Source organism: Geomonas edaphica (genome assembly GCF_004917075.1).
GTDB lineage: Bacteria > Desulfobacterota > Desulfuromonadia > Geobacterales > Geobacteraceae > Geomonas > Geomonas edaphica.
On sequence record NZ_SSYB01000001.1, the window covers coordinates 1,380,212 to 1,437,252 of the forward strand.

Sequence of the window (57,041 nt, forward strand, 5' to 3'; positions counted from 1 at the left end):
GCAAGGAGTTGCAACACTGGGACGCGGTGGCGGATCTGGCGCATTCCCCGACCCAGGGCCCCATCCAGAGGATGGCGAACGCGGTGCTCGCCTTCGTGGAGGCGGTGGACCAGCGCAAACGGAGCCTTGAGGAGCACCGCCACGGCGAGGCACAGTTGCGAGCACTAACCGAGACCCTGGAACAGCGCATAAGGGAAGAACAGTGCCTGTACCGCGTCTCCGCGCTGACCGAAGACGTCACCCCCCCCTTCGAGGAGCAGATGCGGCAGGTGGCGGCCCTCGTGCCCTCGGGGCTGCGCTTTCCCGACTGCGCCGAAGCCCGTCTCATCCACGGCGCCGCCTCTTTCACGACGGCCGGGTTTGCACCGACCCCATGGACGCTTTGCGCGAGGCTCGACACCGACGACGGCGACAGCTTCGAGCTCACCGTCGCCTACCGCGAGGAACACCAGGCGGCGGACGAGGGGCCCTTCCTCGTCGAGGAGCGCCGGCTGCTGGAAAACATCCTGCACCGCTTAGCCGAGGCCGCCAACCGGCGCCGCGCCGCTGAACTGGTCCGCGAGCGCGACAAACTCATCGCCACCATGTTCGAGCAGAGCACCGAGAGCATCCTGCTCATCGACGTAGAGACGCTCGGCTTCGTCGACTTCAACAACGCCGCGCACGCGGGGCTTGGCTACACCCGCGAGGAGTTCGCCCTACTCACCGTTCCCGATATCGAGGGGAACTTCACCGTCGACGAGCTCCACGCGCTGAAGGAGGAGCTTTCCGAGCGCGACGTCACCGTCTTCCAGACGCGGCACCGCCGCAAAGACGGCGTGCTGCGCGACGTCTCCATGACGCTCAGACTGATCACCTTCAAGGGGCAGTCCCTCATCTCGTCGGTGTGGCGGGACATCACCGAGCAGCTCGTGCGCGAGAAGGAGTTGGAAAACTACCGGCGCCACCTGGAGGTGATGATCGACATCAGCACCGCCGAGCTCCAGGGGGCGAACAGCGAACAGCGCGCCATCTTCGAAGCCGCCGACGTCGGGATCCTCTTGGTGCGCGACCGGATCATCGGCCGCCACAACGCGAAAGTGGAGGAGATCTTCGGCTACCAGGGAAAAGAGTTGCATGGACAGTCCACGAGGATGCTCTACCCGGACGAGGAAGCCTTCCTCGCCATGGGGACCAGGATCTACGAGAGGCTGGCCGGAGGGCACACCGAACGGGACGAGATCCCGCTCAGGCGCAAGGACGGCACCCTATTCTGGGCGCGGCTCTCCACGCAGCCCCTGGACAAGCAGGACCTGGGCAAGGGGATCGTCATCCTCGTCGAGGACATAACGCGGGAACGGGAGGCGACCGAGGAACTCAGGCGGGCAAAGGAGCAGGCCGAGCGGGAGGCACACGCAAAAGAGGAGCTCTTGCAGGCGATGCGGCTGCAGGCCGCGCAGCTCGAGGAGCAGGCGGCCGAGATGGAGATGCAGGCCATCACCCTCGCGGAGCGAACGGCACAGCTGGAGGAACTGAACCTGGAGCAGCGGGCGATCTTCGACGCGGCGACGACCGGCATCGTCCTCGTGCAGGACCGCACCATCATGAGCTGCAACCGCAAGCTCGAAGAGATCTTCGGATATCAGCCCGAGGAGCTTCTGAACCTGACCACCCGCTGCTGGTACCCCGACGACGACTCCTTTCTCCGTTTCGGCAGCGAGATCGCCGACTGCCTCGCACACAGCGGCATCTTCCACCGCGAGGAGGTCCCCTTCCTGCGCAAGGACGGCAACACCTTCTGGGCGCGGGTCTCGGTACAGTGCCTCAGGGAGAATGACCCCTCCGGCGGCCAAGTCTCCATCATCGAGGACGTCACCGAGCGCCGCCTGGCACGTCAGGAGGTCATCGAGGGGCGCGAGATGCTCCGCCTCATCCTCAACTCCACCGCCGAAGCGATCTACGGCACCGACCCGGACGGGATCTGCACCTTCTGCAACCGCGCCTGTGTGGAACTTCTGGGGTATCACGGCGAGGAGGAGCTGATCGGTCGCAACATGCACGACATGATCCACCACCGAGACGCCGACGGCTCGCTTATCGACCTGCACGAGTGCCGCATCTTCCAGGGGTACCAAAACGGGGAAGGGACCCACGCCGACGACGAGGTGCTCTGGCGCAAGGACGGCAGCTCCTTCCCCGCGGAGTACTGGTCCTACCCGCAGTACCGCGACGGAAGGGTCGTGGGGGCGGTGGTCACCTTCCTCGACATCACCGAGCGGAAGAAAACGCAGCAGGAATTGGTCGTCGCGAAAGAGGCAGCCGAGGCGGCGAGCCAGACGAAGTCGGACTTCCTCGCCAACATGAGCCACGAGATCAGGACGCCGATGAACGCCATCATCGGCATGTCGCACCTCGTGATGAAGACGAGCCTCACCCCCCAGCAGCTCGATTACCTCTCCAAGATCCAGGCTTCCGGTGAGCACCTGCTCGGCATCATCAACGACATCCTCGACTTCTCCAAGATCGAGGCGGGCAAACTCACCATCGAGGAGGCGGAATTCGACCTGGAGCGTGTGATGGGAACCCTGGCGACCTTCCTCGGAGACAAGGTCCAGGCAAAGGGGCTGGAGCTCATCTTCGACGTTGCCCCGGAAGTCCCCCGCCACCTGGTCGGCGACTCGCTGCGCCTGGGACAGGTCCTGCTCAACTACGGCTCCAACGCGGTCAAGTTCACCGAGGCCGGCGAGATCAACGTGCGGGTAGGCGTAGTGGAGCGCTCCCGGAACACGGTCCTTTTGCAGTTCTCGGTCACCGACACCGGCATCGGCCTCGACAAACAGCAGCAAGGGAGGCTTTTCCAGAGTTTCCAGCAGGGGGACATGTCGACCACCCGCAAGTACGGCGGCACCGGTCTGGGTCTCGCCATTTCCAGGCACCTGGCGCGGCTCATGGGAGGAGAGGTGGGTGTAGAGAGCGAGAAAGGGGTGGGGAGCACCTTCTGGTGCACCGTCCGACTCGGGGTGAGCCGGAGAAACGAGAAGCCGCGGGTGACACCCATCGCGCTGTACGGTTGCCGGGTCCTCGTCGTCGACGACAACGAGCACGCCCGTGGCGTGCTGCACGCGATGCTGCAAAGGACCGGCCTGCGCTCGACCCCCGCCCCGTCGGGGACGGAAGCCTTGAGCCTCTTGAAGCGCGGCGACGAAGAGGGAGACCCCTTCAGCATCGTCTTCCTCGACTGGCAGATGCAAGGGATGAGCGGCGCCGAAACGGCACGCCTCATCAGTGAGCTCGACCTGTCCAGCCGTCCGCACCTCATCATCCTGACCCCGTTCGGGCGCGAAGGTGACCTGGGCCTCATGCCGGCCGGGTCCGACGCGATTATCCTCGCCAAACCGGCATCCCCTTCACTGCTCCTCGACGCGGCGATGACGGTGATGGCACAAACGGGGGGCGCGGAGAAGACCTTCCCCGCGACGGATGCGGCTCCCCTTAAAGAGCAGCGCATCACCGGCCGGGTGCTGCTCGTCGAGGACAACGAGATCAACCGGCAGGTGGCGCTGGAACTTCTCATGGACACGGGGCTGTCGGTGGATCTCGCGAACAACGGACAGGAGGCGCTCAGGAAGGTGGCTCAGAACAGCTACGACCTGGTCCTCATGGACATGCAGATGCCGGTGATGGACGGGCTGGAAGCAACCGCCCGGATACGCTCGAACCCCGCCAAAGACCGGCTTCCCATCGTGGCGATGACGGCCAACGCGCTCCCGAGCGACCGCGCCGCCTGCCTTACCGCCGGGATGAACGATTACATCACGAAACCCTTTGATCCAGCCCTCTTCCGGACCACCGTGCTCAAGTGGGTCGGGCTTTCCGAAGGGGAGCGCAGCAGCAAGGCCTCCCGCGCGCAAGGTGCCACCCTGCTCCCCGACGCCGTCAGCGGCCTCGATCTCGAACTCGGACTAAAGCGCATCGGCGGCGAAGAGCGTGCCTACCTGTCGCTGCTCGAGAAGTTCCGCACGAGCCAGCGCCACACCGACCGGCAGTTGCGCGAAGCACTGGGCAGGGGGGACCGGGAAACCGCCGCGCGCATCGTGCACACGATGAAGAGCGTGGCGGGGAACATAGGCGCCGAGGCGCTCCAGACAAGCGCGGTGGAACTGGAGCAGGCGCTGCAGACGCGCGGGATGGACCTCGAGCCGGAGCTTGGACGGTTCTCGCAGCTGCTCGCGGGCCTGCTGCACGAGTTGCGGAAAAAACTCCCCTCCACCCCGGTTCAGGACCTCCCGCCGGCGGCGCCAGGGGTCCTGGAGGAGGTCTGCCGGGAGTTCGCGAGGCTTCTCGCGGACGACGACGCCGCCGCAACGGAACACTTCACCACGCACGCGCTGCTGTTGCGCAGTGCCTTCCCGCAGCAGTTCGCCCGCATCGAGGGGGCGATAAGGACCTACGACTTCGAGGCGGCGCTTGCCGCCCTGGCCGAGGCGCAGGGCGAACAGGAGGGTGACGCATGAAAGAGGAAGCCATGGCGGAAACGACGCTCATGCGCCCGACGGTCCTCGTCGTGGACGACACCCCGGACAACATCTCGATCATGTGCGACCTTTTGAAGGGGCTCTACCACGTCAAGGTGGCGCCAAGCGGAGAGAAGGCGCTGCGCATAGCCCGTTCCGGCGCGCCGCTCGACCTGATCCTGCTAGACATCATGATGCCCGACATGGACGGCTACCAGGTCTGCCGCGAACTGAAGGCCTCCTCCGAGACCCGGGACATCCCCGTCATCTTCCTCACCGCCCGCAGGAATATCGACGACGAGCGGCGCGGCCTCGAGCTCGGCGCGGTGGACTACATCACCAAGCCGATCAGCCCCCCCACGGTCCTGGCCCGAGTGCAGACCCACCTGAACCTGAAAGCCGCCAGTGATTTTTTAAAGGACAAGAACCTCTTCCTCGAGCGGGAGGTGGAACGGCGCGCCAATGATCTGCGTGCGGTACAGGAAGTGACCATCATGGCGCTTGCCAGCCTGGCCGAAACGCGCGACAACGACACCGGAAACCACCTGCGCCGCACCCAGTGCTACGTGAAGGCACTGGCGGAGAAGCTGCGGAACCATCCGCGCTTTTCCCGTGAGCTCACCGACGCGAACATCGCGCTCCTTTTCAAGTCGGCGCCGCTGCACGACATCGGCAAGGTCGGCATCCCCGACCGGATCCTGCTCAAACCCGGCCCCCTGGAACCGGAGGAGTTCGAGGTCATGAAGAGGCACACCTTGATCGGCTGGGGGGCGCTCGAATCGGCCAAGCACTCCCTTGGGACCCAGGCGGAGTTTCTGCGCCTGGCCGAAGAGGTAACCCTCTATCACCATGAGCGGTGGGACGGTAACGGCTATCCCGGGCGTCTGGCCGGTGACGCCATCCCGGTCTCGGCCCGGCTCATGGCGGTCGCCGATTTCTACGACGCCCTGATCAGTTGGCGCGTCTACCGCCCGGGCCTTCCCCACGAGAAGGTGGTCGGCATGATAAGCGAGGCAAAAGGAACCCATTTCGACCCGGACGTCGTCGACGCCTTCCTGGAACTGCAGGAGCATTTCAGGGAGATCTCACTGCGTTTCGCGGACAACGGCGAGAAGACGCCGTCATAGCCGTCAACGCACGTCTCATAGTCTCGTTCCACTCCCTCTTTCCGCTTTACCAACGTACCGTTTCTCTGAAAGAAGCTCCTTGTTTGTATGACAAAAAGGTGTACAATTCGAACAAACGTTCGATCCACACGGACTGATGCCTCACGCCATTCCAGTTGCCAGCATCAAACGGTGAAGCACCCGCCCGCAATGTCACAGCAAACAGAAAGGAGTCAGCCATGTCCACGAGAGCAAACACGACGGTACGTATGTTCGGAGCGCTGCACACGGTGCGCAAAAACAGGGGACTGCCGTCGCAGGCGGAAGTTGCCGTCCCGGAAGAAGGGGTGAGCGCCGCCGCCATCGCGCACGACCTCGATCTCCCGATGGAGAAAGTAGAAGCGGTCTTCGTGAACCACCGTGTCTACACCCTCGACCACAAAGTCAACCCCGGTGACAGTGTGGCCTTCATCCCCACCGGCATCCCGTTCTGAGCCCCTCCCCCCTCCCTCTCCCCCTGCATCTCCGCAGGCAGGAGAGGGAGGGGGGGGACGCCGCCGTCAACCCGAGCCCATCGCCCCTCGCCTTTTCCCGTTTCCTCTTCTCCACAAATTGCTGCATGCCCCTAGCCCCCCCTTTTCGGAAGTTCTTCAAGAAAATCCATGGAACGCGAAGTGCAGCTGCTTGCAAGCACTGCATGTCCCCTAGCGTCCCCCCCTTTGCGAAGGGGGGACGCTAGGGGGGATTTGCCTCTGTCCGACCACACAAGCACCCGCTGACGGTGCGATAACGCACGCTGCAACAGCAAGTGAAAGATGACGAACAACTTGTCCATGCGGAAAGCGACTCCGTTCAATCGACTAAAACCAGTAAACAAAAGCAAATCCCCCCCGTCCCCCCTTCGCAAAAGGGGGGGCGCGAGGTCACCTGCAGCGCTTCGTCGGCACACTTTTTCGCCATCCCCGGAATTCCCGTAGTGCCTCCGCGCAGGGGGATTTGCAGGATGCCCTTTCCGCGAACCCTGCTAGACTTAAGCCTCGTGTTTTCAAGGGACGAAAGGAGGAGGCGCGATGCCCTTCGCAGGCGACATAGACGCCGTGGTGGTCGGCTCTGGCCCAAACGGCCTCGCGGCCGCGATAACCCTCGCCCGCGCCGGACTGAAGGTCACCGTCGTGGAAGCCGCCGCGACCATCGGCGGAGGCACCAGGAGCGAGGCGCTCACCCTCCCGGGCTTTCTGCACGACGTCTGCTCCGCGATCCACCCGCTTGCCGCCTCTTCCCCATTCTTTCGCACCCTCCCTCTCTCCGAACACGGCCTCACCTGGCTCTACCCCGAGGTACAACTCGCCCACCCGTTGGCAAGTGATGAAGCAGCCCTCCTCTACCGCGACCTCGCCGCAACCTCCGCCGGTCTCGATAAAGATGCCGGGCGTTACCGGGCCCTTTTCTCCCCGATCGTTGCACACTGGGAGGAACTCGCCCCCGATCTTCTGGCGCCGCTACACTTCCCGCAGCACCCCGTTTCTTTCGCGCGTTTCGGCCTTTACGGGCTTCTTCCCGCCACGCTCCTCGGGCGCTCCGCTTTCGGGGGCGATCCAGCCCGCGCCCTCTTCGCCGGCATGGCCGCCCACTCCTTTCTCCCGCTGGAGCGCCCCCTTTCCGGGGCCTTCGGCCTCATCTTGGGCGCCCTCGCCCACGTCGCCGGCTGGCCCGTGGCGCAGGGGGGCTCCGGCGCCGTAAGCTCCGCGCTTGCCTCCTACCTGCGGCGGCTCGGTGGGGATATCGTCACCGGGTGCGCCATAAATAGCCTCGCCGAACTCCCCGCGGCGCGCATCGTGATGTTAGACCTGACCGCACGCCAGCTGGAAAGGCTCGTGGGAGATAAGCTCCCGGCAGGTTACCGGCGCAGGCTGACCGAATACCGCTACGGCCCCGGCATCTTCAAGATCGACTGGGCCCTGAGCTCCCCGATCCCCTGGCGTGCCGAAGCATGCCGGCGCGCCGCCACGGTGCACGTCGGGGGAACCGCCGCGGAAATCGCCCTTGGCGAGCGGGAGGTCTGGCGCGGCACGCACCCGGAGCACCCTTTCGTCCTCGTCGCGCAGCCGACCATCGTCGACCCGTCCCGCGCACCGGAGAACAAACATGTCGCGTGGGGATACTGCCACGTCCCGAGCGGCTCCACCTTCGACATGACCGAACGGATCGAGGCGCAGATGGAGCGCTTCGCCCCCGGTTTCCGCGACCTCGTGCTCGCCCGGCACACGCGTAACTGCATCCAGTACCAGCAGTACAACGCGAACCTCATCGGCGGGGACATAAACGGCGGCGTCCAGGACCTGCACCAGTTTCTCTGCCGCCCCACCCTCTTCGCCCCCTACCGCACCCCGCTTCCCGGTCTCTACCTCTGTTCGTCGGGGACCCCACCGGGGGGCGGCGTGCACGGCATGTGCGGCTACCATGCGGCGCGCATGGCGCTTCGCGACCTCGGAATCGGTCCGCAAAGGATCACCTTTGAGGCGCCGGGCTTCCCGAAGCCGGAAACAGCCCCCCCTGCCGGGCCGCCCTGACCCTGCGAACGAAAACCGCACCTCCCCGGAGGCCACCATGAACGACGACGGCTACTGGATCATCCGGATTCTTCTGCAAAGGGGGCTTGCCCTCATCTACCTGATGGGCTTTCTCGCCGCGCTGAACCAGTTCCGCCCCCTTTGCGGCGACCACGGGCTCGAGCCGGCCCGCCACTTCATGCGGCTCGTCCCCTTCCGGGACGCCCCGAGCATCTTCCACTTCCTGCCGGGGGACCGGTCCTACCTCATCTTTTCCATCCTCGGCGTCTTACTGTCGCTTCTCGCGCTCTGCGGTATCACCGACGCCTACGGTGTCTTCCCATCCATGCTTTCCTGGTTCCTGCTCTGGGCCCTCTACCTATCCTTCGTGAACATCGGCCAGACCTTCTACGCCTTCGGCTGGGAGTCGCTCCTTCTGGAGGCGGGCTTTCTCGCCGTCTTCCTTGGACCTTCCGGCACCGAGCCGGGGTGGCAGGTGATCTGGCTCTACCGCTGGCTCGCCTTTCGCGTCATGTTCGGCGCGGGGATGATCAAGATCAGGGGGGATAACTGCTGGCGCGACCTCACCTGCCTTGACTACCACTTCGAGACGCAGCCCATGCCGAACCCGTTAAGCCGCCTCTTCCACCGCCTTCCCCCTTCGGTGCACAAGGCCGGTGTCCTCTTCAATCACCTGGCCGAACTCATCCTCCCTCCCTTTTTCTTCGCGCCCCAGCCGGTCGCCGCGGCCGCCTCGACCGTTTCGCTCCTGTTTCTCGCCTCCATCATCGTGAGCGGCAACTTCGCCTGGCTCAACTGGCTCACTGCCGTCATCTGCCTGAGCCCGCTGGACGGCACGCTCATCGCCCAGTTTTTCTCCCTGACGGCGCCCCCGATGGTTCCGCAGGCGCCGCTTTTCACCGCCCTCACCTGGGGGCTTTTCATCCTGGTGGCGCTGCGCAGCGTGGAACCGGTAGTGAACCTCTTCTCCCGGTCGCAGATCATGAACACCTCCTTCGATCCCTTCCACCTGGTGAACACCTACGGGGCCTTCGGCAGCATCACCAAGGAGCGCTACGAGATCGTCATCGAGGGGACAGAGGAGGACGCGGCGGGTGTCGACGCGAACTGGCGCGCCTACGAGTTCAAGGGGAAACCGGGGGACCCGCGCCGCATCCCACCCGTCGTCGCGCCGTACCACATGCGCCTGGACTGGCTGATGTGGTTCGAGGCGATGCCCGGGCAGGCGGGACACTCGCGCTGGTTCGTGCAGTTGGTGATCAGGCTTTTGGAGGGGGACGCCACAACGCTGCGGCTCCTGCGGGAAAATCCCTTCCCGGAACGGCCGCCGCGCTACATCCGCGCGCTTTACTACCGTTACCGCTTCGGCAGGAAGCAATGGTGGGACCGTGAACTGGTCGGCGAATACCTGGTGCCCGTTTCCCTGGAGCACCCGGTACTAAAACTGGTGCGTGAGCGCTACCGGAACGGGGATCGCTGACGACGGTAGGAAGAGAACGGCAGGAAGGAAACGGAACCGGCTCCGCAAGAGGCCGGTTTTTTTTATTCCTTTTCGTGACGCAATCGTAATGCCGCAAATAACCGGCTGTAACCTTCGCCTGGTAGCATTCCGGCAAAAAAGCTGAGGAGAAAGCGATATGTGGAGAGAAAACACGGTGGATTTAAAGCTCGCGCGTTTCTACGAGATGTCGACGCGCGTGGTGCTGACCCTTCTGATCGTCACCATCCTGCTCGCCATCCTGGCCGGGGTGGGATGCACGCTTTACGATCTGCGCCTTGTCTTCGAGGAGGAGTTTCACGCCGCCTTCAAGCAGATCATGGTGGACCTTCTGACCGTGCTCGCCGTGATCGAGGTGCTGCGCACCGCCCTCGCCTATTCCACGGAAGGGCGCGTCAAAGTCACCTACATCATCGACACGGTCATCGTCACCGTGCTGACCGAGGTGATGGCCTTTTGGTACAAAGATATCGAGTGGCAGGAGGTGGCGATGACCATCGCGCTGGTGCTGTCGCTTGCCTTCACGCGCATCGTCGCGGTACGCTTTTCGCCCGCGGCTGCGCGCAGGGAGCTGTAAGGGGAAGAGCAGGTGCCGGGAGAAGCCCCCCCCGGCACCCTCTGTTTCTAAACCTGAAGCAGGCTGATCCACCTGAGCGTCAGCTCGCGCAGGCGCCGGCGCGCCTCTTCGTCGTAGGCCTGGGGATCGGCCCGCTCCGGCCGCCCCTGATCGAAGTAGAGCCCTGTCATCCCCTTCACCTCTTCATCCACCGCCAGGCGCAACAGGTAGCGTGCCCCTTCGTCCACCGTGGTCCGCGCCGTCCCGAACCATTCCCGCACCATGTTGGTATCCATGAGCGAGGCCGGGTGCATGGCGTTCACCGTGACCGAAGTCCCGGCAAGTTCTCGCGCCAGGTCGAAACTGAACATGATGAGGGCGAGCTTGCTCTGGCTGTAGGCGCGCATGCCGTCGTACTCCCGCTCAAGCATGACGTCCTCGAAATCGATGGCTTGCTGCGCCACCGAAGCCACGTTCACGATGCGCGCCTCCCCGGTCTCCTCACCCCTCAGCCGCAACAGCGGCAGGAGCCGGTAACTTAGCAACACCGGCGCCAGGTAGTTGACCGCGAAGCGCAGTTCATAGCCGTTCGCGCTGGTCTCGCGGTGCTGCGGCTCAGGCCCGGCGCCGAGTCCCGCGTTGTTGATGAGAACATCAAGCCCACGCCAGTCTGCCGCGACTTCCTCCGCCAGGACCTCCACCTCGGCGAGCGAGGAGAGATCGGCGTTATAGTAGTGCAGCCGGTCGCTGCCGCTTGCTGCCCCGATCTCTTCCAGAACCCGTTTCCCCTTCTCGGGGTTTCTGCCGTGCAAAAGCACGGTGGCGCCAAGTTCGGCAAGCCCTGCGGCGACCCGCGCGCCGAGGCCGTCGGTGGCGCCGGTGATCATTACGATCAGTCCTTCCTGTCTCTTCATGGTGAACCTCCTCGCGTCAGGCGCCGCGCCTTAACCAAGGTATTAATCCTGGTCCCCTTTTCCCGCCACCCAGAAGGCAATCCACTGCTGCTGCGGCGTAAAACTGTTGCCGTACTGGACGATCACCCCGTCTTCCCGCTGGTAGCTGCAGGACCAACCGGGCTTGTCGGCACCCTGGAAGGTCGGGTAGTCCCCCGGATGCTCCATGGCGTTGTAAGGGGCAGCATAGGTCCCGTCGTCTTTCGGGGGAACGCAGCGCCCGTCCCCGGTGTACCAGATCTCAGCGGCCTCGACGCAGGAAGCCGTGAAGATCACTATGGCAAAAGCCGCCATGACTACTTTTTTCATAATGCCGATCCTCCCGTTATTGCATCAAAAAGGTCAGGTTATCTTCAGCTCTTGGATGCTTCGGCGAAAGCAGCCTCGGCCCCTGCGCGGATCTCCTCCTGGGTCAGTTCCCTGGTGTGAGTTGCCAGCATCCAGCTGTAGCCGAAGGGGTCGCGCAGGGAACCTGCCCGGTCGCCCCAGAACATCTCCTGCACCTCCATCTGCACCGTCGCCCCGGCCTCTACGGCGCGCCGGAAGGCGGCGTCGACGTTGTCAACGTAGAGGTAGAAGCTGACGGGCGAGGCGCCCATGCTTTCCGCGCTCTTGCACTGCTGCTGCTCGTCTCCCATCATGAGGATGGAATCGCCCACAAGGAGCTCGGCGTGCATGATGCCCCGGCCGTCCGGGGTCGGCATCGCATAGCGCTCGATGGCGCCGAACGCGTTTTTGTAGAACTCTATCGCCTTGCGGCACTCCCTGAACATGAACATTGGGGTGACGCTGTGGAATCCTTCCGGTATCGGTTTCAGCATGACAAACCTCCTATCTTTCAGGCATTTGCTTCCGACCAGTTCAGCATAGGATCCCCCCGGGGCGTTGTCAATAGCACCGACACAGTGCTCGCCGCACCGCTTTCCTTGCGTGTTTTCCGTGTCGACACCCGCAACACATCGCTGCGCCGCGAGCCGAAGACCGGGCACGCGCGGCGCTATCCTCACCCGAAAAGCTTGCAGTGGTATTTTTTTCATAGGTTTTTATCAATCTGTGGTAAAGACTCACGGTGCGGCTACCGATGAGGAAATTACCAGTATCCAAACTGTCGAGGCATGCTCACGCTCTGAGGACGACAAAATGACCTGGTTGCGTCTGGTTGTGACAGTTACATTTCTGCTTATGTCAGTTCAATGGGTTCCCGACTGCGGCGCGGCGCGCGCCGAGACTACCGTCGTCCTCACCCCTCAGGAACAGCAGTGGCTCAAAAAGCATCCGGTCATCAAGCTCGCCCCTGACCCCGATTTCAAACCGATCGAGTTCTTCGACGAAAACGGCAGATACCAGGGGGCCGCCGCCGACATCATCCGCCTCCTCGAAAAAAAACTCGGTATCACCATCACCGTCGTGCACCTGCAGAACTGGGACGAGGTGATGGAAAAGTTCAGGGCGCACGAGGTGGACATCCTAGGTGCCATGGTGAAGACCCCGAACCGCGAGAAGTTCGCCCTCTTCACCGACACGCTGGTGACCGTACCCGGCGGGATATTCTCTCGTGTTGGCGTGCTCCCGGGACAGACCCTGGCGGACCTGAAGGGAAAGAGGGTCGCCGTGGTCTCGAACTACGCTGCGCACGACATCCTGAAGAACAGGTACCCCGAGATCAGGCTTGAGGTGGTGCCGGACGTATCCACCGCCCTCGCCAAGACCTCGCTCGGCATGGTCGACTACTACGTCGAGAACATGGCCAACGCCACTTACTACGCGCAGGAAAGCGGCATCACGAACCTGCAGCTCGCCGGCAAGACCGACTTCGAGTATCGCTGGGGGATGGGGATAAGAAAGGACTGGCCCGAACTGCAGGGGATCCTCAACAAGGGGCTTGCCGCCATCGGGCCCGAGGAGCGCAGCGACGCCCTCAAGAAGTGGCTCTTCGTCGACGACATGCACTGGCGCCCAACTAGGACCTTCGTGGCGATGTCCGTCGCGGTTCTCCTCGCCCTCCTGCTCGCTGCTGCTGCATACGCAAACTACGCCCTCAAAAAAGTGGTGAAAAGCCGCACCGCGTCGCTGCAGGATGAGCTTCGCGAGCGGGAGAAGGCGCAACTTGCCCTGAAGGAACTCTCCCTTCGGCTCGAGGACCGCGTGCGAGAGCGCACCGCCGAACTAGAGCGGGAGATTGCTGAGCGCAGCAAGACCGAGCAGGCGGTAGCGGCAAGCGAGCAGCGTTTCCGGGATCTCTTCCAAAACATAGCCGACCCGGTCTACATCGCCGACGCCGACGGCAGGATCATCGCCGCCAACGACCAGGCGGTAAGCGAGCTCGGTTTCTCCCGCGCCGAGCTCCTCGAACGGAGCATAGAAGATCTCGATGCGGTCCACGACGCCCCGGAGAAGGTCGCCGAACAATTCAGGGGTTTCTCTAACGCCGCCTCGGCGACCTTTGAGACCGCGCACCGCAGAAAGGACGGCTCCACCTTCCCGGTCGAGGTGAAGGTCAGGCTGATCGACTTCGACGGCCGGCCAGCCTTTATCGGCGTGGCGAGGAACATCTCGGAGCGCAGGAAAGCGGAAAATGAGCGCCTAAGACTGGAACAGCAGCTTCTGCACGCGCAGAAACTGGAGAGCCTCGGCGTCCTCGCCGGCGGCATCGCCCACGACTTCAACAACATCCTCACCTCCATCATCGGGAACACGGAACTCGCTCTCCTGCGTCTTCCCGCACAGTCCCCCGCCCTGGAGAACCTGCAGCGCGTCGAGGCCTCCGCAGTTCGCGCCGCCGACCTCGCCCGCCAGATGCTCGCCTACTCCGGCAAGGGCAAATTCCTCATCGAATCCATCGACGTGAACCGCATGCTCCAGGAGATGGGGCACATGCTGGAGGTCGCCATCTCGAAACGCGTGGTGCTCAACTATCAACTGGGCGACGAGCTTCCGGCCGTGGAGGTGGACGCGACGCAGATCAGGCAGATCGTCATGAACCTCGTGATCAACGCCTCGGAGGCGATCGGCGACAGCGACGGCACGATAACGGTCGCCACGTCCTGCGCCGACTGCAGGGAGGAATACCTGAACGACGCCTGGCTCGTTGACCCGATCCCCGCCGGATCTTACGTGGTCATCGAGGTCACCGACGACGGCTGCGGCATGGACAAGGCGACCCTTTCCCGGATCTTCGACCCCTTCTTCACCACCAAGTTCACCGGCCGCGGGCTCGGCATGGCCGCGGTCCTAGGCATCATCCGCAGTCACAAAGGGGCGATCAAGGTCTACAGCGAGCCCGGCCGAGGCACCACCTTCAAGGTGCTTTTACCCGCCGCGGCGGGGTGTGCCGGGGTGAGCGCGCCGGAAGCCGAGGCGCAAAACTGGCGGGGCGAAGGGGTGGTGCTCCTCGTGGACGACGAGGAGGAGATCCGCTCCACCGCCGGGGAACTGCTGCGCGAGCTAGGATACGAAGTGATAACGGCGCGGGACGGTTGCGAGGCGGTCGAGGCGTACCGGATGCACGGCGACGTCGCCTTCGTGCTTTTGGACCTCACCATGCCCCGCATGGACGGGGAGCAGTGTTTCCGCGAGTTGCGCCGGATCGATCCATCCGCCCAGGTCATCATGTCGAGCGGCTTCAGCGAGCACGAGGTGGCCAAGAAGTTCGCCGGTCAGGGATTGGCGGGGCTGATCCAGAAGCCGTACAAGCTATCCTCCCTGCGCAGCGTCATCATGGCGAGCCGGAAGGCGGCCACCGCCTGACGCCACTTCGACGGCGTGCTTTACACTGCAGGCCCCCGGAAGGATTGAATTCAGCAAAAAGTCCTGTAAAGTAAATCATCTACCGCATGGTGCGGAAGCTCCCCACAACGACGGGAAAAAACGCATGCCGAACGCAAACGTTTACGCACAGGAAAAATCCTCTCCCGCCATCGCACCCATCTCCCACTGGGGAAGGATCGTCACTTTCCTCCCCTATCTCGTCATGACCCTCTCCCTCTTGATGACCTGGTTCTTCTGGCGCCAGTACGACCACAGCCTCAACGTACGCAGCCAGACCATCTTCAGCGACCGGACCCAGGAGATCACGGAGCGCTTTTTCACCAAGCTCGTGGACGACGAGCAGATACTACGCGGCGCGGCCGGGCTTTACAACGCAAGTGATGACGTGACGCGCGACGAGTGGCACCGCTACGCGCAGTCGCTTTCCCTCGAGAGCAACTACCCGGGGCTGCAGGGGCTCGGCGTCACCGAGGTGGTGTACCCAAACGAGAGGGAGCGCCACATCCGCCGCATACGCAAGGAAGGCTTCACCTCCTACAAGATGTGGCCCGAGGGCGAGCGCCCCTTCTACACCGCGATCATCTACCTCGAGCCCTTCAACTGGCGCAACCAGCGCGCCTTCGGCTTCGACATGTTCTCCGAGCCGGTTCGGCGCGAGGCGATGGAGCAGGCCCGCGACCGCGGGGAGGCCGCGGTGACAAGTCCCGTCGTCCTGGTTCAGGAGACCGAGAAAGACACCCAGAAAGGGATCCTGATGTACATGCCGGTCTACCGTCAGGGCGCAGCAATCGCCACGGTCGCGCAGCGGCGCGAGGCCCTGAAAGCTTTCGTCTACAGCCCGATCAGGATTTTGGATTTCGTGTCGGCGAACTTCCCCAAAGGGGGCAACGACATCGGCTTCCGGATCTTCACGGAAAAAAGCGAGAACCCGAGCGCGCTGCTCTTCGACAGCACCGCCGCCTGGAAAACGAAGGTGCCGCCCGATTACCGCGGCGATCTCACGACCTCGCTCACCGTGCACCGTTTCGGTCGCGACTGGCTCTTTTCCTTTTACTCCCTCCCCGCCTTCACCCTGGAACAGAGGAAGGGGCAGTCCCGCGGTTACCTGGCGGGAGGTTTGACGGTGAGCCTGCTCCTCACCGTCATCGCCTTCATGTTGCGCTCCGCCCATGCAAGCGCCATCGCCGCGGCGCAGGCCATAAACGAAAGCCGTGAGCGTTACCGCAAGATCTCGGAGGACAGCCCCGCCTACATAAGCACCATCCTTCCCGACGGCACCATCACCTATGCGAACCCGGCGCTTGCCTGCGGCACCGGCATGACCCAGGCGGAAATGACCGGGAAGAACTTCCTGGACTTCCTCCTGCCGGAGTACCGCGAACAGGTACGCGAGGCCCTGAACGCCACATCGCCCGACAACCCCACCTGCATCACGGAACAGGCCCTGAAGAGTTCCGACGGGAGTGTCAGCTGGCACCAGTGGACGAACCGGGCCTTCTTCGACGACCAGGGAAGGGTCTCGGCGTTCCAGGCGGTGGGGCAGGACATCACCGAACGAAAACGCGCCGAGGAGGAGCGGGCGCGCCTGGAACAGCAGATGGTGCATGCGCAGAAGATGGAGAGCCTCGGCATTCTGGCAGGCGGGGTCGCCCACGACTTCAACAACATCCTCATGGCCATCATCGGCAACGTCGACCTCTCCCTCATGGCCCTTCCTGCCGATTCGCCGGTGGTCAAGAACCTGAACCGGATCCAGCAGGCGGCAACGCGGGCCGCCGACCTGGCAAAACAGATGCTCGCCTACTCCGGCAAGGGGAGGTTCCTGGTCGGTCCCGTGGACCTGAACCGGGTCGTGAAGGATCTCGAGCACATCCTCGAGGGCTCCCTCTCGGACCGCACCGGCCTCGAACTCAACCTGCATATCCCGCTGCCCGACATCGAGGCGGACGTAACGCAGATCCAGCAGATCCTGATGAACCTAGTCATGAACGCCTCCGAAGCGATCGGCGACGGGCGTGGCGAAATCGGCATAACGACCGGGATCATGGAAATGGACCGCACGAGCTTAAAGGACGTGCTGCTCGGCGAGCATATGGAAGAAGGGAGCTACGTTTTCCTTGAGGTGCGCGACAACGGCTGCGGCATGGAAAGGGAAATGGTTGCCAAAATCTTCGACCCCTTCTTCACCACCAAGTTCACCGGGCGCGGCTTGGGTCTCGCGGCGGTACACGGTATCGTGCGCGGGCACAAGGGGGGGATCAAGGTCTACAGCGAACCGGGCAAGGGGAGCGTCTTAAAGATCCTCTTCCCGAAAGCCGACGCCCACGGCGAGGAAAAGGGCGCGCCCTCCCCCCCCACTGACGCATGGCAGGGGGAAGGCAAGGTGCTTTTAGTGGACGACGAGGAGGCGGTGCGCTCGATCGCCTCGGCGCTTTTGCAGGAGCTCGGCTACACGCCGCTTCCGGCCGAAAGCGGCGAGGAGGCGCTCGCCCTTTACCGCGACACAGAAGGGATCAAGGCCGTCATCCTCGATCTCACCATGCCGCACATGGACGGCGAGGCATGCTTCCGCGCGCTGCGGCTCATGGACCCTGAGGTGAAGGTGATCATGTCCAGCGGCTTCAGCGAGCACGACGTGGTCGAAAAATTCAACGGCGGCCTTGCCGGTTTCATCCAGAAACCCTACACGCTCGGAACGCTCAGGGCCGTCATGAAAAAGGTGTGAATCAGGGTGTCCCGGCCATCCTGGTAAAGAGGTAATCGTTTCCGGCCACCGGCGTATGACAGCCGAAGCACTCGTTCACGAAGGAAGCATCCTTGCCGTACGGCTTCAGATCCTTGCCGACGAACCTTGCGAAGCCCCACCCTCCCGTCTCCTTGTACTTCTTCGCGTCCTTCACCATGAACTCGACCTGTACGAACTCCCCGGCCTCGGTCGCCACGGGAAACGACGGGTGCTTCACCGCCTTCCAGGCAACCTTGGCGAGCACGCTGCCGTCGGGAAGAGGCTTCACCCCGGCCCGCAGCGCGGCAACGGCGGTCTCGTTTCCGGTGATGACGCGGATGTGCCCCTTGTCCTCCCGATACGACGGAGCGACCACCCTCCAGGACATGTAATCGGGGTAGAGGGCGATGCCGTTGGGAGCGACCGGGGTGGGACCGGCAAGCACCGGGATCGCCATGGACAGCAGACTGACACAGGCAAATATCGCTTTCCTCATAAAAAACCTCCTCCAAGATTGGTGACAGTAATTGCACAGACATTGTGGGAAGGATTGGAAGTCGTAGCGGTAAGCGATGAAACAATAACAAAAAAATTGCGCGGGTAAAGACGCCAGTCACAGATAAAAAGTGGACGAAGTCCACCAAGGGACCCCATTTGACAGTCAGGGTTAGCGGGTGTATTAGGTTATGCCGAGTTTCGCAGGAAAAGGAGGGTGTTTTGTCCAGAGTAATCGGCTTTTTAAGCATCGCTGCCTTTATTCTTCTGTTTTCCGCAGCGTCCCCGGCGTTTGCCTCGAAAACGCTCGTCGTCGGCATGGAACTCGCCTATCCTCCCTTCGAGATGACCGATGCAAGCGGCCGCCCGGATGGGGTAAGCGTGCAGCTCGCCCGGGAGCTCGGCAAGGCGCTGGGGCGCCCGGTCGAGATCAGGAACATCGCCTTCGACGGACTTATCCCCTCGCTCAAAACGGGGAAGATCGACCTCATCATCTCCTCCATGACCGCAACCGCCGAGCGGGCGCGCTCCATCGACTTTTCCGATCCATACTTAAGCACAGGTCTCTGCCTGCTGGTGGGGAAGGATACTACGGTCGCCTCGATAGCCGACCTAGACCAGCCCGGGCGCACCGTCGCGGTGAAAAAGGGAACCACCGGTCACGTCTACGCCGCGGCGCACCTGAAAAAGGCGAGCCTCCTGGTCCTCGACAAGGAGGCCGCCGCGGTCCTCGAAGTCGTACAGGGGAAGGCAGACGCCTTCATCTACGACCAGATGTCCACCTTCCGCAACTACCAGAGGAACCCCGAGACCACGCGCGCGATACTGAAGCCCTTCCAGACCGAGTCCTGGGCCATAGGGATGCGCAAGGGAAACGGCGCGCTGAAAGCACAGGTGAACCGCTTCCTCGCCGACTTCCGGCGCTCCGGCGGCTTCGAGAGGCTGGGCGATCGCTACCTGAAGGAGGAGAAGGAGAGCTTTCGCAGGATGGGCTACCCCTTCTTCTTCTGACATCCCCAAAGCGGGGCGCACTGCCCCCCCGCCGCCTGCTGAGGTGCCATGTCCCGCCGCCGCTTCCAGATCCTATTCGCGCGCAGCAAAGGTAACCACGAGGAGATTCCCCGCTTCGGCCGTACCGTCGGGGTGATAAGTGCTCTTTTTCTGCTCGCGCTCGTCTTCAGCTTCGCCTTTTCCCGCCTCCACTACGGCTGGAACTGGGATGCCGTGTACCAGTACCGGCAGAAGTTCGTCTCCGGCTGGCTCATCACCCTCGCCATCTCCGCCGCATCCCTCGTGGCGAGCCTCATCATCGGCCTCGCTGCCGCCCTCTCGCACCGCTCCCCATTTCTGCCGCTACGCTACCTGGGCAAAGTCTACGTCGAGCTCATCCGCGGCACGCCGCTTCTCGTGCAGATCCTCGTCTTTTTCTACGTGGTGGCCGACGCCTTCGGGATCGGAAACCGCTACGTAGTGGGGACGCTCACCCTCGCCTTTTTCGCCGGGGCCTACATAAGCGAGATCATCAGGGCCGGGATCGAAAGTGTCGGGGAGTCGCAGCTCGATTCCGCCCGTGTCATAGGGCTCACCCCGTACCAGACCTATCGCTACGTCGTCTTTCCCCAGGTGATGCGCAGGATCCTCCCGCCGCTTGCAGGACAGTTCGCCTCCCTGATCAAGGACTCGTCGCTTCTGTCGATTATCGCCGTAAGCGAATTCACCCTGAACGCCCAGGAGGTGAACGCCTTCACCTACTCGACCATGGAAAGTTACCTCCCCCTGGCGCTCGGCTACCTGGCCCTCACCCTTCCGATCTCCATGCTGAGCAAGTACCTGGAGAGGAGGTACCGCTATGCGTCTTAGGCTCGACGGGGTGGTGAAACGCTTCGACGGGGTGACCGCACTGGACGGCATCTCGCTTTCGCTCTCCGGGGCGCGCTCCATCGCGCTGATCGGCCCCTCCGGCGGCGGCAAGTCCACCCTGTTGCGTGTGCTGGCGGGGCTCGAACTTCCGGACCAGGGGGGCGTGGAAATCGACGACGTGCCGCTTCCGACCGACGGGGAGAGTCTCATAAGTTACAGGCGCAGCATCGGCACCGTCTTTCAGTCCTACAACCTTTTCCCCCACCTGACCGCGCTCGAAAACGTCACCCTCCCCCTCGTGCAGGCGCACGGCTACGCGAAAGAAGCGGCCAACGGCTACGCCATGGAACTGTTAGACCGCTTCCAACTTGCCTCCCACGCCGGCAAGCGCCCCTACGAGCTTTCCGGCGGTCAGCAGCAGCGCGTAGCCATCGTGCGCGCCGTCGCGATCAAGCCGCGTTTTTTACTCTTCGACGAGCCTACCTCCGCCCTCGATCCCGAGATGACCGCCGAGGTACTAGACCTGATCGCAGAACTCCGCGCCCAGGGACGGGAGTTCATTATCGTGACCCACGAAATGGGTTTCGCGAAAAGGGTAGCCGACCACGGCATCTTCCTCGGAGCCGGCAAGATCGTCGAAGAAGGCCCCGCCGCGGAACTCTTCGACACCCCCCACACCGCCGAACTCAAAGCCTTTCTCGGCAAAGTACTCAAATACTGAGGTTCTCCAGAAAATACTGCGGTTCTTTAGGGAAATCCGTAGGACCATGTGTGCGTTAGTTTCGAAGCAGTGAGCATGGCATCACGTCCCCCCCTTTGCGAAGGGGGGACAAGGGGGGATTTGCCTTTGTCTGACATCCTTAGCAAACAGGCGCTATTTCATCGCGGGAGCCCGCGTTTGACATCCTGCCCATCCCTGTTTATATTGCCGGGCATTCGAGAAGGAAAAAGGTGGAGGGATTCAAGCGATGATGGTCACCGGCGAGATGCTCAACCAGCTCCTTGAGCAGGTCAAACAGCAGCAGATGTTCCTGGAGATGTTGGTGCGGTCCTGGGTCGACGACTACCGCGCGAGCGGCGGCTCGATCCACTGCGGCAAGGGATGCCGCAACTGCTGCAGCTTGGCCGTCCACACCGGGTTCGCCGAGGCACTCGCCGTAGCGCGCCGCCTGAACGAGGCGCAGGCCGAAAAGGTAGATAGCTACGCGGTGCGGCTGCGGGATCTCGTAAAAAACGTCAGCGACCTCCCGCAGTATCTGCGTCTGCACCGCCAAATGGGATTTTGTCCCCTGCTCGATGACGAAGGAACCTGCAGCGTCTACCCCGTACGTCCCCTCACCTGCCGGGCCCTCATCTCCACGCGCGAAAGCGTCTGGTGCGGCGCCGACTTCTCCACGCTGGCGCCGGAAGAACGCGAAGCGTTTCTGGCCGGGCTGGACCGCAAGGTGGTCGCCTTTCCGAGCCACTACGTCGCGACCCTACAGGAAAGCGGCAAGGAACTCGAAGAAGCCGCGGCGCAACACATGCGCCTTCACTTCGGCTTCGCCCTCTACGGAAACCTCGGCGTCCTGGTGCACCTGATCCGCAAAGGCCTTGCCGAAGCCTGCCAGGAGGGGCCCGTTGCAACCGCCCGTTTCATAGCCCAAGCGGGCTTCGACAATCCGCTCCTACTTACCGGCGTCCCCGATTAGCCTTTCCCCTACCCTGCGCAGCCCCCTTGATCCCGTTCCCGCTTGCAGAGTTCGCATCCGTCGGACTCGGAGCAGGGACGGTGCACCACGTTGTACAACACGAAAAGTACCGTCCCCATGAAAACCGCAGCGATGAGGTTCATGCCCCCGAGCACGTCTTCGGCCTGCAGCTGCCACCCAGCCAGCGCCACCCCGCGCACGTCCGAAGCCGCGGCAGCAAGCTTTTGCAGCCCGAAGTAGAGAAAAGCCCCGAGGGCGATCGCGGCTACCGCGTTGGTGGCCTTCGTCGCCATGTAATGGCAGGAGAACAGAACGCGGCGTTCGGCAAGGCAGATGATCGCCCCGGTAACGATACTGAAGGCGATGCTGGGGAGGAGCATGTAGTAGACCAGCTCGATGGTCGCCTGGTTCAGTAAGGCAAGCTCGATTTTCTTGGAGGAAGTGTTGTAGATGTGCAGCAGGTACAAAAGAGAGGCGCCGCTTGCGGCCACAACTGCGGAAGAAAGCATGTGGGCCTGTTTGAGAGCCCCTTGCATCGCGTCGTACATCGGTAGAGAGCGCATCATGGCATCCTGAATGCCGTCAACCCCACTGCAGTCGGCGGCCGCTGAACCGCAGGCCCAATCGGGCCGATGAAATAACATCGCTTCCTTGCGGGCGGGAACGGCCTTCGGCGGATCAGCAGGAGCACTTCCCTCACGCTATGCCGATTGCGTATACACTATTTCGATTAATAAGTAAACCACTAGATACATCCTGTGCTTGGGCGGTGGAAAAAGCGAAGAGTCTTCATGGAACTCGGGGGAGCCAATGGTGTTACTTGTCTAGCAGAGAGCATGCCCCAACGTCCCCCCCTTTGCGAAGGGGGGACAGGGGGGATTTAGCCCTGGTTGACCAGTCGAGGCCCTACTGAAGCAACCACTACAGGTTGTTTCTACTTGAGCGGCAGATAGACGTCCGTCACCAGTTCGTGTGCTGCGACGTCCGGCATCAGGTTCAGGTAATGGAAAAAGAGCGGGAAATCCCTGAGCTCCTCGCCGCTTTTGGGCAGCCACTCCCGGTACAGCGGGTAAACGCTGCGGCCGATCTCGTCATGCGAGCCCAAGTGGCGCACCACCGCGCAGCGCCCGCCGGGAATGACGCCATTAACCACCCCCTGCGGGTTCTCCGACACCGTTTGCGTCACCTCGCCGCAGATGTCGAAGCGGAAGCGCTCCGGCTCGGTAACCTCCGGGTCGTCGTACGCGACGCCGAAGGTAAGCGACAGTTTCACCGGCGACAGCCCGCTTTGCTTGCGCCACTCGATGAACCGGAGCGCAGATTCGTCCAGCTTCTCCGGCGCCCCACGGTGGGCCAGTACCGCGACCCGCGTTTCGGGGAACTCCACGATTTTCACATCCATCTCATTTCTCCTTTCGCTGGGCGGCAGCCGGAAGCGCTCCTTCCAGGGCCGCCACTTGGGTGATTTTCTGAATTGGGAAGGAGACTGTCCGAACATCTGCCTGAAGGCGCGGGCAAACGCCTCGGGGCTCTCGAATCCGGCGTCCAGCGCGATGTCGATGACCCGCTCCTCCTGGCGATACAAGAGCCGGTAGGAAGCGTGTTTCAACCGCAGGAGCCGGATGTAGGCGAAGACCCCGATTCCCGCGTAGAGCGAGAACTGCCTATGGAAGTGGAATTTGGAGAAGTGCGCCACCCGGCTCAGCCTCTCCACCGTCAACGGTTCATCCAGGTGCCGCTCTATGTAGCGGAAGACCCTTTCAAAGCGCTGTTCATATGTCCGTGCCTTATCCATCCGTTCACCGTCCCGTCTCAATTCGTAAGCCATCCTATCCGGGAGCGAGAGATAAATCCTGACCGAAATTGCTCAATCGAAGCCCTTGTCGCCGCCTCAGCACCTGCTTTGACATCTTTAAAATATAAGGGTACCTTTGGCCAGTCAATCTGGTATCAAAAGACGAGGCCGAATGAGAACCATCAACACTATACGAGCGAATGACGATTGGACACTAGACGTCAGTTTCGCCAACGGTGAGGAACGCAGGTACGATGTGAGGCCTCTGCTGCGAAAAGAAGCGTTCAGGGACCTCGAGGATCTGGCCATCTTCAAAACAGTTCGTAACGGCGGCTACTTCGTCGAGTGGGACAACGAGGCCGACCTTAGTGCGGACACCCTGTACTTGGAAGGAAGTCCCATCGGAAAACGGTAACCAAGACACCCTATCGGCTGAAAACTTTCACCCTGTTTTTCCCCCTGTCCTTTTACGGGCTAATCTGGTAGGATGATTCGCTATGGGTGAGAAGCTGATTTGCAACAACAAGAAGGCGTTCCATGATTACTTCATCGAAGAGCGTTATGAGGCCGGCATGGTGTTGCAGGGGACCGAGGTAAAGTCTCTGCGCAACGGCAAGGCCAACCTGAACGACTCCTTTGCGATGGTGAAGAACGGCGAAGCCTTCCTGCACAACTTCCACATCAACCCGTACGATTTCGGCAACCGTGAGAACCACGATCCGGACCGTATGAGGAAGCTTCTGCTGCACAAGAAAGAGATAGTGAAGCTCTTTTCCAAGATCAGGGAGCAAGGTTACACGCTGATACCGCTTAGGGTTTATTTCAAGGAAGGCAAGGTGAAGACCGAGCTGGGGCTTGCCAAGGGCAAGAAGAACTACGACAAGCGTGAAGTCATGAAGCAAAAAGACATGCAGCGCGACGTTGTGGTAGCCATGAAAGAAAGAAACCGCGGGGCTAGGGACAGGGACTAACCGCCGTTCAACGTTCGACGTTCAATCGGGCTTGAACTAGATGGCAACTGAACCTGCGACAGCACGTACCAAAAGAGACGAAGTAAGAGCAAACCAAAGCCGTAGCTAGATATAGAACGTCGAGCGACAAAGCAGATGAACGTTGAACGCTGTACGTTTTTCAGGTTTTAGTGCCGTAGCTAGATATGGAACGTCAGGCGAAAAAGCTAGATGAACATTGAACGTGGAACGCTGAACGTTTTTTAGGTTTTAAGGGGGTGTAAAGGTTTCGACGGGGGTAATAAGCAAAGGCTGCATGCCGAGGTCCGGGTGGCTCGTTAAACAATCCGGGACGCATTTAAGCGCCGACAATTACGATTACGCTTTAGCAGCTTAATAACCTGCTAACGTTCTACCTACCATCTCCCACGTGGAAGGATAGAACGTCATTCAGTGGGATAGTTTCAGGGAGAGTCCGTGGCCCTGCGGCGAAATCAAGCGGAATCGCGACTCAAGAATCCCGGCCAGTGGAGTCTTGAGGGGCTAAACTTAAAAACAGGTACAAGCATGTAGACGCCTTTTGTGTACGATTCTCGGACGCGGGTTCGATTCCCGCCACCTCCACCATTAGCGGATCTTAAAAGATCCAAATAAGCAAAAAGCCCTGAGAAATCAGGGCTTTTTCTTTTTGGTGCGTCCAGTGTAGTATGGTGGTAACCATTGACAGCGGGGGTATTTGGGGGTACAAAATTCGGATTGTACCCCCAAAACAAATCTGATACCCCCACGTGGAGGTTGCCGTGGCACTGACGGACGTAAAGATACGGAACACCAAGCCTGGAGAGAAACCGATCAAGATTTCCGACAGCGAGGGAATGTACCTGCTGATCAATCCACGTGGCGGGAAATACTGGCGGCTCAAATACCGCTTCGAAGGCAAGGAGAAGGTGCTGGCTCTCGGGACCTACCCGGAGGTGTCCCTTGCCGAGGCGCGCGACCTGATGCGGGCGGCCCGCAAGGAGTTGAGGAATGGCGTTGACCCCGGAGCGGCCCGTCGGGCGCAGAAGAATGCCAGAGAACTGCGGGCGGCGAACAGTTTCGAGATCGTGGCCCGGGAGTGGTGGGAACGGTTCAAGCCGACCTGGACCGAGGGGCATGCCCAGACCATCTTGGCGCGCCTAGAGCAGAACGTCTTCCCCTGGCTGGGAGGAACCCCCATGCCGGACATCGAGGCGCCGGAACTCCTGGCGGTGCTGCGCCGGATCGAGGCGCGGGGCGCCCTGGAAACAACGCACCGGGTCAAGACGATCTGCGGCCAGGTATTCAGGTACGCCATAGCCACCGGGAGGGCGCAGCGCGACGTCGCAGCCGACCTCAAAGGGGCTATCCCCCCGCCCAAGGCGCGCAACCACGCCGCCATCACTGAACCCAAGGAAGTGGCGCCGCTATTGCGCGACATCGACGCGTACCAGGGCGGTTTCGTGGTGAAGTGCGCCCTGCGCTTCGCGCCGCTCGTTTTCGTACGCCCCGGTGAGCTAAGACAGGCGGAATGGTCCGAGATCGACTTCGACGCCGAACAGTGGAACATCCCCGCCCAGCGCATGAAGACCAAGGCCCCCCACATCGTCCCGCTCTCCACCCAGGCACTGGATATCCTGAGGGAGCTGCAGCCTTACACGGGCACCAGCCGCTACCTGTTCCCCTCCGGGAGATCGTTCGACCGCTGCATGTCCGAGAACGCGGTCAACGCGGCCCTGAGGAGAATGGGGTACGACGGGGACGTGATGACCGGCCACGGCTTCAGGGCCATGGCGCGGACCATCCTCGACGAGGTGCTGCAGATCCGGCCGGACTACATCGAGCAGCAACTGGCCCACGCGCTGCGCGACCCGAACGGACGCGCCTACAACCGCACGGCTCACTTAGCCGAGCGGCGTAAAATGATGCAGACCTGGGCGGATTACCTGGACGGGCTGAAGGCAGGAGCGAATGTGCTGCCGTTCAAGAAGGCGACCTAAAGCCGTGCGGCTCTGGTAGCTATCTGCGGAAAATTTTATGGAAAGCGAACAGCGGTAGTACGTGCATATTTTGCGCGAAGGGTGCAGGAGGGGGAGGTTCCAATCCTCTTATTCCGACCATTTAAAACAAGAGCCCTCGGCGCTTGCCGGGGCTCGGCCCTCCTGCGGTCCGGAGAAAGCTTTCCTTCACTAGCTTGCCCTTTTGCACCTCCCCTGACACCATCCCCGGAGCGACCGTCTCGCGAGAAGTTCTGTGCGGCCGGGCACATCCTGGTGTTCGATGGTATCTTTAAAGATATACGGAAAAACTGACGAAGAGAACGAGAGCAAGGAAGCCGATCCGAGCCAGGCATTTCAATGCCGCCAAGGGGAAGAACCCCGATGGCAGGACGAAGTGATAACCGAAGCCTGGTAGATTTGTTGCGAATTTGACTAAAGGGAACCTTATGAAGAAGCGAGCTGTGCTTATTTTTATGCTTGCGTTGTTGTCTGTGCTCGCATCGGTGGACGTAGTATGTGCTCGAATGAGAATAACGCTCCTGGCAGAAAATGATTGGTATCCGTACAGTGCGGAAGTAGCATCCAGACCGCAAGGCTTCTCCGTTGATTTCATAACAGCCGCCTATAAAGCCGTCGGCGTCACGGTGGTTTACAAGGTCGTCCCCTATGCCCGTGCCATGAGCCAAGTCAAAGACGGCCACTACGCCGGTTGTTTTAATGCCGGCGAAATCGAGAGTCTGAAAGCCGATTACCTTCTGCCCAAGCAGAGTATCATGATAAGCGATCCAGTCGTGTGGGGCACGATCTCAGCACCTCACATCAAGTCTTACAAAGATTTGGAAAGGAAGACGGTTGGTGTTGTAAATGGTTACAACTATGACCTCCAACTCACTGACAACGAAAAAATCGTGAAAGATGTCGGCCCGACGGAATTGAGCAGCATGAAAAAGTTGGCGCTAGGAAGAATCGATTTCACCGTCATTGACCGCTGGGTCTCCCTGTACCTGATCTCGCGCAATAAATCAGATTTGCAAGGAAAGATACGGCAGGTGGGCGTGCTTCAATCAATCAGGATAATCCCGGTTTTCTCAAAACTACACCCTGACGGTGCGAAGGCCAGAGATCTTTACGACAAAGGAATGGCAATCATAAAGAAGGACGGAACCTACGAGAAGATCAGACAATCGTGGGAAGACAAGTTCAGGTGATGAGTTCTCCCCTGCTGTCCATTGCGGCCCATGGCAAATTTGACGGCAGCGCATCGAGAATAGTGCAAGCCTTATCAAAAAGGTCCAGCGTATCACCGCGGCCACGCTACCTTTATGGGAACCTTCCACCGCTCTAGCGAGAGCCGTGAGGTCCTGCCCTGATGGGACGGAACGGCCGGGGCCAACCCTGTAAAATGATGCAGACCTGGGCGGATTACCTGGACGGACTGAAGGCAGGAGCGAAGGTGCTGCCGTTCAACAGGGCGACCTAAAGCTGCGGCTCTGGCAGCCGTCTGCTGGGGGGGGCGGAGGTTCGATCCTCTGCTTTCGACCGTCTATTGGAAAGGCCCTTTGAAGACATCCAAGGGCCTTTTTCTTGTCGCACCGGTCAGTGGCTCGGCCTGATTTGCGGCCCCGGTGCAGCTTTCCAAGATGAATTCTTGATCTATCCTTTGATGGGATGTCCATTCCACCCAAAGGGGGCTCATCATGGTTTTCAATCCCGTTTTGGTCGCCACGCACGTGGAAAAACCGGCGTGGTATAAATCACTCGGGAAGTACGCCGAACCCAACGTCCGCATCGCTACCTGGCAACTCCTCAGTACCCTCCTCCTCTATTTTTGTATCGTGTCCCTGATGGTGTTCACCGTCAAAACTGGCTACTGGTATGGCCTCACGCTTGCCCTGGCCGTAGGGGGAGCCGCCGTTTTTGTCCGCATCTTCATACTTTTCCATGACTGCACCCATGGATCCTTCGTGCGCTCGCCCAAGTGGAACCGGAACATCGGGTATATCTGCGGCGTTCTCACCTTCACCGCCTTTCACGACTGGCGGCGCAGCCACGCCGGACATCATATCTCCGCCGGCGATCTCGACCGGCGCGGTTTCGGGGACATCACAACGTTGACCGTCGAGGAGTATCTTGCCGCATCACCCTGGGAACAGCTGAGGTATCGGATGTACCGCAACCCGCTGATCATGTTCACCATCGGTCCGCTCTACTACTTTTTGCTGCGCAACCGCTGGCCGAGCAAGGGAGCGCACAAGCAGGACCTCCATAGCGTGATCTACACGGACTTGGCCATCGGTGCCATTCTCCTGCTGGCGGCGTGGACCATCGGCTTCAGGACCTACGTTCTGGTGCAGTTGCCCATCCTGTTCATCGCCGCCACATTTGGCGTTTGGCTCTTTTACATCCAACACCAGTTCCAGGGGGTCTATTGGGCGCGCCACGCGGAATGGAATCCCTGGAAGGCTGCGCTGGAGGGCGCGTCCTTTTACCAGCTACCCAAAATGCTCCAGTGGCTGACCGGCAACATCGGATACCATCACGTGCACCATGCACGGCCCGGGATTCCCAACTATTACCTGCAGAAGTGCTATGAGGAAATTTCGGAGTTGCAGACCATCCACCCGCTCACCATGCGCAGCAGTCTTGGCTGCATCCGCCTGAACCTCTATGACGAGAAAGAACGCAAGATGGTCAACTTCAGGTCCCTGCAGAAGGTGTGATGACAATGGACCTCAGCTCTCGCGCGCAGAGACTTCACGGGTTGCCACCTTGCCTTGCTTTACGATGAACGCTGCTCCAGCAGGGCCCGGATGGACTGGACCGGCCACGCCGAAACCCGGTCCGAGAGCTTGACCGGCGGCGGGTAAATCCCCTTCTTGATGCCGGCGTACCATCCCGCCCGGCTCACGGGGAAAAGCGGCGTGATGGCCGGCCTCGGCGTCTTCGGCCCCCGGCCGGATTTCCTGTTCGCCGCTGCCTGTTCCATGGTAACTTCCTTTTGCCCGATGATCTGGGGCAGCCTCACGTACCCGTCGCCGGGCAGCACGTTGGTGTCGTTCATGTGCAACCTCCCTGTCGCTTTTTTGTACGTTAGGTCCGACCGGTCAACCGTGGTTAGCGCTACGGAGTTACTCTGCCGCTGGTACTACCTAGCCCAGAGTAGGGCCGATTAGGCGTTGGAAATATTTAACCACAATATTCAAGCCTGTGCTCCAAATGATGAGGGAAAAAGCTCCGCATGCTCATAACTGGGACGCGGAAATGCCTGAGGCTCCTGCGTCGCTTCAAAGGCACGCAAGGGGCGCACAGTACCGATATAATTATTGTACTAATAAGTACAATTAATTGTATTGATTTATACATTTTTTTGTACTAAAGGATACAATATGCAATACAGACTTGGAAAAGAGCAACTCTTCGAGGTCCTGGAGGAGTGGAACCGGCGCCTGAAGCGCCGGGTGCACCTGATCGCCTGCGGAGGGACCGCCCTCACCCTTTTGGACATCAAGGCATCTACCAAGGACGTCGATTTCGTGGTGCCGGTGCTGAAGGAACATGCCTACCTCACCAGGAACCTCGAACAGATGGGATACCAGAGGGTGACCCAATCGGGATGGCAGCGCCAAGGGGAAATCTTCCAGTTCGACCTGTTTCCCGGAACGAACATCCACACGACCGGGCTCCTCGCTTCGCCGCTGGATGAAGGAAGGCACTACCTTCTGCGCGAGTATTCGCACCTGTACCTCGGCATCCTGAACTACTACGACCTGATCTGCAGCAAGCTGATGCGGGGTACCAGGGTGGACTTCGACGACTGCCTCATGCTCGCCGAGGCGAAGATCTCGGAGATCGACGTGGACGCCCTGGTGGCGCATTTTCAGGAGATGATCCTGTACGACATCTCGGAGGTAAGACTCAGGCCGCACATCGAACATTTCGTGGACCTGCTCAGGGAGAAGGGGCTTTATGGATAACCGGGAACTGATGAAAAGCCTGTCCAGACTCGGCCTGCCGATGTTCGAACCGGACGAGGCGCTGGACGTGAACGAGACGGTGGCCGAGGTGGTGAAAAGCGGCGACGGACGGCTGTGGGAACTCTTCCCGGTACTGCTGGCGAACGCTTCCGAGGACTACCGCTACAGCACCGACAAGGTCCTGCAGCGCTTGCCGGAAGAACGGGACCACCGCAACCTGAAGCGCCTTTACCTTCTGTCTCTCTCCCTTTACGCGTTTTACCATCTGGAGTTCAAATGGGCCGCCAGGTTCAAGAAGGAGCTCCAAGCGAAAGAGAAGGAGCAGGTGAAGGCATGGCGCAAAGCCCTCGCCTCAGACGAGCCGGTGACCTGGGAGGGTGCGGAATTCTCGCCGGAGCGCCTCAAGAAAAACTTTGAACTCTACGTCGAACAGAACGCGGAACGGACCCGACGCAGGAAGGAAAGGTACGACGAATTCTCTCTCGCCTTCGCGCTCTCCCAGGTCTTCTCACCTAAACAGAGCGACCTCTTCAGGAAGAAACTGGAGGGGCTCCCCATGACCAAGACGGAGCAGGAGTATTACTCCCGGTCGGTCAAAAAGAAGGTGTTGGCCCTTGCCAACGCGGAACTGCACGCGCTGGCCCGGAAGCTCCTGGAACAGTAAAAACGCGGAGGGTGTGCGGGGCACTCCCCGCCCCGACAAAGGCCGGTTCTGAGGGGGACGGAGCAGCGGCAGCGGAGCCGTACCCCGCAAAAAGGGCCGGGACCGCCTGAAGCTGCCGGTGCTTCAGCGCCGGATGCTTCGGTCCCAAGATCAACGCCTCTTTTTGGCCTCCTTCCTGGGTGGCACTGGGGCGCCCCTATTAGTCGAAAGCCCGAGGACCAGCGATCCTTTGAAAGCGTGCATGCTCGGCTTGATCGTGGGCGATCAGCTGTTTTTCCAAGACTTGGAAAAAGTATTTCATCTTGTCGGCGCTCAGTGTTTTCTGATCCAGAAGCTCCACTTTTTCTATGATCGAGAGGGCCAAAATCTCGAGATTTTCGACGCGCTCCAGAAGTGTTTCCGGGAGATATACTTCACGTTCCAGAGCGTCCAGCGCGCTGGAAATGAGGTCTCCCATGGAGAGCTTTTGGGACTCCTGCAGTTGCATCAACCGCTCGAAAACCTCGGCAGGTAATCTCTGATTCATCTTACTTTTTGCCATCTTTGATCCCTCTCAACTGCTGGACCACTTGGTCCGCTAGTGATATCAGCGGCTTAACGCACTTCAGGCGCCGTTCTGGCGGCAGGGATTTCGGCCTTTTTCAGGGACTTACACCTGATGCTGCGCCGAAGAGCTGCGTCAGGTGTACAAGGAAAATCAGCCGAGCCAAGCGAGGCCCGCCTGACCGCAGCCGGCACGAAGGGAAAAGGTACCGTAGCTTCACCGTGGACGCCCCGGTGCTCAGATCTTAAAGCCCTAGGCCGGGAAGCTTCGGGAGAGCTTTCTCAAGCTGCCGGTCCACCACCTTCTGCACTCCCCGGATCTGGAGTACCTGCTCCGGAATTTTGAGTCCCGGAGCGCGGACCAGCGGGATGACATGCTCGAGCGTCGGAACCCTGCGCACCCCTTCCCCCCGCTTCAGCATGACCCGCTCCAGCTCGCCGATACTCTTTTGCAGATCGTGCACCGATTCGGTGCTGCCCCTTTCCCGCGCATGCGTGATCTCCCGTACCGGGACCCCCGCTTTACCTAGCGTCGAACTCTTGCCGTCGACCAGCTCCACCGACCGCTCGAGATCATCGATGGAGTTGGTGAAGACGCGGGTCCCGAAACGTGCCCGGGTGACGGCGACGTTCAGCGCGTTGTAGCTCATCCGCCCGTAGCTCTCGCCGTGCCCGCCTCCCGGCTCCAGATCAATCCCCTTTTTTGGCTGCACCGGCGCGTACAGGATGGAGTGCTCCACGGTCGCCCCCTGGCTCTTCTGTATGGTGACCGCGTAGGCGTGGTCGATGTGCCGGTACGTCGTCAGGTCGAGCGTCACCTCGCGCCCCTCCATGTCGATCCGTATCCGTGTGCCGTCGATCTCACGCACCACCCCGAGCGAGCCGTTTTGCACCCCGAGCCCCCGGTCGTTTTTCAGCGCGACGATCCGGTCCCCGACGTAAAAGTTCCGCTCTTCCTCTCGTAAAAGCGTGGTCCGTCCCGGGAGCTCTGCAGCGGAGAACTCCTTCGTCACCTCCCGGGCCACCTTGCGCCGTTGCCGGTCCAGGGTCTCGAAGGCCAGGCTGATCCGGACCACGTTACGCTCACGGTCGAGCCCGACCACCTTCCCCTCGGCGTGCAGTCGCGCTCCCCAGGCGACCGTCCGGCCGTCCTCGGCCCGCTCACCGGAAAAGTGCAGCGTGTCCCCGAGCTGGTACCCCTCGACGGTGATCCCCTGGCGCACCGGCGCGAGCACCGGAAAGCTCCTCCCCTCATTGATCTCGCGCCCGGTGACCCGTGCCCGGCGTATCTCGAGGTTCAGATCCTTGCGCGCGTCGTTGGTCGTTGTCACGAGGAGCACCTGCTGCGCCTCTCCCATCGCCGCCCGCCCGGGCATGCGCGAAAGCTTCCGGCTCTCCTCCAGGTAGTGCTCCACGGCGGCGCGACGCAGCTCAGACGGGTCGGCGATCTGCAGCACCTCCTGGCGCTTTTCCAGGGAGCGGAGCGCCTCCCTCGCGTTCACGGCAAGCTCTCGGTCCTCCCGGTTCAGCCCCTTGGCGATCTCCAGGAGCCCCGGGTCGCGCTGCCTGAGAATCTCGGTCAGGTGCGCGTAGTCGACCTCCTCTTTGAGGCCCAGTTCCCGCACCTGGCGCAGCAGGTCCCCCGCCTGGATCCCCTGCATCTGCTTCGAGTCGTCCAGGAGATGCTCCGCCTGCCTCGCCCCGAGAAAGCCCGCCTCGTCCACCCGGAGCACAACCTGCGCTTCCCGCCCCTGTGGGATGAGAAATTTTTCACCCGCGACTACTACCATGGGCGGCTCGCCGTTCGCCCTCTGTAGGGCAAATTTGGAAGCCGGATTCGCGTTTTCGAAACTGTCGAGGGTGAGGGCGGGCTTCCCGGTGGCAACGGACAACTCCCGGGCCGCCTTCCCGGTATAGGAGAGGTTGACGGATAGATGCTCCCTCCCCTCGGGGCGCAGCACCTCCTCGTTGAAGCGCTCGACGATCGCCAGTGTGGAGGTCTTTGCGGTCCCCGGGTCCCCGATGGTGAGGGCGACGCCGCGCCTCCCGGTCAGTTCCTGGAGAACCTCGGTTTTCTGTCCGGCCGTAAGCCGGACGCCCTCCCTCTCCTGACAAAGCTCCAGTCGTATGGCGAGCCCTGAAGGAGACGGGATCGTGGCCCCCAAGTTGACCCGTGACAAGACGCGGAACGACTCATCCATGACAGGACCGTCGAGCCCAAGTGCCCTGGCCCCGCGGCCGTACCAGTGGCTGCGCCCTTACTCGAGTCCCTGAAGGTAGTAGTCTTCCCTGGAGAAGTATCCGCCTACCTGCCCTGCAGCCATCCCCGGTGATACCGACATCATGGACATCTCTCCGGTCAGCGAAAGGCTATGATGATCGTTCCAAAGGGCTATAATCTATTGGCGTACTTTAACAAAGTTTATCGACATTCCAACATCAGCAGCAGGAGCAATTTCTTATTGTTATTCATTAACTTTGCGTGATATGCTGCGCCTGCCAGGGGGATGGTATGAAATCGCGCCTGAATCTCAAGCCGGGCCAGAGGGAACCAAGCGCCTGGTGGAAACATATGGGGAATCGCTGCTCTACGTCCGGTATCGTTACGACGCGGAGCGCGGCGTGAGGCTAAAGACGGTGGAAATCGTGGTGGAGGAAAAGCCCTGGCGTCACCGTTCCCGCTTCCGCGAGGAGGACTTGGTGAACGTGATGGTCGGCTATTCGGAGGGGGACCTTCGTGCCAAGCTGAAAGCCGCAGGCGGCAGATGGAACGCGGAGGATAAGCTCTGGCAGGTCCGTTACGGATCCATTCGCGGCACCGAGTTGGAGTACAGGATCGTTGATGATGCCTGATAATTCGGCAGGCAAGTGCATCCTGAACAGGATGCAAATCAGGCATCCTCAAGAGGATGCATGTTTCCCATATGAGATACCGGCATCCTAAATGAGATGCTTGGGCTAACCGGTCAACAACGGGTTAAATTAGGAACAATAATGAAAAAATTAATTATCGTTTGCGCTGCCCTGGTAATTGTTGGGACAGTAGTATTCTACGTATTTAAAAATAGACCATCTGAGCCCGCCCTCCTTCAACCTGCTGTAAAAACAGGTTTACCCCCGGAAAAAATTGCTGAATTATTTGTGAAGGCTGATTACGATGGCGCTCGCCTTGGAGGCTCACACTCTTTAGGTGAAGTGGCGAGTCATATGGTATCCCCAGAAGGAGAATTTGAACCTGGGTGGGATACAGCCATCATAGTAAATGACTACAGTGTCTCAACTCCTGCCATCAAAAATGGTGCAGCAAAAGTTGTCGTTACGTATAACGTTCTTGGAAGCATCGCTGGTGCTCAAGAGTTGGAAAAGAAAAACAAAAACGAAAAAACCGAGTTCCATTTCAAAAGTGTTGGATCTAATTGGAAATTGATTGCTCCAGTTGACCTTAATCCACACATTTCAAAAGTTACTGCAATCAAGTCTCTTGAAGATTTGATTGACCCGCATGATAAAGAAAGATCAGAGGAACTGCGACAGCTGATTTCTAAGGTTCGGAAAATGTAGCGAGGCTGGCTCTTAAATTACCAACAAGCGCCACGACCTGTCCAGCCGGTCAGGCTTATGACGTTGGACAGAGATGATACATGAAAAGGCTAACCGTCATTTTCCTCGCAGTTGTCTTTTATCTGGGGGTCATTTCAACGACCCTAGCATATTTACCCCATGTAAATGCACCCCTATGGCTAACTACCTTGTTTGCAAAGAAATCAGCCTGGCTGGTTTGGGCCAAAGTTAGACACAGTGCCGTTGTTATCATTGCAGCTGCATTAATTGCTTCCTTTCTTTTAAAAGTTAAAAAGGAAACAGCAGATTCTGATGCATGGACTATTGGAGTGTCAGCCACCTTATTTGGCCTCCTGCAAATCTATCTCACCTTTAAAAGTTTCAATATCCCCTTTGACTGGAGAGGGTTCAGCTGGGTGGAAGCAACTGATTTCCTAGCAATACTAATCGCCATCCCCCTCGCTGTAATGGCAATAAAATTGGTGGCAAAACCGCACACCAACAGAAGGATCTAAAAGGGCTGCATGTAAGCTGGGCAAATGACACAAAGACGAGGGGAGAGCCCAACAACGCCCTTAGACTCGGACGGCTCGCGCCGCCGGTCAAGGCCGCCCTCGTTGTACGGAGAATGAATGGTAGAAAAGAAAAAGAAACTTCTCAAGGATACTGCCTTGCTGGTGGCGGGAGTCTTAATCGGAACTGGTATCGGATTCAGTAGAATCGCTCCATTCCATAAATGGCTTACCATGGGGAAGACCGGGGACGAAATGGGATGGTATTCGGAAATCCAGTACTATAAGGCAGCCACTCCCTCTGCATTAAAAGCTCAAAAGGAGTATCTGACATATTTAACAGCAATTGAAAAAAAGAAGTCCGAATGGAGCCAATGGTCAGTGCCGTGGATGACGGAACAAATGTTGGACTACAACAGAGCTATTACTTATGCAAGAATCGCAATCCTGGAAGAGCGGGAGGGAAGAGCCGCTGAAGCTAACAAAAGTTGGCTAGAGGCAGAAAAGTCTGCAACTGCCGCTAGATGGAAAACGCCGAGCAAAGGTCAGATTCTGAAGGTTTTAGCTACTCAAGAGGCTGAGTTTAAGAAAGCCGAGGAAGGCGTACAACCACGCCCTTAGACTCCGACGGCTAGCGCCGCCGGTCAAGGCCGCCCCCGTCGGACGGAGAAAATGAGTCGAGAAATGGCGGAAAAACAGAAGGAACACCAGATGTTCGATCTACTATGTAACCCATTAGCGATATTGTACGATATCCGCCTCAGTGAAAGAGGTATTGAGTTTGTATTCTTTCGGACACTCGTGATCGCTACTGTTCCCTACGAAAATATTGTAGAAATTCAGGTTGGCGAGAGTTTTTTCAAGAATTGGGCGGCCTATCGATTTGTAAATAGATGGGTAACCCAGCGATATGTGATTAGAAAGCAGAAGGCATGGTTCGCAAAGGAAGTTGTGGTTTCACCGCAAAATGGCGGTGGCTTCATTGAAGAGTTGAAGAGACATAGTGTGAAAATTAATTCGAGTAACTGTGTGACCGCACAATAAACAGGAAAGAAGAGAGCCCAACCCATCAGGTGGACAGGCCTCCGCAATGGTAGGCACTGGAATATGTTGATAAAAGTTGAGTGCTCCGCCGGTCACCTACAAGCCGTTGGAGAAAAGAGAGAATAAATGAAAACTTCAATAGTGCTCGCAACCGCCATTCTGACGTTGTTGTCCGTATCTTCCTATGCCATCGAATTCAAGACAGTCAAAGCAGTTCAAGGCAGGGATTCAGATTATTTCGATTATGAGGATGCTGTTATCGGCAAAGACGGTAAAGAAATATCGAAAGGAAAAAAAGAGTTCTTGCCAGGATGTAGCTGGTACTGCGGGGGGTACGTTAAAAAAATATCCGCATCCGCCGAGATGCCGCCTGAAGGCAAAACTACATATAAGGCAAACAACGCTCACGACTTTGATAAAGACACCGCATGGATTCCGAGAAAAAACGACTTCGGGGTGGGTGAATCATTAACCTATCAGTTTAACTTCGACAAAGAGAAAAACTATAAAGGAACTCTTGGTGTTACGACTATCTTGATGGCGAATGGTTACAAGAAATCAAGAGCAGTTTGGGAAGCAAATTCGCGAGTCAAAAAAATGCGAATGTACGTAAATGGCATGCCTTATCGTGACATCAAACTCCTTGATAGCTACGAAGTTCAGACCGTTGATATTGGAGAGATAATGTTCCCTCCTCGCAAGACAACAATCCTGAAGTTTGAAATTCTCGAAGTCTATCCAGGCAAAAAATACAGGGAAACGGCCATTTCTGAACTGGTATTCGAGGGAGTAGGCGTGCATTAATTCTAACCTTGCGGCACGACCCGACCACCCGAAAAGACTGGGCGGGCGGGTCAGCCTTGTGACGTTGGTGAAACAACGAAGGAGTATCGGATGAAAATGTCTGGGGTCGTTTCTATGTTCCTCGCGGTCATCTTTCTTTTCGGACCTTCTTACTCTTTCTCATCCGCCAGTCAATTAGTCGGATCCGATATAATTCAAAAATACGATTTGCATATCAAGGGCACCTCAAGCACAGAGGAAGTCCTTCTGCCACATGAACTGACTGGTCCTAACTGGGGTCTCAAGCAGTCTGTGTTGAAGAGGACCGGTTTTGAGTTGTCACCATATGCTGGGCAAAGGGTCTTACTGATCAGGTACGATCTTGTAGAAAAATATTATCAAACCACTAATTTCGGAACAGAAAGTTATGATTTGTCGCTTTGGGTAGTAGCTAAAGGACACAAAGCCTTAGGCGCATTTGTAACTTGCAGATGGCCACATGGCCTGATTCCCGGCGTGTTTGCCGTCAATGACTCAAGCATAAAGCTGCCATTGGGTGAGCTAGGATTTTAGGGGAGCGGTGAACTAGGTGTGATCTCTGGCGTTAGGGGATGAATGGATTTTGCGCGTGATGAGAACTTTGAGGGGATGTGCTTAAGATATTGATATTTCAACGTAAAAGTGAAAGTTTCACAAAATCTCACCAACATCCCCTGGTCCCCCGGCGCTGAAATCCAACAGGCCAGTGGACCGGTTGCGGTAAAACCGCGCCGGTCACCGGCCAGCCGTTGGACGTTCTTATATAGCGGTGGCAAATTTCATATGGGTTAGGATTTGAAGATGTTCGGGCCATTACAAGCATTTACATGTATATTCTGCTTTATGGTTGTTGGAACCATACTTAGTGAAGTTTCGTACAAAAGAAAAACACCAAGCGAGGTAATAGCAAATTGGCGCGCGCTTTTGTTGAAGATTGTTTTTGGATTCTTATTTCTGATTGTATCTAGCTTCTTATACTGGAAGGTATGGCAACATTGAAGGTCCGTATCCCGAAAGAAGTCGGTGACTTCAGGTGTTGGTAAATTAACAATCTATAAAGAAGAATCCCAACTAGCCGAGTGGATGCGGTCCGCTTGGTAGCTGAGAGTTTAAGGGAGCCGGTGGAAGTTGAGCGCGCCGCCGGTCGCCCTTCAAACGTTATACGCAAAATCAAAATCGATAAAGGCAAAGACATATACTATGAGTAACTTGGCGTACATCATCATCCTTGCCTTAGTCATAATAATTATGTCGATTCTTAACGCGTGTGGCAAAGCTGTTGGTTCAGGTGCGAATGTAAAAGATTTCTTCCTTGTCGAATCAGAAAAGAAAAAAGAAGTTCAAAACATGCACAAATGCCAGCTATCTAAAACCATAGCTGGCTTACTATTTGGGATGTTACTGCTGTGCCCAATTTTGTACAGAAATCGAATAAACGGCGAACCATTCATCAATATTGATCATCAAGTACGTGACTATGTGGTGGGTTTTCTTGGCTTCGCTGAACTATTGTTGTTTGTCTTGATTTGGAACGCGGACCGAAAAGCACGAAAGTGAAGCCGAAAAGATTGGCATAATAACGAGTTGGACAGATAAAGAAGAAATAAGTAGAGGCAAGATGAAAAACACGAGAAACATCCTTCTCCTGATTTTGTTCATCGTCATTTCGAGATGGCTTTACCCTCTCATACAAGGAAACTTGGCAGCATTTTACATCCCATTCTCGTCGAACCTGCCGCGAACGGCAGTTGCTAGCGGAGCATGGTTGTCAGGATGTGCTGCAATTGGCTCATTTATCTGCGCACTGGTGCTTGCGTGGCCGCTTGGGTATTTGACCAAAGAAAGGCCATTGATAATGGGGGCAGGACTAGGACTGATTGGCACAGGACTCCACATTTATGATTTTCCATCCTTGTTCATTCAATTCAACTGGTTTTCCGGAACAATATCAATCGTAGAGCATCTATCGTTCATCTTGGGATGCGTAATATTCACGAAGTGGGGAAGCGTTTTTCGGGATAGGAAAGATGGCCAACACGCGCTCTGATCTTGGCCCGGGGGGGGTAAGCCCACCCAGCACGTCAAGCGCAGCCCCGTTTCCAACCATGGAGTTGGACCGGGCCAAAATCGGCCGGTCAACTTCCGCCGTTGGGCGCAAAAGAGGACTTATGAGAATTCTGGCTTTGCTGCTGGCACTTGCGATATTTGGTGGCTGCACGACGGTTCTGAAGGTGACGGAAGCACCCACCCCAGAAATACCGAACAAGCCAGTAGACGTTTGGCTATTGCCGATAGAGGGTTTTCCGCCTGAATATGCACGAGAGTTGGAGAAGACGTTTTCAGCCGAATTGGGACTCAAGGTTCGTGCTACCGTTCACACTGGCCGCACAGCAAAGATGTATGGTCCCTCTGGGCAAATGATCGCAGAGCGTGTCCGAGATGATTTAGAAATACCTATTAAACGACTCTACAACCTAACCCCCAAGACAATTTTTATCGCCCTCACGCGTGACGATCTGAATGGAGAGGACGGGGGGACACGCTTTGTTTTTGCCTCACATTTTCCTCCTGAACGCCTCTCTGTGATTTCTACTGCACGGTTGAATGATGCATCTTACGGAAAACCTGACACCCCGGAAAACACAAGGCTTCGTCTCTACAAGATGGTGAAGAAGGCCATAGGGTTGCAATATTACGGTTATTGGCGCTCCACCGACTTAAAAAGCGTTATGTATTCTCCCATCATGAGCCTTGACGATCTCGACGCTGTAGGGACGAGTTTTTAAAGGAAGATGCCCAACACGCGAATAGACCTGCTTCGCTTCGCTCTCAGGTCATTCGCAGTCCCGTTAGTGGAGCTGAAGCACCTTAGCCGCCCACTCTCCATAAGCCTTTCGAGTTCGTTGGCAATGGGCAGTAGCGGCCTGCGTAGGTTCTCAACGTCCGTCGCATCGTAGTGCCTTCCCGATATCGAACTGTCCACGTGGTTTGTTAGACGGTATGCGTCCTCGAAGATCTTCAGCCGTCGTGCCGTGGTATGAAGGTTCAACGCAGGCCGTGCACGGTGATGTTCAGCTCCGTGTTGAGTTTAAGCGCCGTCGCCATAAGCCTGACGTGCCCGGTCTTGTTGGTGCCAATACGGCGGGAAAAAAGAGGGAGAAAAAACCATCAGGATCCGGGTTCCATTCCCAATTTGAGGCGGATTGCAGCGGCGAAAATTGGGGGTATCTGGGGGTACAAAATTTGGCATTTTTTGGCTTTTTCCTTAATTATATCAGCATATTTATTATGTGGTAGGTTCCCGCCACCTCCACCAACCTTCGCCAAAGACTCCGGTCGGCTCAAAGAGCCAACCGGAGTTTTTGTTTTTAGGCGAAGGTTGTCCCCCGTAGCAGCCTGCCCCCCTTCGTTAAACGCCTGGCAGAGCCAGGCAACTACGGGGGGCGGGCGTCATGCGAAGGGGGATTTCCCCTTGCTCAACAGACATCTTTAATCTAAATTGCTAAAATCATCGGGATAAAGAGGTACCAATGACCATAGCAAACGAACCCCTTGTAAATGCGGCAAAGCCAGTAACCTCCCGCTGGCCGTCACTATTCGCGCTGGTGGCGCTTGGCGGCCTGTACGCGGCATTGCCGTCCTCCTTGCTTCTTGGCGGTCCGCGCTGGCTCCTGTTGGCCATCGTCTCAGTACTCGCCGTGCCGCTTGTCGTCACGCATTACAAGGGAGCTCACGAGACCAACCAGTTGATCGGTTTCGTCTTGAACGGCGTGGTGACGACAACCATGATCATCTCGCTTGCCTTGCTGATAAGAGCCCTCCCCCTTCACCTGGAACAACCGCGGCAACTGCTGCAGTCCGCTGCGGCGCTTTGGGTCTCCAACATCCTCGTTTTCGCCTCCTGGTACTGGAGGCTTGACGCCGGCGGCCCGCACAAACGTGCAAGGCGCCCCGATCACTCCAAGGGGGCGTTTCTCTTTCCACAAATGACCTTGCCTCCCGAGAGAAAACACGCCGCCGGCTTCACCGAGTGGATGCCCAATTTTGTTGATTATCTCTTCCTGGCCTTCAACACCTCCACAGCCTTCTCACCAACCGATGTTCCGGTCCTGTCACGCTGGGCAAAAGTCTTGATGATGCTGCAGTCGATGATCTCCCTGCTCGTGATCGCCCTACTTGCTGCACGAGCCGTCAACATCCTATGATTCCGGACGGACTCCTTCAAAAAGTAGCGATGTGATATGCTGGACAGAAACGTACGAATCACGTGGTGGCGCTGAAGGAGGGACACCATGAAAATCGAAACGGTTCCAGTTACCGGCAGGGAGAGTAAGGAAGAGATGTCACCGATGCTGAGGGCGCTATCCCAGTTTTACGAAGCGCTCAACAGCAGGGACATGGAACTGATGTCAGAGAATTGGGCGCAAAACGACGAAGCCGCCATGGACAATCCACTTGGCGGCATCAAGCGAGGGTGGGAGGAGATCAGGACCGTCTACGAGCGGCTCTTCGGGAGCGCTTCAGAATATCACTTCGAGTTTTACGATTACACGCTCCACGCTACGGGCGAGCTCTTTTACGTAGTTGGCAGAGAGCGCGGCGAATTGAAGACCGCCGACACCGTCCTCGAGATGCGGATCCGGACCAGCAGAATCTTCAAATTGATCAACGGCCAATGGCGACAAGTCCATCACCACGGCTCCATCGACGACCCCGACTTACTGGCCCGCTATCAGCAGGCCGTGCTCGGCAGGCCGCACTGAAAGCAGTTGTACCCCTGGCGCGCGCGCCCCTACAAGTCGCCCACTGATCCGGGCGCACGGAACCGCGGGTAACCATACCAGTCAAACCTTCATGAAGGCTTCGGTTGGCACCTTTTATCCACCGTTAGCAGCCTGCGGGCGCAGGCGCTAAGCGCAGATAGAAGTGCCGACCGGAGCCTTTTGCTTGTAAGGGGGGGCCAAAACCGGACGCCTCGTAGCCTCACTTGCTTGAAGTGACGTGCAAAAAACCGAGCCTCCTTCCGGCAATTGACAGCTGCGCGGCTTCTGATATCTTAAAGTATACTAACATTTTAGCAAGGAGGTCACCATGCCCGATCGGTACGATCTAGTGGAAACAAATTTCCGTAAGCTGAGTTACCCCGAATATTACATGGTTTTGAACGGTTTTGCCGACGCCCTGGAGGTCAGCGAACTGTATAACCAGAACCGCCCCGAGCACATCGCTCCACCCCAGCGCTACAGAGAGCACATCACGACCATGAAGCAACTGAGCATCGGAGCGGACCGTGGAGATTCCCTCTTACAGGAGCAGCGCCAGGCGGCAAGGGACCTCTCCGAACTCGACATGTACTCCTCCGTCAGCTACATGAAGACCATCGCCATCTACAAGCAGGACCCGACCATCATGCACATGCTGAACCTGCCGCTCAAGGAAGCGCACCAGAAGATTCTCCGTAAACCCACCCCCCACAAGGCAGCGGAGATCCTGGTGGAGCTGCGACACCTGAAGAACGAGTCAGGTGCCATCATTATCCTTGGAACCCACGCAAGGAACGGTGGGCCGTACCTGATCAACATCTGCAAGGGAGAACCGGTCTCCGAGGAGAGCTGGTACAACCCCGGCGGCCATCACAAGACCTGCACCAGGATCATTCTCAGAAATCTGGAACCGGCCAACAGATATTACGTCCGTCTGAGGACCGACGGTCCCGAAGGTCCCGGCAAATGGTCGCAGCCCGCATCGATCATCGTCCTGTAGCCCCCCTCCCCTGTCCCAACGCTTGGGCCTGCCGGCAAACCGGCGGGCCTAAGCCGCACCTCCCTCCTCAAATCAGCGCCCAGCCTCATCACCGATGCCGGCCCCAGGCTTCAAGTCAGCGCCCCAACTCCCGGAGTTGGCAGTTCAGGCCACCCGTCGAGGATAAAGATCACCAAGACTCGTTGAAAGGCCCGGATAAAAAACGAAGCGGGTCAGAAGCGCGACAAACGCCGGAAGCGCGCGTTCAAAATCCAAAAATTTATTTCAAACGAAGGGAAGACGAGTTCAAACGTGAGAAAAGAGGTTTGAATTTCAAAAACGAGAAATGAAGCGCAGAAAAATAAAAACAAACACCTCGACCGTCGTTTAAACTTCGGGAGGCGTGTTTAAATCGCGCCCAATACGATTTCAAAACGGGGAAGCTCGTTTTGTTTTTCGGTAAAAAATGTTTTCGCGATGAAAAATGAAAATAAACGCGGGAAGCCCCGTTTGTTTTTCAAAAAGACGATTTTAAAAAGCGGAGGCCCGTTTTGTTTTTCGGGAAAAAAAGTTTTCGCGACGAAAAATGAAAACAAACGCGGGAAGCCGCGTTTGTTTTTCAAAATGATGATTTCAAATCACAAGAGGACGATTTGAAACTCGGGAAGCTGCGTTTGAAATCCAAAAAGTGAATTTGAAACGAGAAAAAACGAAAACAAAAGGACCGGACCGCGTTTAAAACTCGGGAGACGGATTTCAACGCAGGCAAAAGCGATTTGAAAGTCCCGCAGCCGCTCTCAACGCTCCAGGACGCCGGGACGGTGGAAAGCGGGGACGAGGCTTGCGAAGTTGAGCGTTGCAGGCCTCGCCCGGGCATCCGGTGTCGTCACCGTCAATACGGTCAGGCGTACTTGAATTCCTCCACCATGCTCTTCAGGTCATCGGCTAGCTGTGCGAGTTGGTGCGCCGCCGAAGCCTCATCGTGCGATGACTTGGACGTCAGGTTTGCCACCTCGGTTATTTGCTGGATGTTGTTGTTTATCTCAATGGTTACCGCGGTCTGTTCTTCCGCGGCGATCGCTATCTGGTTGACCTGGCTGGTCACGCTAACGATCTGCTGAAGAATGTGCTCCAGAGCCTGGCCCGATTTCGAGGCCTCGATGGTTCCCTGCTCGACATCCCGCACCCCCTCGTTCATCGCCGCGACCGCGTTTTTCGTCTCGACCTGGATCGACTGGATCATCTCCCCGATCTCCCTGGTCGCACGGGTAGTTCGTTCTGCCAGTGCACGCACCTCGTCGGCAACCACAGCGAAACCGCGCCCCTGTTCACCCGCCCTTGCCGCCTCGATTGCCGCGTTGAGCGCGAGGAGGTTTGTCTGGTCCGCGATATCCTCTATGGTTCCGATGATCTGGCCGATCTGATCCGAGCGTGCGCCGAGAGTTTCGACCGTCTCGGCGGTGGATCTCACTTTCACCGCTATACGCTCCATGACGTTGACCGTCTGCTCGACCACCTTGGTCCCATCCACCGCGGCCTCGTTTGCGCGCGACGAATCGTTCGCCGCCATGTGGCAGTTGCGGGCGATGTCGGACGAGGTCGCGGCCATCTCTTCGCAGGAGGTGGCGATGGTGGTTGCCTGACAGGCGAGTTCCTCGGTACTCGTCGCCATCTGCTCCGCGGTAGCGTTCATCTGCACCGCGGCCGAGGAGACCGACATGCTGTTGCCCGCAAGCCTTCTGATGATTCCCGTCAACTTTTCAGCCATGGTGTTCATCTCGCTCCCCAACATCCCCATTTCATCTTTGGAAAGTATAGTAGAGCGTGCGAGGAGATCACCGTCTGCAATGCGAGCCATGGTATCGAACACCTCTTTCAGGGTATTGGATATTCCTCGAGCGATTACCGTTGCAATGACGATCGATCCTAAGACCGCAAGGAGTATGACCGTTATGAAGACAAATATTTCCTTTTGTGTCGACCTGTCGGCCTCTTGTGAGATGGCATCGCTGTCATCGACCCCTTTTTTATAGAGTTCGGTGATGGCCTCCGCCGGCTTCTGGTAAAGCGGTGCAACCTGCGACGAGCCGAAATTTATCGCCTCCAAGATTGCAGCACGATCGCCCGCCTTGCGGGCTTCAAGTATCATGTTGGCAAGCTTTAGGCCCTGCGCATCATACGCATCGCACCCCTCAGCAAAACTCACAAGATATTTTCTCTCCTTATCATCCAATCCCATCTGCTTCATTTTATTCACGAGTTCACGGATCTTGCCGATCTGGGCTTGGTAATCCTTGTACTTTTCGTTCAGTTTCTCGTTGTCTTCAAGAGCCATCATGTAAGTAACATCAAGGCGGGCCATGAGTAACCGCTCTTTCAGTTCACTGTATATCGTCACCTCGCGAACGTTCGAAGTTAAGCTGTGGACATCATTATTGGAGTGAGTCAAGTTCGCGATACCCATCACCCCGACAGCCACCAGGGCAATGGTCCCAAACGACGCCAGAGTAAGCAGCTTTCCCATCATTTTAATATCAGCCCACCTCATGTTGCCTCCTGTTCCTTTGGTTACACCGCAGCTTCGGCAGTTGTTTATCGCCGCACGTTCTTTTGAATATGTACGACGACGTCTTGGTATTGAGAATGTATCGACAAGGGGACCGACAGCTTGATATCTAACTCCTACTCAGACATAGGGTTTTTCCACCGCAAGCATACCAAACCCCCTACACGTGCATTTGATATGATTGAATTTTATGCCTTCAAAATTTATACAAGCACAGCTCAAGAATACTTGCATACCGCTGACGATCTTCATCGTCCGCGCCGGTCCACCAAGCTCAGCTCCATTTCTCATTTCTAATCATTAAAGATTTATGGTATAAGGCGCAGGGGACCGTCTCTTGAAGGTCTCCAGGCCCTAACTACCCTTTGCGCTTTCAAGGGAGCTAAAGTGAACTCCAAAGAGCTCGGCAAAAAATACGACAGGATCGCCCAGTGGTGGCACGAGAACCACCGGGATTCTCGATACGGATTGAAACAGCTTGATCTGGCACTCAAGTTCGTACCAGGCGGCAGGTCCGCACTCGATGTCGGCTGTGGTGCGGGCGGGAGGATCATCCGTGAGCTGGAAGTGCACGGATTTGCCGTGACGGGGCTGGATGTTTCCGAAAGGATGATAGCTCTGGCGATGGAGAATCATCCGAACGGTTCTTTCCAGGTGGCGGACATCTGCACGTGGGAAACTGGCGAAAAGTTCGACCTCATCATCGCCTGGGACAGCATCTTTCACCTGCCGTTACAAATGCACCGGCCGGTCATCGACAAGCTCTCTTCTCTACTCGAAAAGGGGGGTGTCCTGATGTACACCTTCGGCAATGCGGTCGGTGAGCATACCGATGTGTGGCAGGAGGACGAATTCTACTACAGCTCGATTGGTATAAATGACAATCTTGCAGCCCTGATAGAGAACGGACTGACTGTAATGCACCTGGAGTTGGACCAGTTTCCTGAAAAGCATGTTTATGTAATTGCAACAAAGTCTTAGGGAATGGAGCCGTCAAGTCAGCTTGACATTTGAGCGGTTGAGTATGATCTTAAGAACGTCAGAAAGGTGCAAGATGCCATTAAAGGCCAAAATATTTACTTTTAGTGCAGGATTGGGCCTTTTGACCTCGAAATCAGACGAAGTTGAAGAAGCACTGAACGACTTCATCCGAGAAAACGGATTAAATGAAAAACAAATAGTAAATGTTTTGCAGTAGGAATCTGAAGGCAAACTCCTTACTGTTACTTTTCTTTATAGAGAGTGGTTTAAAGGTGAGTTACGAAAGGTGACAAAAGAAAGAGATTGCTTAAGATGCAACGCCAAGGTTGCTGATGGTGCTAACGTTTGTCATGTATGTGGAGCTGACATAGTTTAGAGGAAAAGGTATCCACAGCCGTAATGGCGCAAAGTGGATGACCTTTAGAAGAGGCCTGAGGGAGCTGACACCATTTGATGTTGGTTCCCGTTGACTTTGATAATTTGCAAGCCTGACGGCAGATCTCATAAGGGCGATATATGAAACCAGGCAAACTCTTGTGTCTATTAATGATGTTGATGATTACGATATCAGCTTACTTGTCGTACTTAATCTATTTGGACAAGAACGGAAAAGATCTAGTTAGTTATGAAGTTTCAATTCTCGGATTTTGCATTGCTATTCTGGCTTTATATATTTCTATAAAAACATACACCTCCATTGACAGCGTCAACAGTATTAGTAAGATGGAAGGCAACATTCTAGACAATGAAAATTATGTTATATCAGTACCAGAATTGATACAGCAGTTTACATGTACGAATGAACTGGAGTTAGAAAGAGAACTTTTTAAAAAGATCGAGTGCAAGTTAAATAATGAATCTAAAACAGCTGTACAATTTGCTGACACACTACAGTACATGGTTGATGTAATAGTGCTATTTCCAGCAATCTTTAATGCAAATGACATTGATATTGACTCGTACAGGTCACGAATGTCCAGTATTTTAAAAAAATTAGATAAGAAGCAAAAGGATTTAATTTCTCTCAGCAAAGGCAATTCAATTCAAATCAGTGAAACAATAAAACTTTTTAAAGGCATAGTTTCATACCAAAAGTTTGTTGCAGATGGTAATTTCAATATTCATAGTGATTTACTTCAGGTACGGGGCCCAATCCTTCGCAATTCGGTTACTAAAACCATCTACCATAATTACCTCGGGTTATACTACAACAAGAAAGGCATACATTTAATCAGAAACTTTTTTGACATGCAAAGTTCAGATATAATGTCGATTTCAGGCATTTGTAAAATTGTTAACGAGATTAAGACGATGCCATCTGAATTGTTGGAAGATTCTGCAATGTATTTGGACAACGCTTGCAAGCAGTTTGAAAAGGCACTCAGTGTGAGTGGCGATGACATCATGTGGCCCGGCTTTATTGAATATAACAGGGCAAGAACTTTATTTTTTTTGTCATTAGTTCGTGAAAATACCCCCCAGTGGTTGCCTGTTATGGATGATGCTATTGCGGCTCGAAGCAGACTAAATCGCCTAATTGATGAAGTGTTAACCAAACACGAAACAGGAGAAAATGAGATAATCGTGACACATTTACGAAATTTTTTCATGTACCAAGAGGAGTTGGCTCGACTAGTAAAATTGAACATTTTGCGAGGAGCCGAAACTTCACACGGTGACAAGGATGATGCCTTTCTTTATCGCGGAAAAGATATACGACAGCAATCACCCGAGGACTTGAAAACCCTGTTTCGTATAGTGCCGAGTTTCCGACTGATCGAAACTTATCAAAACGAATTAATTGGATGAGAGTTCTACGGAGACAAAGGAGCAGACGACAATCATGTCGGATGGATAGCACTCCTGAATTCTAAACCACCAGAGCACAAATAGGTGAACGGCACAAAGACAGGTGGAAATGCTATGAAATGGTTGATAGTTGCTGGACTTCTTCTTTCGCTGGCGGGATGTGGCGGCGGTGATGGCGGAGCAACACAGGAAGCAGCACCTCCGTCAGTAAATGCGACGGGAGTATGGAATGGGGTTATCCCAAGCGTTAATCAGGCCAATAGCCAAGTACCTGAAACGTCTTCCTCTAGCGTGTCGATCACCCTTAATCAGAGCGGTGCATCTTTATCGGGTAATTATTTTGCGTCGACCGGCGCATTCGGTGACATAGCAGGCACTATAAGTGGCAACAATATTGATGTTACCATCGCGCTCACGAGAGAAAGCTGCAGCGGCACTCTGACTGGGACAGGGGTGATAAACAAACCTGTCACCGGTCACGCAACAATGGAGTTCCACGTTAGCGGTTTCTCCACCTGTGGCGGCAATGAGGACGACATTGCGTATCTGACTCAGGTTGCGGTCCCTCCCCTCTCCCACCCTTGATTTTAGGACAGCGGAGATCACCTTTGGGGTAATCTCCGCCCTCCGCCCTCCGCCATCCGTCCCCTCCTCCTTCTTCCTAGTCTCACCTTCAGCCGCGCGGAGTATCCGGAATATGCAGCACCGCCTGTGTGCTGTTTTAGTAGGTGTTACTGCAGGGGGTGGAACAGGCAGATTAGACCAGTTTCAGTTTGTGGCAGAATAGACATCGCATCGGTCCGTCGCCAGCTTTTGGATGTTTGGGCGGGAAGGGAACTCCGCCTGGTTCGAAGTGGCAGGTGGGACACCCCTTGTCCACTTCCATCTTACTCTGCGTCTTTTTGAACAGTTCGTAAGCAGGCATATGCTTTTCATCCAGAGGAACTCGCTTGGTCTTTTCTTCTCCGGAAATGGTAAAGAACGTGATAAGGACAGCAGACATACCGAGAAGAAGGACACCGCAGATCGCGATTAGACAAACTTTTAAAATCTTGTTGCTCTTATGTATCTGTCTGACGCCGCAATGAGGGCAGATCTCTGTTTTGAGGGCGATCTGTGCACCACAATCACTGCAAAACTTCATTTTTACATCCATCTAGACTTGCCTCCTTGACGCCGTGAAAGATAAGACTTTTAAAGCTGAATAGCTCCGCTTTTCTTCTTTGGCATAACACCACGCTTATCACCGTCTTTGCGAACCGTGCCTTACCCCACAGTTGGGGCAAATTTCGGCTCTAGGATTCACCTCCTCACCGCAATCGCTACAAAATCTTCTGCCAGAAGCTGTGACAGAATCAAAAGCAGATGTCACCTTTTGCTTCCTGCCGACGAAGAAGTAAAGAATTGCCCCTAGAAGAGGAAGGAGCACAACGACCAGAATCCAGATGATCTTGTTATTCCCTGAGAACTCAGACCTGATGATATCTACCAAGGCAACAACCCAAAGAACAAGAGGGGTGAGAGTAAAAAGCAGAACAATCAACTCCGGCAATCCAAATCCAAACATAAGGTCTCCTTTATTCGTATTTACGACTGAATTCTTCGTCGGAGGTGGTCAGATAGATGATAGCTTCGATGAACGACACGATCGCAGGGATAAAGGTCCAGCAGAAGATCAGGTAGAGGAACCCTCTCCCCACGTGCTTCAGGTAAAAGTGATGTACACCAAACCCACCCAGAAAAAGGGCCAAAATTCCCGCAGTAATTTTCTTGCTGGTGCCGTTTGCCAGGCATGACATCTGCCTTACACCACACTTCGGGCATATCTCAGCCCTCACGCTAATCTCAGCGCCACAGTCAGTGCAAAACTTTGTTGATCTTTCAGACATGATTCCCCTCCAATGATTTCAGCACAATGACGTTCAATATAGACATATACAAAAAAGACGTTTGACCATGCTAACATTTTAATGTTAATTAGATTTAACCATTATATAGACACAAGTACATTTACATTGATCACGCCTAACTCCGCATGACAACCTGTTACGTCTGCACGACAGCTCCTGCTTTTGACTTCGTTGCTCGGTTTTGGTGTGAGTTCAGGGAGTCATAGGGCTCGCGCAACTTCCATAAAAAGCAATGCGATCACCAGACCGTGTGTCAACGTGGTCAACAACACCCAATAATTAACCGGCGCATAAAAAACTTTTATTGTACTGGCAGCTGGGTTATATTGTCCTAATTGTCATAGCAACCAGCTATGACAGTTGGTGTGACTCATTGAGGAGGAACAAATGGGAAAAGTGGCTCTGCTCACCGTCGCTGTCATTCTCTCCGCCGGTACCGCTTTCGCTGCGGAATTGCCTTCTGTGCTCACCGCACCTGAGAACCCCCAATCCATCTTGGCGCCTTCGCCCGCAAAGTACGAGCTTTGCAAGGCCACCTCGTCCGAAAAGGACGAACTTGGTCGACGTGGCTGCTGTTCCTGGCACGGCGGTGTCTGCGGCTGTTCCGACGGCAGGGCCGTCTGTTGCGACGGCTCCTACAGCCCCACCTGCACTTGTCACCATGATGACAAGCCCAGCCAGATATAGGGCGTAGGGAACGCCCTTGTTTTTTTTGAGATTCGATCTGACCTTTACGAAAACCGGAATCTCAACAAGGTCCCCTTAGATCAGGAACTATGAGGTGCTTTATGGATGTAGGTGGCTACACAACGGGCTTGGGCGGAAAACTATCAAATTTTACGCCACGTGTTTTTGTCTTAGACAATATTGAATGTGCCTGTATAGAGGGACCGCTTCAGGCATTTAAGTTTGACGATCCCGAAATGCAAAAGCGGATCTGCATGATGTCAGGCCAAGAAGCCAAGGCTATTGGCCAAACAAGAAACGAAGCATGGCAAAGCTGCCAAACACTGTGGTGGCAAGGCAAGTCGTATGATCGTTTGTCGCCGGAATATCAGCAACTACTCGACAGATTATATGAAGCAGCCTTGTTGTCAGCTGGGTTTGCCGACGATCTTTTGGCTACCGGGGATGAAGTTCTAACTCACAGCATTGGGGTGCACGATCCCAGGAAAACAGTTTTAACCGAAGAAGAGTTTTGCAGCCGCCTCATGGCGAATCGTTCTAGAATCAGAAAAACGAGAGAGGCGTAGCCAATACGCAATGACAACTAACTACGCCCCCTCCACCCCACAAGCACTTGGCTAGACGAAAAAGAGCGAAATAAAGGATACCGCCCCCAAGCCCCTCTGTTTAATGTGGTGAAGAGTGACTGAGAGAGCAGAGGGCGCGGTGAACTCGTTTTGGGCTGGAGGAGACGTCCCCTTTGCTCTGTTGCCAAGCCGATTTACATTTGAAGAACTGATGAACTGAAGGGGTTGAGGAAGTAAATGGATTCTCGCAAGGCAATAGACGGTAAAGCAATGGGGCTGATGGTTGTTCTGTGTGTGGTCTGGGGGTTACAACAGGTCGTATTCAAGGCGGCTGCACCCGATGTTACGCCGATCATGTTGGTCGCATTGCGTTCGGGAATAGCTGCAATTTTAGTGTGGCTATTGATGCTCTTTCGGGGGGAGCGGATTTCTTTCAATGACGGTACTTGGCGCGCCGGCCTGTTGGTAGGTTTTCTGTTTGCGCTCGAATATTTGCTTCTGGGCGAAGGGTTACGCTATACGACAGCCTCACACTCGGTTGTCTTTCTGTACACCGCACCCATTTTTGCGGGCCTTGGCCTCCATTGGAAACTACCGGCAGAGCGGCTGCATTCACTCCAGTGGGCTGGAATATTGCTAGCTTTCGGCGGCATCTTCATAGCGTTTTTCTGGCGCGGCCCCCAATGGGCGAGCCCATCACTGTCAAAGATGATGTTCGGTGACTTTCTTGCCGTTCTTGCGGCAGTTTCATGGGGAGCAACGACGGTAGTGATTCGATGTTCCATCCTTGCTAAATCTCCAGTAAGCCAAACTTTGCTTTATCAATTGATTGGTGCTTTTACTTTATTAATGTTGGCGGCTATTGGTCTGGGCCAGACTAGATTCAATCCGACTCTGTTAGCTTGGGGTAGTCTTTTATTCCAGTCCGTAATCATGTCTTTTGCCAGTCTCCTGGTCTGGTTTTGGCTGCTGCGTCATTACTTAGCATCTAGACTGGGCGTCTTCTCATTTATGACACCGCTCTTTGGAGTAACATTTGGGGCGGTGTTGCTTAACGAACCTATCGAACTTAGCTTTTTGGTCGGAGCAATACTGGTTCTTGCAGGTATTGTTCTGGTAAGCGGATATGGGTGGCTCAAACAGGCATTGTTTAAAGTATCAACCTAAAAGATCCACGATGGTGGAAAGAACGTACTTGGGTACGTCAATGAATCATACTTTTTTCAGTGATACGGTAATGGGAAACGCATAATTTCATGGGCGTCCCTCTTTACCCCGTGCTTGGGTACGCCAATGATTCATGCGTTTCTTCCGTGATACAGTGACGGGTAACGCATAATTTCATGGGCGTCCACTTCTTTTCACGATGCCCCTCATTTATGGTCCCTAAAGGAGGACGTTATTAAGACTATCTCTGTCACCATTGCACTGATGCTATGTGTAGCATCTACTTTATTTGCAGCGCCCCCTGGCGATCTCAACGCTGACGGCAAGGTATCAATTACCGAGGTGCAACAGGTAATCAATAGCTACCTTGGGTTATATGTTCAACCACCTGCAGCAGTAGTAAGCGACATCAAAATACTTTCTTTGGAACCGTTTGAAATCTTCAGAACTTCCACCACAGTGACTTTCGGAGTGAAATTTACAGCTTCAAATACTGGCGGGTCCCGTGCAAATCTGACCATTCTTTACGCTGCAAAAGCACCTGATGATACGACAATATTTGATAGGTCTCTCAACTGGGCAGTAGACCCTGACCCTGTTAAGACCTTTCAAATACAGGTCAGCTCGTTCACTTTGCCTGCAGCACAATATGATACGGCAAAGTGGATAATTACCTCGATTGCTCTTAACTGATAAAGAGGGGTGTTCATGTCTCCTCAAGATCAGAACGTCTAGCAATAGAGAGGCTGACAAGGGTCTGGAGACAAATGACTTACACAACTTACCACTGCCCCTCCGCCCTGATATACCACAGGCAACAGCAACAACCAACTGGCCTGAAAAACAAGATCATAGGAGGCAATAAATGCGAAAAGATGAAGTAGAAACTTTAGCGAAAGCTATAGCTCTGGCAAATGAGAACCACGATGCCTATCCTGAAAATGAACTTTCAAGTTTTTTATCTATGAAGGGAGATCTATACGACGGGAAATTAATGATAGTGGGAAGAGCAGTCAATGGCTGGAGGACTACTTGGTCCCCTGAGGGAAAAGCATCAAGCGACGCAATGAGTTTATCTAAGGAAACGTTAGAGGACGTCACCAGACTAAACAGGTGTCCGATGCTATGGGTAACCGATATCTGGGATGGAAAGGAAAACTCCTCTAATAAGTACAAAACAAGAACATCTGCTTACTGGAGAGTAGCAAAAAAGACTGTGGAAGGACTTAATATAGCAGATGTTGGTAGCAACGATTGGCCTTCCTTCTTAGTCTGGAGCAACCTTTACAAACTTTCACACAGTGAACAGGGCAATCCGTCAGGAAAATTGCAAAAAATTCAATTTAAAGCGTGCGCAGAGCTGTTGTTGTCAGAATTGAAAACATATAAGCCCAATAATGTTCTGATGCTTACTGGCTTGAATTGGGCCAAGCCATTTTTGGAGGAGCTTGGGATTCAATATTCTAAGCCATCAGATACAACCTTCGTCGAAGGTGTTGCACAATTTGAGGGGACGAAAATAGTTATTGTTCAACATCCACAAGGTAAAAAAGAAAGGTTATTAGTTGGCGAAGTGCTTTCCAAATTCGACAACTGAAATCCCGACTCAACGCAGCAGCGATCACCCCATTGTTAGGGACACAGAGGGACGTGGGGCCGAGGGGACGTAGGTAACATGTGTAACGAATTGTTTGGTGCATCTAAGACCGGACCCAGATTAATAAGTTACATATGTTACCTAAGTCCCCCCCCAAACAGACGCGCTGGTGCGCCCCCCTCGCCGTTGGCAATTTGCAGAGGATACGAAAATAATGAAAAGTTATCCCCCTTCTCATGTTGATCCTAGGGCTGCAGCATCTGATGACCTCCTTTCCGATGCTCCCGCTGGGTACGCCCCCCCATCCAACGAGACATTAGTCCTCTATGTCGAGCGGTATTGGCAGTTCTATCGGGAATCTGTGGAGCAATATTTTGGAGATGTGGCAAATGCCCTGTCGTTGTATGCTTCTTACCCGTATGAGTCCACAGTAGTCAGGCTAGGCGAGAATGGGGTAATCGTCGGCCACAGGCCAGCCTCCCATCCATCCGTAAAAGTTCTTAGTATTGATGATTTTGATCCCCCTCTGGACGAAATTAATATTTTTGATATCCAAAAGAGACTACATACCCCTTTGATGTCGTTCAACTTCAGGTACCTTGCATACGATGAAGAGGAGGCAAGGGCTGCCGGAGCTCGTGCTGCATTCGAACAGGCATTAGCAGTCTTTTGGCAAATTCTGAGTGGAAATGAATTTGAGGCGTTATGCCGAGAACTTGCTGTCGCAGAAGGAATTAACGTGGGCGGCACCGAAGGCGATGGTCAAGAATATGATTTTTTCGGAAAAGTGTACCTTGATGAGCCTGGTAGGTTTGTACGTGAAGAGAGTTGGGGATTTCAGCTAAAGCATTATAAAATTGACCGCGCATCTGCGGCAGTCGTAAGAGAGTCCGAACAAGCATTGGAGCAGCTTCACTCACCATTTGACATTGTCTGCCTTGTAACATCCGGTGATTTAACGTCAATCGGTAAACACGTCGTAGTAAAAAGTCCACGCATAAGAGTTTGGGATCGAGCGGTGCTTAACCTCTTATTGCACACGCATCCAGAAATAATGCAGAAATATTTTAACCCATACGCAAAAGCTGTAGAGCAAATCCAGGCAGAGTGGGCTAACAGGGATTCCGAAAGGGTAAGATACGAAGCAAGGCTGAAGGCTTGCTCTTCAGGGCAGATGCATTTTCGATCATATGAAGATCTTGGAGTTGAAATTTTACAGTTTCTATTTCCAACGGATCTTGGGGAGCCCAGAGTACAGGCACGTACCGAAGATGGCGTTGAACGACGTGACGTGCTGTTTCGCAACAATAGGTTAACCCGATTCTTCAAGCGAATAGGAGATCGCTTTGATGCAGATTTTATCATCGTTGATTTTAAAAATTATGCTGATCCTATTGGTGGAGAAGTCGTAAATGATGTTGCTACATATGCCAATAAAGCTTTAGGGCGCTTCCTTATCATTGTAAGTAGAAAGGGAGGCAACGAAGGTGCTAGCGCAGCACAATTGCGGCGCTTCCGGAACGACCAACGTCTTATCCTCATCGTTTCTGATGCACAATTGATGGAGATGATCGAGAGGAAGGAATCAGGAGAATCCCCAGATGATATTCTGGAGGACCTCCTAGACGAGTTGTTAATTGCATACTAGGCGCCGCGGCTTAAGCTGTGTCCATCAGATGCCAATCAGCCGGTTAGACACCGCCCAAAGGCGGGGCAACCAGACGCGCCATGCGCCACATACCGTAAAGACCAGCTTCTATAAAGCTGCCTGCATCGGGTGGGACCCCCTTCGACTGCAGAACGCGGCATCAAAGGATGGCCCCTGAGGGACGTTGTTGATATTTTGAGATTTGCAGAAAGAAAGTCAAAATCTCAACTCCCCCTCTCCCAATGTAGCCGCCTCGGCAGGCATGCAAAACGCGAAAAATGAGGCGCGAGAAGTTGCGGCCACAATGGGGGCCAGCCATATAATATGGACCCGCGTAGCCGGAGGTTACAGCCCCTAGTGACAGGGGGACACCCTATGAAATAATGCGTTTCTCCTTGTTGAGCACAAGAAACGCAGCACCGTCCGTTGAATGAAGCCATACGAGATACTGATACCAGCTTTTAACCGCCACCCAAAGGCAAGGAGCGCCAACATGGTGAGCATATATGAAATACCGGTGCAGACAGCTGGCGGAGAGACCAAGACTCTGGGCGAATACCGTGGCCAGGTCATGCTTATCGTCAACACGGCCAGCAAATGCGGCTTTACCCCACAGTACAAGGGGCTTGAAGCTCTGTACCGGAAATACGCTTCACAAGGATTCGTCGTGCTCGGTTTCCCCTGCAATCAATTTGGCGCACAGGAGCCGGGCGACGCTGCGGAGATACAAAACTTCTGCTCGCTGAGCTATGACGTTACCTTCCCCCTTT

Annotated in this window: 54 protein-coding genes and 1 other RNA gene (2 of these 55 running past the window's edge); 42 read left to right on the forward strand and 13 right to left on the reverse strand. The window is 56.2% G+C overall.

Annotation, left to right across the window (positions count from 1 at the left end; genetic code table 11):
• The 6 genes from E8K79_RS05950 to E8K79_RS05975 all read left to right on the forward strand — a co-directional run.
• Positions 1-4,493 carry the 3' portion of a PAS domain S-box protein gene (locus E8K79_RS05950; protein WP_136513892.1) on the forward strand. Its footprint begins 703 nt before the window's first position, so 4,493 of the gene's 5,196 nt are visible here — the last part of the coding sequence; the start codon falls outside the window, past its left edge; its stop codon occupies positions 4,491-4,493.
• On the forward strand, positions 4,490-5,620 hold the full coding sequence (locus E8K79_RS05955) for a response regulator (RefSeq protein WP_246043734.1): 1,131 nt from the start codon (positions 4,490-4,492) through the stop codon (positions 5,618-5,620). The genes E8K79_RS05950 and E8K79_RS05955 overlap by 4 nt, the downstream gene beginning before the upstream one ends.
• Before the next feature lie 218 nt (positions 5,621-5,838).
• The gene (locus E8K79_RS05960; protein ID WP_136513893.1) at positions 5,839-6,093 is read left to right on the forward strand and encodes a MoaD/ThiS family protein; all 255 of its coding nucleotides are present in this window, start codon (positions 5,839-5,841) and stop codon (positions 6,091-6,093) included.
• Between the two features lie 576 nt (positions 6,094-6,669).
• Positions 6,670-8,169 (forward strand): phytoene desaturase family protein, encoded by a 1,500-nt coding sequence (locus E8K79_RS05965; protein WP_136513894.1) that lies wholly within the window; start codon positions 6,670-6,672, stop codon positions 8,167-8,169.
• Positions 8,170-8,206: 37 nt separating this feature from the next.
• Positions 8,207-9,649: a lipase maturation factor family protein gene (locus E8K79_RS05970; protein WP_136513895.1), complete on the forward strand. Its 1,443-nt coding sequence runs from the start codon at positions 8,207-8,209 to the stop codon at positions 9,647-9,649.
• A gap of 157 nt (positions 9,650-9,806) precedes the next feature.
• Positions 9,807-10,244, forward strand: a complete 438-nt coding sequence (locus tag E8K79_RS05975; RefSeq protein WP_136513896.1) for a phosphate-starvation-inducible PsiE family protein — start codon at positions 9,807-9,809, stop codon at positions 10,242-10,244.
• Positions 10,245-10,291: 47 nt separating this feature from the next.
• On the opposite strand, the gene E8K79_RS05980 is transcribed toward E8K79_RS05975, so the two are convergent.
• The 3 genes from E8K79_RS05980 to E8K79_RS05990 are packed head-to-tail and all read right to left on the reverse strand — an operon-like array spanning position 10,292 to position 11,997.
• Complete coding sequence (locus tag E8K79_RS05980) at positions 10,292-11,137, reverse strand: SDR family NAD(P)-dependent oxidoreductase (protein WP_136513897.1); 846 nt, start codon at positions 11,135-11,137, stop codon at positions 10,292-10,294.
• 42 nt (positions 11,138-11,179) lie between these two features.
• Positions 11,180-11,485: a hypothetical protein gene (locus tag E8K79_RS05985; RefSeq protein WP_198419777.1), complete on the reverse strand. Its 306-nt coding sequence runs from the start codon at positions 11,483-11,485 to the stop codon at positions 11,180-11,182.
• 44 nt (positions 11,486-11,529) lie between these two features.
• Complete coding sequence (locus tag E8K79_RS05990; RefSeq protein WP_136513898.1) at positions 11,530-11,997, reverse strand: VOC family protein; 468 nt, start codon at positions 11,995-11,997, stop codon at positions 11,530-11,532.
• A gap of 319 nt (positions 11,998-12,316) precedes the next feature.
• On the opposite strand from E8K79_RS05990, the gene E8K79_RS21240 reads away from it, so the two are divergent.
• The gene (locus tag E8K79_RS21240) at positions 12,317-14,923 is read left to right on the forward strand and encodes a PAS domain S-box protein (protein ID WP_198419778.1); all 2,607 of its coding nucleotides are present in this window, start codon (positions 12,317-12,319) and stop codon (positions 14,921-14,923) included.
• A gap of 124 nt (positions 14,924-15,047) precedes the next feature.
• Positions 15,048-17,669 (forward strand): CHASE domain-containing protein, encoded by a 2,622-nt coding sequence (locus tag E8K79_RS06000; protein ID WP_136513899.1) that lies wholly within the window; start codon positions 15,048-15,050, stop codon positions 17,667-17,669.
• Between the two features lies 1 nt (position 17,670).
• Here E8K79_RS06000 and E8K79_RS06005 read toward each other — a convergent pair whose 3' ends face one another.
• A complete protein-coding gene (locus E8K79_RS06005; RefSeq protein WP_135871040.1) occupies positions 17,671-18,165 on the reverse strand; it encodes a cytochrome P460 family protein in 495 nt (164 codons plus the stop codon).
• 221 nt (positions 18,166-18,386) lie between these two features.
• Here E8K79_RS06005 and E8K79_RS06010 point away from each other — a divergent pair, with 221 nt between their 5' ends.
• The 4 genes from E8K79_RS06010 (at position 18,387) to E8K79_RS06025 (ending at position 21,715) form a co-directional block, all read left to right on the forward strand.
• A complete protein-coding gene (locus E8K79_RS06010) occupies positions 18,387-19,175 on the forward strand; it encodes a transporter substrate-binding domain-containing protein (protein ID WP_198419779.1) in 789 nt (262 codons plus the stop codon).
• A 48-nt stretch (positions 19,176-19,223) separates the two neighbouring features.
• A complete protein-coding gene (locus E8K79_RS06015; protein ID WP_136513900.1) occupies positions 19,224-20,024 on the forward strand; it encodes an amino acid ABC transporter permease in 801 nt (266 codons plus the stop codon).
• Positions 20,014-20,745 (forward strand): amino acid ABC transporter ATP-binding protein, encoded by a 732-nt coding sequence (locus E8K79_RS06020; protein WP_136513901.1) that lies wholly within the window; start codon positions 20,014-20,016, stop codon positions 20,743-20,745. The genes E8K79_RS06015 and E8K79_RS06020 overlap by 11 nt, the downstream gene beginning before the upstream one ends.
• A 247-nt stretch (positions 20,746-20,992) precedes the next feature.
• Complete coding sequence (locus tag E8K79_RS06025) at positions 20,993-21,715, forward strand: YkgJ family cysteine cluster protein (protein ID WP_246043735.1); 723 nt, start codon at positions 20,993-20,995, stop codon at positions 21,713-21,715.
• Positions 21,716-21,723: 8 nt separating this feature from the next.
• Here E8K79_RS06025 and E8K79_RS06030 read toward each other — a convergent pair whose 3' ends face one another.
• Positions 21,724-22,278, reverse strand: a complete 555-nt coding sequence (locus E8K79_RS06030; protein ID WP_136513902.1) for a hypothetical protein — start codon at positions 22,276-22,278, stop codon at positions 21,724-21,726.
• A 371-nt stretch (positions 22,279-22,649) separates the two neighbouring features.
• On the reverse strand, positions 22,650-23,510 hold the full coding sequence (locus tag E8K79_RS06035) for an AraC family transcriptional regulator (protein WP_136513903.1): 861 nt from the start codon (positions 23,508-23,510) through the stop codon (positions 22,650-22,652).
• 172 nt (positions 23,511-23,682) lie between these two features.
• On the opposite strand from E8K79_RS06035, the gene E8K79_RS06040 reads away from it, so the two are divergent.
• From E8K79_RS06040 to E8K79_RS06070, 6 genes are all read left to right on the forward strand, one after another.
• Positions 23,683-23,925, forward strand: coding sequence for a DUF2442 domain-containing protein (locus E8K79_RS06040; protein ID WP_135871030.1), 243 nt, complete (start codon positions 23,683-23,685; stop codon positions 23,923-23,925).
• A gap of 82 nt (positions 23,926-24,007) precedes the next feature.
• Positions 24,008-24,481 carry an SsrA-binding protein SmpB gene (gene smpB / locus E8K79_RS06045; protein ID WP_136513904.1) on the forward strand — a complete coding sequence of 158 codons (474 nt, stop codon included), beginning with the start codon at positions 24,008-24,010 and terminating at the stop codon, positions 24,479-24,481.
• A gap of 253 nt (positions 24,482-24,734) precedes the next feature.
• Positions 24,735-25,087, forward strand: a transfer-messenger RNA (tmRNA) gene (ssrA, locus tag E8K79_RS06050).
• A gap of 173 nt (positions 25,088-25,260) precedes the next feature.
• Positions 25,261-26,478, forward strand: a complete 1,218-nt coding sequence (locus E8K79_RS06055; protein WP_136513905.1) for a tyrosine-type recombinase/integrase — start codon at positions 25,261-25,263, stop codon at positions 26,476-26,478.
• 446 nt (positions 26,479-26,924) lie between these two features.
• Positions 26,925-27,686 (forward strand): substrate-binding periplasmic protein, encoded by a 762-nt coding sequence (locus tag E8K79_RS06060; RefSeq protein ID WP_136513906.1) that lies wholly within the window; start codon positions 26,925-26,927, stop codon positions 27,684-27,686.
• Between the two features lie 489 nt (positions 27,687-28,175).
• Complete coding sequence (locus E8K79_RS06070; RefSeq protein WP_136513907.1) at positions 28,176-29,198, forward strand: fatty acid desaturase; 1,023 nt, start codon at positions 28,176-28,178, stop codon at positions 29,196-29,198.
• A 59-nt stretch (positions 29,199-29,257) separates the two neighbouring features.
• On the opposite strand, the gene E8K79_RS06075 is transcribed toward E8K79_RS06070, so the two are convergent.
• The gene (locus E8K79_RS06075; RefSeq protein ID WP_136513908.1) at positions 29,258-29,539 is read right to left on the reverse strand and encodes a helix-turn-helix transcriptional regulator; all 282 of its coding nucleotides are present in this window, start codon (positions 29,537-29,539) and stop codon (positions 29,258-29,260) included.
• Positions 29,540-29,864: 325 nt separating this feature from the next.
• Here E8K79_RS06075 and E8K79_RS06080 point away from each other — a divergent pair, with 325 nt between their 5' ends.
• Both E8K79_RS06080 and E8K79_RS06085 read left to right on the forward strand, forming a co-directional pair.
• Positions 29,865-30,452, forward strand: coding sequence for a DUF1732 domain-containing protein (locus E8K79_RS06080; protein WP_136513909.1), 588 nt, complete (start codon positions 29,865-29,867; stop codon positions 30,450-30,452).
• Complete coding sequence (locus tag E8K79_RS06085; protein WP_136513910.1) at positions 30,445-31,116, forward strand: hypothetical protein; 672 nt, start codon at positions 30,445-30,447, stop codon at positions 31,114-31,116. Before E8K79_RS06080 ends, E8K79_RS06085 begins: the two co-directional genes overlap by 8 nt.
• 199 nt (positions 31,117-31,315) lie before the next feature.
• Here the strand turns inward: E8K79_RS06085 and E8K79_RS06090 are convergent, their stop codons facing one another.
• Together E8K79_RS06090 and E8K79_RS06095 are read right to left on the reverse strand one after the other, a co-directional pair.
• Positions 31,316-31,657, reverse strand: coding sequence for a hypothetical protein (locus E8K79_RS06090; protein WP_136513911.1), 342 nt, complete (start codon positions 31,655-31,657; stop codon positions 31,316-31,318).
• Positions 31,658-31,904: 247 nt separating this feature from the next.
• Entirely contained in the window at positions 31,905-33,860 is a 1,956-nt protein-coding gene (locus E8K79_RS06095) for an ATP-dependent DNA helicase (protein ID WP_136513912.1), read from the reverse strand.
• 361 nt (positions 33,861-34,221) lie between these two features.
• Here E8K79_RS06095 and E8K79_RS06100 point away from each other — a divergent pair, with 361 nt between their 5' ends.
• From E8K79_RS06100 to E8K79_RS06160, 12 genes are all read left to right on the forward strand, one after another.
• The gene (locus tag E8K79_RS06100; RefSeq protein WP_342782498.1) at positions 34,222-34,512 is read left to right on the forward strand and encodes a hypothetical protein; all 291 of its coding nucleotides are present in this window, start codon (positions 34,222-34,224) and stop codon (positions 34,510-34,512) included.
• A gap of 141 nt (positions 34,513-34,653) precedes the next feature.
• On the forward strand, positions 34,654-35,220 hold the full coding sequence (locus E8K79_RS06105; protein WP_136513913.1) for a hypothetical protein: 567 nt from the start codon (positions 34,654-34,656) through the stop codon (positions 35,218-35,220).
• Between the two features lie 80 nt (positions 35,221-35,300).
• Positions 35,301-35,735, forward strand: coding sequence for a hypothetical protein (locus E8K79_RS06110; RefSeq protein WP_136513914.1), 435 nt, complete (start codon positions 35,301-35,303; stop codon positions 35,733-35,735).
• A gap of 117 nt (positions 35,736-35,852) precedes the next feature.
• Positions 35,853-36,353, forward strand: coding sequence for a hypothetical protein (locus E8K79_RS06115; RefSeq protein WP_136513915.1), 501 nt, complete (start codon positions 35,853-35,855; stop codon positions 36,351-36,353).
• A gap of 63 nt (positions 36,354-36,416) precedes the next feature.
• Complete coding sequence (locus tag E8K79_RS06120; protein WP_136513916.1) at positions 36,417-36,776, forward strand: hypothetical protein; 360 nt, start codon at positions 36,417-36,419, stop codon at positions 36,774-36,776.
• Positions 36,777-36,902: 126 nt separating this feature from the next.
• Positions 36,903-37,580, forward strand: a complete 678-nt coding sequence (locus E8K79_RS06125) for an NADase-type glycan-binding domain-containing protein (protein WP_136513917.1) — start codon at positions 36,903-36,905, stop codon at positions 37,578-37,580.
• 90 nt (positions 37,581-37,670) lie between these two features.
• Positions 37,671-38,132 (forward strand): DUF4830 domain-containing protein, encoded by a 462-nt coding sequence (locus tag E8K79_RS06130; protein ID WP_136513918.1) that lies wholly within the window; start codon positions 37,671-37,673, stop codon positions 38,130-38,132.
• Positions 38,133-38,807: 675 nt separating this feature from the next.
• Positions 38,808-39,155 (forward strand): hypothetical protein, encoded by a 348-nt coding sequence (locus E8K79_RS06135; protein ID WP_136513919.1) that lies wholly within the window; start codon positions 38,808-38,810, stop codon positions 39,153-39,155.
• Positions 39,156-39,766: 611 nt separating this feature from the next.
• Positions 39,767-40,384, forward strand: a complete 618-nt coding sequence (locus E8K79_RS06140) for a zinc metalloprotease (protein ID WP_136513920.1) — start codon at positions 39,767-39,769, stop codon at positions 40,382-40,384.
• A 744-nt stretch (positions 40,385-41,128) separates the two neighbouring features.
• Positions 41,129-41,803 (forward strand): hypothetical protein, encoded by a 675-nt coding sequence (locus E8K79_RS06150; protein ID WP_136513922.1) that lies wholly within the window; start codon positions 41,129-41,131, stop codon positions 41,801-41,803.
• Between the two features lie 87 nt (positions 41,804-41,890).
• Entirely contained in the window at positions 41,891-42,361 is a 471-nt protein-coding gene (locus E8K79_RS06155) for a YybH family protein (RefSeq protein WP_136513923.1), read from the forward strand.
• Positions 42,362-42,689: 328 nt separating this feature from the next.
• On the forward strand, positions 42,690-43,361 hold the full coding sequence (locus tag E8K79_RS06160) for a fibronectin type III domain-containing protein (protein WP_136513924.1): 672 nt from the start codon (positions 42,690-42,692) through the stop codon (positions 43,359-43,361).
• Positions 43,362-44,241: 880 nt separating this feature from the next.
• On the opposite strand, the gene E8K79_RS06170 is transcribed toward E8K79_RS06160, so the two are convergent.
• Positions 44,242-45,888 (reverse strand): methyl-accepting chemotaxis protein, encoded by a 1,647-nt coding sequence (locus tag E8K79_RS06170; RefSeq protein ID WP_162604603.1) that lies wholly within the window; start codon positions 45,886-45,888, stop codon positions 44,242-44,244.
• Positions 45,889-46,293: 405 nt separating this feature from the next.
• On the opposite strand from E8K79_RS06170, the gene E8K79_RS06175 reads away from it, so the two are divergent.
• The 4 genes from E8K79_RS06175 to E8K79_RS06185 all read left to right on the forward strand — a co-directional run bounded on the left by E8K79_RS06175 (position 46,294) and on the right by E8K79_RS06185 (position 49,281).
• The gene (locus tag E8K79_RS06175) at positions 46,294-46,887 is read left to right on the forward strand and encodes a class I SAM-dependent methyltransferase (RefSeq protein WP_136513926.1); all 594 of its coding nucleotides are present in this window, start codon (positions 46,294-46,296) and stop codon (positions 46,885-46,887) included.
• Positions 46,888-47,173: 286 nt separating this feature from the next.
• A complete protein-coding gene (locus E8K79_RS21735) occupies positions 47,174-47,263 on the forward strand; it encodes a zinc-ribbon domain-containing protein (protein ID WP_407925470.1) in 90 nt (29 codons plus the stop codon).
• A gap of 140 nt (positions 47,264-47,403) precedes the next feature.
• Complete coding sequence (locus tag E8K79_RS06180; protein WP_136513927.1) at positions 47,404-48,696, forward strand: hypothetical protein; 1,293 nt, start codon at positions 47,404-47,406, stop codon at positions 48,694-48,696.
• A gap of 114 nt (positions 48,697-48,810) precedes the next feature.
• A complete protein-coding gene (locus E8K79_RS06185; RefSeq protein WP_136513928.1) occupies positions 48,811-49,281 on the forward strand; it encodes a hypothetical protein in 471 nt (156 codons plus the stop codon).
• Positions 49,282-49,453: 172 nt separating this feature from the next.
• Here the strand turns inward: E8K79_RS06185 and E8K79_RS21485 are convergent, their stop codons facing one another.
• The 3 genes from E8K79_RS21485 to E8K79_RS06200 form a co-directional block, all read right to left on the reverse strand.
• Positions 49,454-49,852, reverse strand: coding sequence for a hypothetical protein (locus E8K79_RS21485; protein WP_246043736.1), 399 nt, complete (start codon positions 49,850-49,852; stop codon positions 49,454-49,456).
• A gap of 87 nt (positions 49,853-49,939) precedes the next feature.
• The gene (locus tag E8K79_RS06195; RefSeq protein ID WP_135871011.1) at positions 49,940-50,263 is read right to left on the reverse strand and encodes a PLDc N-terminal domain-containing protein; all 324 of its coding nucleotides are present in this window, start codon (positions 50,261-50,263) and stop codon (positions 49,940-49,942) included.
• 10 nt (positions 50,264-50,273) lie between these two features.
• A complete protein-coding gene (locus E8K79_RS06200; protein WP_135871009.1) occupies positions 50,274-50,585 on the reverse strand; it encodes a TM2 domain-containing protein in 312 nt (103 codons plus the stop codon).
• 408 nt (positions 50,586-50,993) lie between these two features.
• Between E8K79_RS06200 and E8K79_RS06205 the strand changes: the two genes are divergently transcribed.
• From E8K79_RS06205 to E8K79_RS06235, 6 genes are all read left to right on the forward strand, one after another.
• Positions 50,994-51,293 (forward strand): hypothetical protein, encoded by a 300-nt coding sequence (locus E8K79_RS06205; RefSeq protein WP_136513929.1) that lies wholly within the window; start codon positions 50,994-50,996, stop codon positions 51,291-51,293.
• A gap of 101 nt (positions 51,294-51,394) precedes the next feature.
• Entirely contained in the window at positions 51,395-51,859 is a 465-nt protein-coding gene (locus E8K79_RS06210; protein ID WP_136513930.1) for an NADAR family protein, read from the forward strand.
• Between the two features lie 237 nt (positions 51,860-52,096).
• Complete coding sequence (locus E8K79_RS06215) at positions 52,097-53,026, forward strand: DMT family transporter (protein WP_136513931.1); 930 nt, start codon at positions 52,097-52,099, stop codon at positions 53,024-53,026.
• 865 nt (positions 53,027-53,891) lie between these two features.
• Positions 53,892-54,623, forward strand: coding sequence for a hypothetical protein (locus tag E8K79_RS06225; protein WP_136513933.1), 732 nt, complete (start codon positions 53,892-53,894; stop codon positions 54,621-54,623).
• Positions 54,624-54,837: 214 nt separating this feature from the next.
• The gene (locus tag E8K79_RS06230) at positions 54,838-56,271 is read left to right on the forward strand and encodes a restriction endonuclease (protein WP_136513934.1); all 1,434 of its coding nucleotides are present in this window, start codon (positions 54,838-54,840) and stop codon (positions 56,269-56,271) included.
• Positions 56,272-56,764: 493 nt separating this feature from the next.
• Positions 56,765-57,041, forward strand: partial view of a glutathione peroxidase gene (locus tag E8K79_RS06235; protein WP_136513991.1) — the 5' portion only. Its footprint extends 209 nt past the window's final position; 277 of the gene's 486 nt are visible here — the first part of the coding sequence; its start codon is at positions 56,765-56,767; the stop codon falls past the right edge of the window.

What these genes read in the sequence shown, in the direction of transcription:
- E8K79_RS06070 (WP_136513907.1), top strand. Translation starts at nt 28,176, where the DNA reads ATGGTTTTCAATCCCGTTTTGGTCGCCACGCACGTGGAAAAACCGGCG.
- E8K79_RS06205 (WP_136513929.1), top strand. Translation starts at nt 50,994, where the DNA reads ATGGGAAAAGTGGCTCTGCTCACCGTCGCTGTCATTCTCTCCGCCGGT.
- E8K79_RS06110 (WP_136513914.1), top strand. Translation starts at nt 35,301, where the DNA reads ATGAAAAGGCTAACCGTCATTTTCCTCGCAGTTGTCTTTTATCTGGGG.
- E8K79_RS05970 (WP_136513895.1), top strand. Translation starts at nt 8,207, where the DNA reads ATGAACGACGACGGCTACTGGATCATCCGGATTCTTCTGCAAAGGGGG.
- E8K79_RS06000 (WP_136513899.1), top strand. Translation starts at nt 15,048, where the DNA reads ATGCCGAACGCAAACGTTTACGCACAGGAAAAATCCTCTCCCGCCATC.
- smpB (WP_136513904.1), top strand. Translation starts at nt 24,008, where the DNA reads ATGGGTGAGAAGCTGATTTGCAACAACAAGAAGGCGTTCCATGATTAC.
- E8K79_RS06105 (WP_136513913.1), top strand. Translation starts at nt 34,654, where the DNA reads ATGAAAAAATTAATTATCGTTTGCGCTGCCCTGGTAATTGTTGGGACA.
- E8K79_RS05990 (WP_136513898.1), bottom strand. Translation starts at nt 11,997, where the DNA reads ATGCTGAAACCGATACCGGAAGGATTCCACAGCGTCACCCCAATGTTC.
- E8K79_RS06005 (WP_135871040.1), bottom strand. Translation starts at nt 18,165, where the DNA reads ATGAGGAAAGCGATATTTGCCTGTGTCAGTCTGCTGTCCATGGCGATC.
- E8K79_RS06080 (WP_136513909.1), top strand. Translation starts at nt 29,865, where the DNA reads ATGCAATACAGACTTGGAAAAGAGCAACTCTTCGAGGTCCTGGAGGAG.
- E8K79_RS06160 (WP_136513924.1), top strand. Translation starts at nt 42,690, where the DNA reads ATGCCCGATCGGTACGATCTAGTGGAAACAAATTTCCGTAAGCTGAGT.
- E8K79_RS06230 (WP_136513934.1), top strand. Translation starts at nt 54,838, where the DNA reads ATGAAAAGTTATCCCCCTTCTCATGTTGATCCTAGGGCTGCAGCATCT.
- E8K79_RS06085 (WP_136513910.1), top strand. Translation starts at nt 30,445, where the DNA reads ATGGATAACCGGGAACTGATGAAAAGCCTGTCCAGACTCGGCCTGCCG.
- E8K79_RS06030 (WP_136513902.1), bottom strand. Translation starts at nt 22,278, where the DNA reads ATGCGCTCTCTACCGATGTACGACGCGATGCAAGGGGCTCTCAAACAG.
- E8K79_RS06095 (WP_136513912.1), bottom strand. Translation starts at nt 33,860, where the DNA reads ATGGATGAGTCGTTCCGCGTCTTGTCACGGGTCAACTTGGGGGCCACG.
- E8K79_RS06025 (WP_246043735.1), top strand. Translation starts at nt 20,993, where the DNA reads ATGATGGTCACCGGCGAGATGCTCAACCAGCTCCTTGAGCAGGTCAAA.
- E8K79_RS06210 (WP_136513930.1), top strand. Translation starts at nt 51,395, where the DNA reads ATGGATGTAGGTGGCTACACAACGGGCTTGGGCGGAAAACTATCAAAT.
- E8K79_RS06140 (WP_136513920.1), top strand. Translation starts at nt 39,767, where the DNA reads ATGAGAATTCTGGCTTTGCTGCTGGCACTTGCGATATTTGGTGGCTGC.
- E8K79_RS06040 (WP_135871030.1), top strand. Translation starts at nt 23,683, where the DNA reads ATGAGAACCATCAACACTATACGAGCGAATGACGATTGGACACTAGAC.
- E8K79_RS05960 (WP_136513893.1), top strand. Translation starts at nt 5,839, where the DNA reads ATGTCCACGAGAGCAAACACGACGGTACGTATGTTCGGAGCGCTGCAC.
- E8K79_RS06120 (WP_136513916.1), top strand. Translation starts at nt 36,417, where the DNA reads ATGGCGGAAAAACAGAAGGAACACCAGATGTTCGATCTACTATGTAAC.
- E8K79_RS21240 (WP_198419778.1), top strand. Translation starts at nt 12,317, where the DNA reads ATGACCTGGTTGCGTCTGGTTGTGACAGTTACATTTCTGCTTATGTCA.
- E8K79_RS05955 (WP_246043734.1), top strand. Translation starts at nt 4,490, where the DNA reads ATGAAAGAGGAAGCCATGGCGGAAACGACGCTCATGCGCCCGACGGTC.
- E8K79_RS06115 (WP_136513915.1), top strand. Translation starts at nt 35,853, where the DNA reads ATGGTAGAAAAGAAAAAGAAACTTCTCAAGGATACTGCCTTGCTGGTG.
- E8K79_RS06155 (WP_136513923.1), top strand. Translation starts at nt 41,891, where the DNA reads ATGAAAATCGAAACGGTTCCAGTTACCGGCAGGGAGAGTAAGGAAGAG.
- E8K79_RS21485 (WP_246043736.1), bottom strand. Translation starts at nt 49,852, where the DNA reads ATGGATGTAAAAATGAAGTTTTGCAGTGATTGTGGTGCACAGATCGCC.
- E8K79_RS06150 (WP_136513922.1), top strand. Translation starts at nt 41,129, where the DNA reads ATGACCATAGCAAACGAACCCCTTGTAAATGCGGCAAAGCCAGTAACC.
- E8K79_RS05975 (WP_136513896.1), top strand. Translation starts at nt 9,807, where the DNA reads ATGTGGAGAGAAAACACGGTGGATTTAAAGCTCGCGCGTTTCTACGAG.
- E8K79_RS06130 (WP_136513918.1), top strand. Translation starts at nt 37,671, where the DNA reads ATGAAAATGTCTGGGGTCGTTTCTATGTTCCTCGCGGTCATCTTTCTT.
- E8K79_RS06170 (WP_162604603.1), bottom strand. Translation starts at nt 45,888, where the DNA reads ATGAGGTGGGCTGATATTAAAATGATGGGAAAGCTGCTTACTCTGGCG.
- E8K79_RS06075 (WP_136513908.1), bottom strand. Translation starts at nt 29,539, where the DNA reads ATGAACGACACCAACGTGCTGCCCGGCGACGGGTACGTGAGGCTGCCC.
- E8K79_RS06015 (WP_136513900.1), top strand. Translation starts at nt 19,224, where the DNA reads ATGTCCCGCCGCCGCTTCCAGATCCTATTCGCGCGCAGCAAAGGTAAC.
- E8K79_RS05985 (WP_198419777.1), bottom strand. Translation starts at nt 11,485, where the DNA reads ATGAAAAAAGTAGTCATGGCGGCTTTTGCCATAGTGATCTTCACGGCT.
- E8K79_RS06035 (WP_136513903.1), bottom strand. Translation starts at nt 23,510, where the DNA reads ATGGATAAGGCACGGACATATGAACAGCGCTTTGAAAGGGTCTTCCGC.
- E8K79_RS06215 (WP_136513931.1), top strand. Translation starts at nt 52,097, where the DNA reads ATGGATTCTCGCAAGGCAATAGACGGTAAAGCAATGGGGCTGATGGTT.
- E8K79_RS06020 (WP_136513901.1), top strand. Translation starts at nt 20,014, where the DNA reads ATGCGTCTTAGGCTCGACGGGGTGGTGAAACGCTTCGACGGGGTGACC.
- E8K79_RS06225 (WP_136513933.1), top strand. Translation starts at nt 53,892, where the DNA reads ATGCGAAAAGATGAAGTAGAAACTTTAGCGAAAGCTATAGCTCTGGCA.
- E8K79_RS06180 (WP_136513927.1), top strand. Translation starts at nt 47,404, where the DNA reads ATGAAACCAGGCAAACTCTTGTGTCTATTAATGATGTTGATGATTACG.
- E8K79_RS06200 (WP_135871009.1), bottom strand. Translation starts at nt 50,585, where the DNA reads ATGTCTGAAAGATCAACAAAGTTTTGCACTGACTGTGGCGCTGAGATT.
- E8K79_RS06185 (WP_136513928.1), top strand. Translation starts at nt 48,811, where the DNA reads ATGAAATGGTTGATAGTTGCTGGACTTCTTCTTTCGCTGGCGGGATGT.
- E8K79_RS06195 (WP_135871011.1), bottom strand. Translation starts at nt 50,263, where the DNA reads ATGTTTGGATTTGGATTGCCGGAGTTGATTGTTCTGCTTTTTACTCTC.
- E8K79_RS05980 (WP_136513897.1), bottom strand. Translation starts at nt 11,137, where the DNA reads ATGAAGAGACAGGAAGGACTGATCGTAATGATCACCGGCGCCACCGAC.
- E8K79_RS06125 (WP_136513917.1), top strand. Translation starts at nt 36,903, where the DNA reads ATGAAAACTTCAATAGTGCTCGCAACCGCCATTCTGACGTTGTTGTCC.
- E8K79_RS05965 (WP_136513894.1), top strand. Translation starts at nt 6,670, where the DNA reads ATGCCCTTCGCAGGCGACATAGACGCCGTGGTGGTCGGCTCTGGCCCA.
- E8K79_RS06090 (WP_136513911.1), bottom strand. Translation starts at nt 31,657, where the DNA reads ATGGCAAAAAGTAAGATGAATCAGAGATTACCTGCCGAGGTTTTCGAG.
- E8K79_RS06060 (WP_136513906.1), top strand. Translation starts at nt 26,925, where the DNA reads ATGAAGAAGCGAGCTGTGCTTATTTTTATGCTTGCGTTGTTGTCTGTG.